The following is a 56,832-nucleotide window of genomic DNA, read 5'->3' as shown; positions in this document are numbered from 1 at the left end:
TTCGCCCGGGTCCTTGCGCATTTCAACGACTTTTTCACCCCGCAGGACGGGGCGGGATTCTTCGGTCAGGTAAACCCCACCGTGCCCCTCGACATCGACCTGAAGATATCCCATGGCTAGCAACTGGCGGAAAACCGACCGCCATTGCGGCTGTGAGACATCCTTGCCAATACCGTAGACGGAAAGATCGTCATGGCTGTTCTGACGGATTTTTTCGGTCTTGCGTCCCATCAGAACTTCGATGATGTGGGCCGGACCGAACCGCTGTCCGGTGCGATAAACCGCCGAAAGTGCCTTGCGGGAGGCCTCGGTTGCGTCCCAGGTATCAACCGGTTCAAGGCAGGTATCGCAATTGCCGCAGGGTTTTGCATCCTCTTCACCGAAATAGGACAAAATGACCTGTCGACGGCATTTTGTGGTTTCGGCAAGGCCGACTAAAGCATCGAGTTTGCGGCTTTCGATGCGTTTCTGACTGTCGGGCGCATCGGATGATGCCAGCATGGAACGGATGGAAACGATATCGGACAGATCGTAATTCATCCATGCATTGGCCGGAAGGCCATCGCGGCCCGCACGGCCGGTTTCCTGATAATAGGCTTCCATGCTCTTGGGCAGGTTCAGGTGGGCGACAAATCGGACATTCGGCTTGTCGATCCCCATGCCAAAGGCGACCGTGGCGCAAATGATCAGACCGTCTTCGCGCAGGAACCTGTCCTGATGAAGCTGTCTTGTTTCCTGTGTCAGACCTGCGTGATAAGGCAAGGCCGGGCGACAGTTATCGGTAAGCCATTGCGCGACATCCTCGGTCTTGCGACGCGACAGGCAATAGACAATCCCCGCATCTTCGGCATGTTCACGGTTCAGGAACGACAGAAGGCGCTGCTTCGAATTTCCCTTTGTTTCGATCCGATAGGTAATGTTCGGGCGGTCAAAGCCGGTCAGGAAGCACTGCGCATTTGTCAGATGCAGGTTCTCGGCAATGTCCTTGCGGGTTGGCGTGTCCGCGGTTGCGGTCAAGGCAACCCGCGGTACATGCGGGAAACGCGTTGGCAGAAGGTCAAGCCGACGGTATTCCGGGCGGAAATCATGCCCCCATTGCGAAACACAGTGTGCTTCGTCAATGGCAAACAGTGATATGCTGATCCGGTCAAGCAGGTTCAGAAAACGATCCGTCGCAAACCGTTCCGGGGCGACATAAAGCAGATCGATATCGCCATCAATCGCGCGGGTTTCGATTTCGCGCGCCGCGTCCGGGGAAAGTGTTGAATTGATAAAGGCAGCCTTGACGCCAAGCTGGCTTAGCGCATCGACCTGATCCTTCATCAAGGCAATCAGGGGCGATACAACAATTGCCGTTCCCGAACGACAAAGGGCAGGGATCTGATAACACAAAGATTTGCCACCACCGGTCGGCATCAGGACCAGCGCATCGTTTCCGGCAATCACATGATCGATGATTTCGGCCTGCTGACCGCGGAAGCTATCATAGCCGAAAACGTCCCGCAGGACGTCAATCGGCAGACGTTGCGCAGGTCGGTCGAGCAAGCCAGGTAGGGGGGCTGTATCGGGCAATTTAACGGTCCAGATGTGCGCGGATATCGACAAAGACGTTTTCAAACATCTCTGGCGTCAGGCGATAGGTCTGGGTGTTGTAACGCGAACAGTGATAGCTATCAAACAGTGTAATCCCGTTTTCCATCTGATGGGATGCCCCATGACCGAATTTCAGGGATGAAAGCTTCAGGCCAAAGGTGCGCAGCATTGCCTGATGGGCCACCTGTCCAAGGCACAGAATGGCCGAAAGGTTTTTCATCGCGGCAAATTCACTGATCAGGAAGGGGCGGCAGGTATTGGCTTCGGGGCCTGTCGGCTTGTTTTCAGGCGGTACGCATTTGACGGCATTGGTGATCCGGCAATCAACCAGTTCAAGCCCGTCATCGGGGCGCTTTGCATAGGTGCCCGTGGCGAAGCCAAATTTCTTGAGCGTGCCGTAAAGCAGATCACCGGCATAATCACCGGTGAAAGGACGGCCGGTTGCGTTGGCACCCTTTACCCCCGGGGCAAGACCGACGACAAGTAGACGGGCGTCAAGGGGGCCGAACGGGCGGACGGGGCCGTTATAAAAATCGGGAAACTTTGCCTGATTGGCGCGGCGGAACTCAACAAGGCGCGGGCAAAGCAGGCAGTCCCTGTCGGGTTGCAGATAGGTGGTCATGACGTGTCCGACAGTTTGCCGGGCGCAATGCGTGCTGCGCCCGGTCGTTTGGTTGAAAAAGGTGATTAATCGAAATCAATTTCATTCAGATCAGGATGTTCCGGGTGATCATCAAAATCCGGATGGTCGTCTTCGCGACGCTGCTGAACCTTGCGGGCGATTGTGCCTTCCAGTTCCGTCAGCTCGATAAAGTTGTCGGCCTGACGACGCAATTCATCGGCAACCATTGGCGGATTTGATTTCACGGTCGACACAACAGTGACACGAACGCCTTTGCGCTGAACAGCGTCAACAAGGCGGCGGAAATCGCCATCGCCGGAGAAAATAACAACATGATCAAGATGTTGTGCCATTTCCATCACGTCGATTGCCAGCTCGATATCCATGTTGCCTTTGATCTTGCGGCGACCTGCGGCATCGGTGAATTCCTTGGTCGGTTTGGTGACCATGGTGTAGCCGTTATAGTCAAGCCAGTCGACGAGCGGGCGGATGGGGGAATATTCCTGATCTTCGATCAGTGCGGTGTAATAGAAGGCCCTGATCAGTTGACCTTTTTGTGCAAAAAGATCAAGTAAGCGTTTGTAATCTATGTCGAAACCAAGTGCTCTGGCCGCGGCATAAAGGTTCGAGCCGTCAATGAACAGCCCGATGCGTTCCTGCGGGTAAAAAATCATCTGAAAATTCCTCAAACATAGCTTTTTAATAATGTCGTTTCCAAAATTCGGGAAACGCCGACTTTTTTACCGTGCAACTGCACACAAAGAAAGGGCGAAAATATCGTGGACACAACGGGGCCGCTTCCGTAGTTATGCGCCAGCATCCCCGTAAATGATGTGCAATAGCCAGTTTCGTGAGCAAGCCGACCATGAACAACGATACTGCCCGTAATGACAGGGTGATTCTGATCGCCTTTGGCGCCAATCTTCCTACGGAGGAATATGGGGCACCAGCCGATACATTGAAAGCAGCCCTTAGACGATTGACCGAGGATGGCGACATTTCTGTGGCAAACGTATCCCCGTTCTACGAGACGGCACCGGTTCCGGTTTCGGATCAGCCTTGGTATGTCAACGGCGTTGCGCGGCTTGAAACCGCTTTGGGTGCGCGTGATCTTCTGGCGCGTCTTCACCATGTCGAGGCGGAATTTGGTCGCGTTCGACGCGAAAGAAACGAAGCACGGGTGATTGATCTTGATCTAATTGCCTATGGGGATGATCTGCTGATCGAGGAGGGCGGCATTCAGGTGCCCCATCCCCGCATGCACCAACGGGCGTTCGTTCTGCTGCCGCTGCGCGATATCGTGCCCGAATGGCATCATCCGCAACTTCATCGGTCGATTAACGATCTGATATCGGACCTTCCGACGGATCAGGAAATCCGAAAACAATCCTGATATGCAAAAAATCCGCTAAAAACCTGTTCATCCCGATGGCTTCGCTGTTGCAACAAAGCAAATGCGACGCTATAAAGTCCGGTCTGGACACCCCAAAAGTATTTCTGGAGACATTTATGGCGCGCGTTACCGTCGAAGATTGCGTTGAAAAGATTCCGAACCGCTTCGAGCTCGTGATGCTGGCAGCTCAGCGTGCACGCAACATCTCGGCCGGTGCCGAACTGACCATTGATCGTGACAACGACAAGAACCCGGTTGTCGCTTTACGTGAAATCGCAGAACAGACCGTTGATTATGACGATCTGCGCAATGGCATGGTTTCCGGCCTGCAGCGGCATGTTGAAGTCGATGAACCCGAAGAATCCGAAGACGATTTTGGTCCGAAACTGATGGCAGAAGCAATTGAAGATGCCTCGGTTGGTGTGACCATTCCGTCTGCTGATGAAGACGAATAAGGCCAAAGAAATTTTGTTCTGAGGCAAAGTTCAAAAGAAAAGCCACGGTGATTATCTTCCGTGGCTTTTTTTTATCCAAATCGTACTATCTTATGAAAGGGCCGGATTTCGGCCTTTGGATGAATACGGAGAAGCCACTGAATGATGCGCCAATACGAACTTGTGGAACGGGTTAAGGCCTATGATCCGGATGCATGCGAAACATCGCTGAACCGGGCATATGTCTATGCGACCCAGAAACATGGTTCGCAAAAGCGTGCCAATGGCGACCCGTATTTTTCCCATCCGATCGAAGTTGCAGGTATCCTGACGAACTACAAGCTGGACTGCGACACGATCATCACGGCGCTGCTGCACGACACCATCGAAGACACCGACGCAACGCCGCAGGAAATTACCAAGCTGTTTGGCAGCAACATCATGAAGCTGGTCGATGGTGTGACCAAGCTGACGCAGATTGAACTGAAATCTGCCGATTCAAAGCAGGCGGAGAATTTCCGCAAGCTGTTGCTGGCGATGTCCGAGGACATCCGTGTTCTTCTGGTGAAGCTTGCCGACCGTCTGCATAACATGCGCACGCTGCATTATATCCCGAAGCCGGAAAAACGGGTGCGCATTGCGGCAGAAACGCTTGAGATTTATGCGCCGCTTGCCGAACGCATCGGTATGCATGACATCAAGGAAGAGCTGCAGGATCTTGCCTTTCAGCATATCAATCCCGAAGCACGTGATTCGATCCGCGCCCGGCTGGAATTCCTGCGCGAGAAGGACGACAATGTCGTCAACCGCATCGTTACCGAGCTAAAAGACGTCATCAGCCGCCAGGGGCTGTCGGTCGATATTTACGGGCGTGAAAAACGGCCATATTCGATCTGGCAGAAGATGCAGCGCAAGAACATCACCTTTGGTGAACTGTCCGATATCATGGCGTTCCGTGTTCTGGTCGAGGACATGCCGCAATGCTACGAGGTTCTTGGCTATCTGCATGCCAACTACAAAGTCGTGCCGGGCCGGTTCAAGGATTACATATCAACACCCAAGCCGAACGGCTACCGATCCATCCATACCACCGTCCTTGGCCCTGAAAACCATCGTATCGAGGTGCAGATACGCACCCGGCAGATGCACGAGGTCAACGAAAACGGTGTTGCCGCGCACTGGGCCTATAAACAGGGCAGCGGGGATGAAAACAAGGAAGGCGTTCAGTATCGCTGGCTGCGTGATCTGCTTGATATCCTTGAGCACGCCTCCGAGCCCGAAGAGTTTCTGGAACATACCAAGCTGGCGATGTTCCAGGATCAGGTATTCTGTTTCAGCCCCAAGGGCGATGTGATTGCCCTGCCTGCTGGTGCGACGCCGGTTGATTTCGCATACATGATCCACACCCATATCGGCGACACATGTGTCGGGGCGAAGGTCAACGGTGCGATGGTACCGTTGCGCACGACGCTGAACAATGGTGATCAGATCGAAATTGTCACCTCGAAGGCGCAGACCCCGAATCCGACATGGGAGCGCTTCGTAGTTACAGGCAAGGCGCGCGCGCGTATTCGCCGCTTTATCCGGCAGCAACAGGACGATCAATACAAGGACCTTGGGAAAGCCATCCTGCAGAAGGCATTCCGCCAGGAAGGTTATGACTATTCTGACAAGGCCATTGATGGCGTATTGAAAATCTTCAAAATGCCTAGCGTTGATACGCTTCTGGCGTCTGTTGGTGCGGGACATCATACCGGTCGGGAAGTCGTGCATGCGGTGTTCCCGGGCTCAAAGGACGTCGAAACCGCCCGGAAAGTGATCCCGCATGAGCGTGCGCGAAACCGCAAGCATGATCACGCCATACCGCTTAAGGGGCTGATACCGGGAATGGCCGTGCATTATGCCGGTTGCTGCCATCCGTTGCCGGGGGACCGCATTGTCGGGATCGTCACGACCGGCAAGGGCGTTACCATTCACACGATTGATTGCGATACACTTGAAACCTTTACCGAACAGCCGGAACGCTGGCTTGATGTCGGCTGGGATAATGATGGTGAGCCGGAACATTTCATCGGCCGCCTTGGCCTTACGGTTGGCCATGAACAGGGGGCCCTCAGTTCCATTACCAGTGTGATTGCCAAAAACCACGGCAACATCACCAACCTTCGCTTCACCAACCGCACGCAGGATTTCTTTGAAATGCTGATCGATATTGATGTGGTTGACGTCAAACATCTGACCAACATTATCGCGGCACTGCGCGCGACACCTGTGGTCAACACCGTTGAGCGTGCACGCGGATGAAACAGGATTGTGAAGGAGTTCGCCTTTTGGGAAAATCGGGCGCAAAAGCCTTGCCATTCGGGCGGCTAGCACTTACGCATATGTCACTCCTGTTTTATGCCTGTCCCGTTTGGCCTATGAATTGATCCTGCATGTTCCGGCGCCGTATCAAACCGACATCTTTTCAACGCATAAGAAATGTGCTTTGGCCGCGCGGCGGCTGGCGTAGGTCTTCGCGATATTTCGCTCATCGGGTCGCGCGACTTCCGGGGACGCCCTATAGCATTGCTTCGGGCTTTGCCATTGGGGCGGCAATATCCTTTACCCCGTTTATCGGCTTCCATTTTGTCCTTTCGGCACTATTGAGCATGCTGACGCGCAGCAATCTGGTGGCGTCACTGCTGGGGACCATTGTCGGCAATCCCTGGACATTCCCGTTCATATGGCTGTGGCTATATACCTGCGGGAACTGGATCCTTGGCGTTGATCGTGCCGCGGATACCGTGCATTTCAACATGGCCGTCCTGTGGGACTTTGTGGTCATGGGATTAAGCTATATCGGTGGTGGCCTGATTTTCGGTCACTGGGATACAGCCGACCAGGCCCAGCTTGGCCAGTTGTGGGGCAGTATTGTCGATATTATCTGGCCGATGATGGTCGGGTGTGTTCCCACTTCACTTGTCGTCTGGATGCTGTTTTACTTCCCGGTACGTCGGGCCGTGGTCATCTATCGTCACAATCGCATTCTGCGCCGGATGAAAACATCCGAACGCCACGGTCTTGGACCGATGCTTGAAAGTGCCAAAAAGAAAATCGGTTCGGCAACGGCCAGCGCCACCAAAAAGCAGGATGAGACGCAATGAGTGCGAAATTAAGACTGGGTGTGAATATCGACCACGTTGCCACGATCCGCAATGCGCGGGGTGGGGCGCATCCCGATCCGGTCCGGGCCGCCAAGCTGGCCGCAAAGGCTGGCGCTGACGGTATCACGGCCCATTTGCGCGAAGATCGTCGCCATATTTCCGATAACGATATCAAGCGGTTGCGTGCGGAAATTGATCTTCCGCTGAATTTCGAAATGGCGGCAACCGATGAAATGCTGGCCATTGCGATTGCGGCAAAACCCAATGCGGCCTGCATTGTTCCGGAGAAGCGTGAAGAACGCACGACGGAAGGCGGCCTGGATGCGGCGGGTGGTCACAATCACCTGAAAAGGTATGTTGCCGAACTGGGGGCTGCCGGTATTCGGGTATCGCTGTTTATCGAAGCATCGAAGGCGCAGCTCGATGCGGCCAGACATCTTGGCGCGCCTGTTGTCGAAATCCATACGGGTGCCTATTGCGAAGCAACCGGTGCCGCACAGGCGCGCGAACTGGACCGGATTCGGGATGCCGTGCGTTATGGTGCAGGCATCGGCCTTGAAGTGCATGCCGGGCATGGTCTGGGCTTTGATACCGTTTCGCCAATTGCGGCGATGCCCGAGATTGCCGAACTCAATATCGGGCATTTTCTGATCGGCGAGGCCGTCTTCACCGGGCTTGAAAACAGTATCGCGGAAATGCGCCGGTTGATGGATGAGGCACGTCAGGAAAGTGGCGACCAATAATGATTATTGGCATTGGTACCGATCTGTGTGATATCCGGCGGATTGAAACCGCGCTGGAACGCCATGGCGAGCGTTTCATGAACCGTGTTTTCACCGACGTCGAGATCGCGCGTGCCAAACGTCGCCCGCATCGCACGGCATCGTCACTGGCGATGTCGTTTGCGGCAAAGGAAGCCTGTTCCAAGGCGTTGGGTACGGGGTTTCGTCGTGGCGTGTATCACAGCACGATGGGTGTTGTGCACCAGCCGAGCGGCAAACCCGACATGGTCCTGATTGACGGGGCGCTGAAAAGACTTGAAGAATTGACGCCAGAGGGAAAAGTTGCATCAGTTTATGTAACGCTGACAGACGAATACCCGCTGGCGAATGCGGTCGTTGTAATTTCGGCCGATTGATTGGCAAAAAGTGATTGGTTTAAATACTGAATGGAAAAGCTAGTGCAAAAGAAGAAAACGGGTGGACTTCTGGACACCTTCAAAACCGTTTTCTGGGCCATTGTGATCGCGCTTCTGGTTCGGACATTCGCCTTCGAACCGTTTAATATTCCATCCGGTTCGATGATCCCGACCTTGCTGGTTGGCGACTATTTGTTTGTGTCGAAATTTTCCTATGGATATTCAAAGCACAGCCTGCCGTTCAGCGTGCCGCTGATTCCCGGTCGTATCATGTCGTCCGAACCGGAACGCGGCGATGTGGTGGTTTTCAAACTGCCTGCTGATCCGTCGCAGGATTACATCAAACGCGTTATCGGCCTGCCGGGCGATACGGTTCAGGTCACCAATGGCCGGTTGCTGATTAATGGCCAGACGGTAGAACGTGACCGGATCGAAGATTATATCCTGACCGATGGCAGCGGGCAGGCGATTGCCGTTCCGCAATATATCGAAACACTTCCGAATGGTAAGGTTCATCGTATCCTCGAAATCTTTGGCGATCAGGGGCCAAGCGATAACACCGAACCGTTTACTGTCCCCGAAGGGCATTTCTTCATGATGGGCGATAACCGCGACAATTCGGCGGATAGCCGGGCCTTCCCGTCGCGCTTCCGGTTTGTCCCGATCGAGAATCTCGTGGGACGTGCTGAATTCCTGTTCTATTCCAAAGACAGTTCCCAGCCGATCTATGACTTGGGCAGCATCAGGTTTGACCGGCTGTTCCAGGGGGTCAACTGATGGCCGAAACGGTGCCATTGATTGCCGAGATTGATCACGAGTTTGCGCAACCCGATTTGCTTCGGGTGGCGTTGACGCATCGCAGTGCCGCCAAAGGCAAGGATGCGTTAAGCGGCGGCAACGAACGGCTGGAGTTTCTGGGCGATAGGGTTCTGGGGCTGGTTGTTGCCGAAATGCTTTATACCCGTTTCGGGCGCGAGCGCGAAGGCGCGATGGCCAAGCGTTTTGTCGCGCTGGTCCGTCGTGAAACGCTTGCCAGACTGGCGCAGCAGATCGGCCTTGGCAGTCATATCCAGATGGCAAAAGGCGAACGTGCCGCCGGTGCGGATACCAATCCCGCCATTTTATCTGATTGCATGGAGGCGGTGATTGCCGCACTCTATCTTGACGGTGGGCTGGAACCGGCAAGAGAATTTATCGAACGGCTTTGGCTGCCGCTTCTCGATGAAGCGCCCAAGCCGCCGCAAGATGCCAAAACCCGATTGCAGGAACTTTTGCAGGGACGTGGCAAGCCATTGCCCAAATATGAAATGGTCGGTCGTCAGGGCCCCGCGCATGCACCTGTCTTTACCATCGAACTGAGCACCGGAGACGGTGAAAGCGTAAAGGCCGAGGGCAAATCGAAACGCGAGGCGGAACAACTGGCCGCTCAATTGATGTTGGATACACTGAACCATGAATGAGGTTCCCACACCGGTGAACGAAGACAGATTACCTTATCAGCAGCGTTGCGGCTTTGTCGCACTTGTCGGGGCGCCGAATGCCGGAAAATCGACACTGCTCAATCAGCTTGTTGGCACGAAAGTATCCATCGTCTCACCCAAGGTGCAGACGACACGTACGCGTGTGCGCGGCATTGTCATGACCGAGGATGCGCAGCTGGTATTTATCGACACGCCAGGCATTTTTGCGCCGAAGCGCCGCCTAGACCGTGCGATGGTCAAAGCTGCGTGGAACGGTGCGGATGATGCCGATCTTGTCGTTCTGGTGATTGATGCCGGGGCAGGGATCACCGACGAGGTGCGCGCGATCATTGATCAGCTTAAATCCCAGAATCGCAAAGCCATTCTGGCGATGAACAAGGTCGACAAGGTTGCCGACAAGGAAAAGCTGCTGCGTCTGTCGCAGGAATTCTTTGCCGAGGAAGTTTTCACCGATGTCTTCATGATTTCGGCCAAAAAGGGTTCTGGTACGCAGGATCTGGTGAATTTCCTTGCCGCAAAGATGCCCGATGGTCCGTGGATGTTCCCGGAAGACGACGTTTCGGATATGCCGTTGCGGTTGCTGGCGGCCGAGATCACGCGCGAAAAGCTTTATTATCAGCTACAGCAGGAATTGCCGTATTCCGCAACGGTCGAAACCGAACTGTGGGAAGAGCGCAAGGATGGTTCCGTCAAGCTGGAGCAGACGATTTTCGTCGAGCGCGAGGGCCAGAAAGCCATCATCCTTGGTAAAGGCGGCAAGCGCATCAAGGCCCTTGGCAGTGATGCCAGAAAGGAACTTGAAGCGATTTTCGAACGTCGGGTTCATCTGTTCCTGTTCGTCAAGGTGCGTGAAAATTGGGGCGACGACCCTAATCGCTTTGCCATGTGGGGACTTGACCCCAACGCTTGACGCACATCGCGTTAGTGTAACGCACATTTGCCCTGCCAGCAGGTTTGGATATGGAAAACGGATCTTTATGGGGAATAGTGTTGATCGTCGTTGGTGCCGTTGCCGCGATGATCGTTGCACGTGTTGCCCGGCGACCATTCCGTTACCGGCATGATGGTGAACGTATCGAGCGCGACAAATCATTCCTTTCGCGCCCGGTTAATCTGTTGGCACTGTTGGCGGCTATTGCCACCTTTGTGCTTGGGTTGCTTTGGCGTTTGAATGGAAATGGACCGTCGTAATGACCAGGCACGACAATGACCCGATTGATGATGCAATCGATCAAGTCGAAGGCAGCAATACATTGAAACGTATTGTTTTTATTGTTGCGTTCATCTGTCTTGCATCCAGCCTTGTCGGGCTTTTCTTTCTTGTTACCCGTCTGATCGTGCCGCGCGGCTTTTTCTAGAGGTGCAGGATGGACTGGCGTGATGATGCGATCGTCCTTTCCACACGTAAGCTCGGTGAGAACTCGGTCCGGTTGTCGGTGCTGACGCGCGACTATGGTCGATATGCAGGCATGGTGCGTGGTGCGACCAGCAAATCCATGCGCGGTACGCTGGAGCCGGGGAATGAAGTTCGTGTCGGATGGTCTGCCAGATTATCAGAACATCTGGGGCAGTTCCGTTGCGAACTGACCGGCGCGCATGTTGCCGATTTGCTGTTATCTCCCGGGCCTTTGATGGCGTTGAGTTCGGCCTGTGCGATGCTGGAAGTCACATTGCCAGAACGCGAAGCGCACACCGCATTGTATCAGGGAACGGTTGCACTGCTTTCGGCCCTCAAGACAGAGCAATGGCTGGCGTCTTACATCCGATGGGAAGTCGGATTGCTTGACGAGCTTGGCTATGGGCTCAGCCTTGATCGTTGTGCGGCAACGGATGTGGCCGATGACCTTTGCTTCGTATCCCCAAAAAGCGGTCGGGCCGTTTCCGAGGCCGCAGGAACGGCATATCGTGATCGCTTGTTGCCGTTACCGGCATTCCTTGCCGCAGGCAGGGCCGCACAAAGCAGCCGAGATCAGGGATTGAGTGAACAGTTTCGCCAAGGGATAAAACTGACCGGATTTTTCATTCATCGCGATATTTTTGAGGCAAAAGGTGTAAAGCCCGTTGCTGCCCGCGACAGATTGGTAAGCCATATCTGGCGATCAGCAGACACGGATTAAAAATAAATACCGTACTTTGATGCGGACTTGTGTTGACCAGAACCATACCCACCGTAGTATGTTGCCAAAATGGTGATTGAGCGCCGGACACCGGACTGAATTGCCGAATTGATTGCAACCTGCCAAACAACAAGAAAAATCGTTCATGAGCACCAAGACTTCCGATCCGGCCAATGCCGGCCAAATCAGGGAAACGCGCCTTGCGGACGCGTTGAGCGAACGTTATCTCGCTTATGCCATGTCGACGATCATGTCGCGTTCTCTTCCCGATGTGCGCGATGGTCTGAAACCTGTGCATCGGCGTCTGCTGTATGCCATGCGCCAGCTAAAGCTTGATCCGGCGCAGGGTTTCAAGAAATGCGCCCGTGTTGTCGGTGACGTGATCGGTAAATATCACCCGCATGGTGATCAGTCTGTCTATGATGCGCTTGTGCGTTTGGCTCAGGATTTTGCCGTTCGCTATCCGCTGGTCGACGGGCAGGGAAACTTTGGCAACATCGACGGCGATAACGCAGCGGCAATGCGTTATACCGAGGCCCGCATGACCGCGGTTGCCGCGGCGCTGATGAACGGCCTTGATGAAGATGCGGTTGACTTCCGGCCGACATATGACGGCGAAGATCACGAGCCGATTGTCATGCCGGCAGCGTTTCCGAACCTGCTTGCCAATGGTGCCGCCGGGATCGCGGTTGGTATGGCAACCAACATTCCGCCACACAATGCTGGCGAGCTGTGTGCAGGCCTGATCAAGCTGATCGATAATCCTGATACCTCGATTGCGGAACTCGTCCGCTGTGTTCCGGGCCCGGACTTCCCGACCGGTGGGGTTCTGGTTGAGCCGCGCGAAAACATTCTTGAGGCCTATGCCACCGGGCGCGGTTCATTCCGTCTGCGCGCCAAATGGGAAGTCGAGAAGCTTAGTCATGGACTGTTCCAGGTCGTTGTGACCGAAATTCCCTATCAGGTTCAGAAAGCCAAGCTGGTCGAGCGTATTGCCGATCTGATGGTCCTGAAAAAGCTTCCACTTCTGGCTGATGTGCGCGATGAGTCGACCGACCTGATCCGTCTGGTGTTTGAGCCGCGGACCCGTGCGGTCGAGCCGGAACATTTGATGGAGATGCTGTTCAAGAATACCGAACTGGAAATCCGGTTTGGTCTGAACATGAACGTTCTGGACGGGGACAATACGCCGCGCGTCATGAATCTGCGCGAAGTGCTGCGTGCATTCCTGGCCCATCGTCAGGACGTTCTGATCCGTCGTTCCAACCATCGACTGGCCAAGATCAATCATCGCCTTGAAGTGCTGGATGGTTATCTTGTTGCCTATCTGAACCTTGACGAAGTCATCCGGATCATTCGTTTCGAGGATGAGCCGAAGGTATCGTTGATGTCGACTTTCGACCTGACGGAAGTTCAGGCGGATGCGATCCTCAACATGCGTCTGCGGTCGTTGCGCAAGCTCGAAGAAATGGAAATCAAGAACGAGCATGCGAAACTGACCGAAGAAAAAGAAGGCCTCGAAGCGCTTCTTGCCAGCGAAAGCCTGCGCTGGGAGAAAATCCGCGACGAAGTCGAGGAAATGCGCGAGAAGTTTGGCAAGAAGACACCCCTTGGCAAACGCCGTACTGTGATCGGTGATGCGCCGGAAGAAATCGAAGTCCCGCTGGAAGCCCTGATCGAACGTGAACCTATTATGGTGATCTGTTCGAAAATGGGTTGGATCAGAGCACTTAAGGGGCATACTTCGGACATCAGCGACCTTAAATTCAAGGACGGTGACGAAGGGCGTTTTGCGCTGAAGGCGTTCACGACCGACAAGCTTCTGATCATGAGCACCGAAGGCCGCTGTTACACGATGTCGTGCGACAAGCTGCCGGGCGGACGCGGGCATGGTGAACCGATCCGTTTGACGATTGATCTGCCTCAGGAACATGACATTGTTGCGATGGTCATCCATAAGCCGGGCCGTAACCTGCTTGTGGCAAGTTCGGCCGGTCGTGGTTTCCAGGTGGCCGAGGCCGATGTGGTTGCCCAGACCAAGAACGGCAAACAGATTTTGAACCTTGGCAAGGATGAAGAGGCTAAAATCTGCCTGCCGGTGGAATACGATCACGTTGCCGTTCTGGGCGAAAACCGTAAGCTTCTGATCTATCCGGTTTCCGAAGTCCCTGAAATGACCCGTGGGCGCGGTGTTATCCTGCAGAAATACCGTCAGGGTGGCATGGCTGATTTGGTCCTGTTCAATCTTGAAGAAGGACTGAGCTGGACCATGGGCGGCAGCGAGGGCCGTACCCGCACCGTTACCGAGCTTGCAGAATGGATTGGCAAGCGTGCCGGTGCCGGACGCATGCCGCCAACCGGGTTCCCGCGGTCAAACAAATTCGAATAACGCATCCTTCACGGGATTGATGAGATTCCAAAGGGATAAGGGCAGGGATGTTCTTATCCCTTTTCTCGTTTCCGGGCGAAATTTATCAATCACGGCTGAAAACGCGGTTTGATTTTATTCCGGATGCTGAACAAGGCGGGAAACGGGCAAAATATATAGCGTTTTAAGGCGTAAATATGTAACTTCGCATCCTGATTGGCAGGGAGCCCGCAATTTCCCTGTGAGTTCCAAAAGGGCGTGGGAGTGAAAACGTGAATTTTCTAGGGAGTTTCGTCCGTTTCGTTGACGGTCTGAATGACTGGATCGGACGTGGCGTAGCCTGGCTGATCATCCCGATGGTTGTTATCACATTTCTGGTGGCAACGCTTCGTTACGGGTTTTCCATTGGCTGGGTTTCGATGCAGGAAAGCTATATGTGGCTGCATGGCATCGTGTTCATGGTGGGGGCCGGTTATACATTGCTGCATGGTGGTCATGTCCGGGTGGACGTTTTTTATCGTCCGGCTTCGGCGCGTTACAAGGCATGGGTTGATCTTTTCGGGTCCCTGCTGCTTTTGCTGCCTGTGATCATTATGGTCTACATCTACAGCGCACCCTATGTGATGACCAGCTGGCACCGCCTAGAAGGATCGCACGAAACCGGCGGCTTGCCGGGGCTGTTCCTTTATAAATCGGTCATTCTCGTTTTTTGCGTCCTGATTGGCTTGCAGGGGCTTTCTCTTGCAGCGCGCAGCATTCTTGTGCTGGCCGGACATAAAGAATTTGAAATCCAAGAAGAAGAGCACGAGGGCGTCTGATGTCGGGGGAAATTCTTAGCCTTGTAATGTTCGCAGTAGCCTGCGGCGTTCTTCTTCTCGGTTTCCCGGTTGCGTTTTCCCTGGCAGGGACGGGGCTTGCCTTTGCGCTGATCGGTAATTCGATGGGCGTGTTTGACATGCCGCTTCTGGGGTCGTTGCCGTCACGCTATTTCGGTGTGATGACCAACGAACTTTATGTCGCGATCCCGCTTTTCGTCTTTATGGGCGTCATGCTTGAACGTGCCCGGATTGCCGAAAAGCTGCTGACGACCATGGGGCTTCTGTTTGGCACCATGCGGGCGGGGCTTGGCATTTCGGTTGTGCTGGTGGGGATGCTGCTGGCGGCTTCGACCGGTATCGTTGGGGCAACCGTTGTAACGATGGGGCTTCTCAGCCTTCCGGCGATGCAAAAGGCCGGATACAGCCCGCGTCTTTCGACCGGTGTTATTTGTGCTTCGGGTACGCTGGGGCAGATTATTCCGCCGTCGATCGTGCTGGTTTTGCTCGGTGATATCCTGCAAGGCGCTTACGCCGAAGCACAACGTTCGCTGGGCAATTGGGCCCCGGAGCCGGTTTCGGTTATCGACCTGTTTGCCGGTGCATTCATTCCCGGCATGCTTCTGGTCGGGCTTTATATCTGCTGGATCATCATTCAGGCCTTCATCGATCCCAAATCGGCACCGCCGCTGGTGACCGACAAACGCCCGGATGGCCTTTGGGGTGAAGTTCTGCGCGCGCTGATGCCTCCGGGGTTGCTCATCGTTGCCGTACTGGGCTCGATCCTTACCGGTATTGCAACCCCGACGGAATCTGCGGCCTTTGGTGGCGTTGGTGCCGTCATTCTTGCGGCGTTCTATAAACGCCTGTCATGGGATGTTCTGCGCCACGTGACGCGCCAGACCGTCCAGATCAGCGCGATGGTCTTCGTCATCCTGCTGGGTGCTTCGGTATTCTCGCTGGTCTTCCGTGGCCTTGGCGGGGATCACCTTGTCGAAGAACTGCTTCATAACCTTCCTGGCGGTGTTTTCAGCGCCATGCTGGTTGTCATGCTGCTGATGTTTGTCATGGGCTTCTTCCTCGATTTCATTGAAATCGTGTTTGTGGTTGTGCCAATCGTTGGCCCGATCCTGCTCAAGATGGATATCGATCCGGTCTGGCTTGGCGTGATGATTGCCATCAACCTGCAGACCAGCTTCCTGACACCGCCGTTCGGCTTTGCGCTGTTCTATCTGCGCGGGGTGGCTCCGGCTGCGATCAAGACCTGGGATATTTATCGCGGGATTGTCCCGTTTGTCCTGATCCAGGTCCTGGGCTTGGGGCTTGTGGCGGCGTTCCCGGCACTGGCGACATGGCTTCCGGATTTGCTGTTCAAGTAACCGCAGGCCAGCCAAAACCTGTCATGCAAAAAGGGTCGGCAAATGCCGACCCTTTTCGGTTTCTATATCAGAAAACTCAGTATTTGAACGGCAGGATACGTGCCTGGGCAAAAGCCGATTCCGAGAATTTCGACCAGCCAATCGACTGGGTACGGAACGCGATCAGGCTTTCGAAGACTTCCTGCGACAGCGGGTTTGAAGCAACCAGATCACGCAATACCTTGCCCGACAATGCGCCAAGGTTTGTCAGAATGTCGTCCGAGAACGGGCGAACATCGACATTGTGCTTGTCACGCAGGGTCTGGAGCGCCTGATTGTTACGTGCTGTGAATTCCGACAGAACCATCTGGTTCACTGCCCGGTTGGCCTGCTCGACGATTGCCTTGAGATCGTCGGGAAGGGCATTCCAGGCATCAAGGTTGATGAAGTTGTCAAGAACGGTCGCCGGTTCATGCCAGCCCGGATAGTAGTAGAACTTGGCTGATTTATAGAGACCAAACGCCAGGTCGTTATACGGGCCAACCCATTCGGTCGCGTCGATTGCACCGGACTGAAGGGCAGGCGGAATCTCGCCACCCGGAAGGTTTACGACGTTACCACCCGCAGCTTTGACGACTTCGCCGCCAAGGCCCGGAATACGCATTTTCAGACCTTTATAGTCGTCAATCGTATTCATTTCCTTGTTGAACCAGCCGCCCATCTGGGTGCCGGTGTTGCCAGACGGGAAGAATTTGCAGTTCAGTTCGGAATAGACTTTGTCAGCAAGTTCCTGACCGCCGCCCCACTGGAACCATGCGTTCTGTTCCTGGGCATTCAGTCCGAACGGCATGGCTGCGATATACTGGGTGGCATCGACTTTACCCTTCCAGTAATAAGGCGCGCCATGGCCCATTTCGACGGTACCATTACCGACAGCATCAATGGCTTCAAAGGCGGGAACGATTTCGCCTGCGCCAAAAACGGTCACCTTCATACGGCCGTTTGATGCCTTGTTTATATATTCTGCCAAAAGGTTCGCCCCGGTCCCCAGACCCGGGAAGTTTTTTGGCCAGGTCGTGACCATGCGCCACTCACGGACTTCCTGTGCGATTGCGGGTTTGGCAAAGGTAGACGCGACCGCCGCGGTCGCACCGGCTACCGCAGCGCCGGAAAGAAATTGGCGACGTTTCATAGATTACAGCCTCCCAAAGATGCAAGCTCATGATTTATTGACTCAAAGCCGTCATGCGGCTTTGGGGTAAAGCTTATATGCGTCTGTAGAATGTGACAACCGGGGATCGATTGGGGAGATAATACTTTGGTCTAGTGGTTGTGGCGGGGTGTCGCGAGCCAAAGATTAACCGTCAATACTGTCACTGGCCGGAAGGCTAACCCAGTTTCCGCCCCGAAAACCTTCCAGAGGCTGAAAGCGCATCTTGTAGGACATCTTTCGACACTCTCCGATCCAGTATCCAAGATAAACATGTGGTAAACCAAGGACTTGGGACTCTTTTATCAGATCAAGAATGATAAAGGTTCCAAGTCCTCGGCGCTGTTCGGAGGGATCAAAGAAGCTGTATACGGCAGAAAGGCCATCCGAAAGGTTATCGACCAGTGCAACCGCGATCAGACTGCCATTCTGGCGCCGGTATTCAAAAATTGACGTATCGACAGTGCTGTCTTCGATCATTGCCCGATAGTCGCGGGCATCCATCCGGGCCATATCACCATTCCCGTGGCGGGCGTCCTGATACTGACTGAAAAGCTGAAACTGTTCCTGTGTGGCGACGGATGGCAATACGGCCCGGATCAGATCATTGTTTTTTGCCGCGATACGACGAAACGATTTGGTCGTGCGGAAATCTTCGGAACGTACCCGGACGGGAACACACGCGTCACATTCGCTGCAGGCAGGCAAATAGGCAATTGAATGACTGCGGCGGAAACCGGCACGAGACAGCAGATCATGAACGTTATTTGCTTCAGGACCGCGCAGTTCTGTCACCAGCTTGCGCTCGAACCTGCCAGGCAGATAGGGGCATGGCATGGGAGCGGTCATGAAGTAATGCTGTGTCAGTCGCCTTTGATTGACTGTCATTTACCGTTTTGCCCCGGCTTCAGAGGTTCTTCTGATAATATGAGATTAGGTATAAATCATGACGGTTTAAAGGGCGAACCCGACGATTGTCGGAATTCGCCAGAAAGTTCCCTAGCGGTTTGTAGGGACAGAGAAGCTGGGGCGCCGGTTTGAAGGCGCTGAATTGCCCGATTCTTGTCCTGATCCCTGTTCGGTGGACGGAGTACCAGACTGGGCCGGGGTGGATGTTTCGCCATCTGCTGCCGGGCGTTCGCCAGTGCCACGCAAAAGCGTGATGCTGATCCGTCTGTTGCGTTCGTTTTCCGGTGCTTCCGGAAGCAACGGGTCGGTATCGGCGAGGCCGGCAACCTTGGCAAAGCGACCGGAGGCAAGGCCCTGCGTTTCAAGTTCCCGACGGGTTGCCAAAGCGCGGTCCGAGGACAGTTCCCAGTTACTGTAACCAGTGACTGTTGTGAAGGGCACCGCATCCGTGTGGCCTTCAATCGAAATATCCTGCGGCATACCCTGGATCGCTTCGACAACCTTTGACAGCAGAAGTTTGGTGTGGTCGGCCATGACAGCACTGCCGCTTGGGAACATTGCAGTACCGTCTTCATCCAAAATCTGAATGCGAAGACCTTCGTCGGTTTCTTCGATCCGGATATTCTTGGCAAGTTCCTGCAAGTCCGGGGAACTTTCAATCGCCTTGCGAAGCTCTTCTTCTGCTTCCTTGAATTCCTTATCTTCCTGTGCGGCAAGTCGCTGCTGCTCGATTTCTTCCGGTGTTTTCACGGGCGGAATGTCAATGCTGACCGTCGGCGCGCCCATTTCAGAGCGTAAGGCACCTTGTTCGGCAAGGCTTTGCCCACCCAGAATGCCGCCAGAACCGGACGCGTTTTGCGAAATGGTTTCCGGGGTGAAGTAGTTCGAAATGCCCTGAAGCTGTTCTTCGGTTGCGCTGCTAAGCAGCCAGAGCAACAGGAAGAACGCCATCATTGCCGTCACAAAATCGGCATAAGCAACTTTCCACGAACCACCGTGGTGGCCGCCATGTCCGCCTTTTTTGATTTTCTTTATGACAATATCAGGCATTCTGTGCGCAGGTCCCGGTTATGAGTAACGCGTCTGTTTTTGTTTCTTACGCTGTTGGCGCATTCTGCAGAGCTTCGTCCAGCTCCTTGAAGCTTGGACGGATGTCATGAGGAAGCGATTTTCGGGCAAATTCGACCGAAACCTGCGGCGCATATCCCTGCATATGACCGATCAGGGCTGCCTTGATGCAGCTATAGAATTTCGCATCCTGATCAAGCGTCTTTTTGATGATGGCAGATGTCGGACCGACAAAGCCGTAAGAAGCCAGAATACCAAGAAAAGTCCCAACAAGGGCCGCACCGATAAGTCCACCCAGAACCTCTGGCGGTTCGGTGACCGAGCCCATGGTCACGATAACACCAAGAACGGCTGCAACGATACCAAGGCCGGGCAGGGCATCGCCCACCGTCTGGATCGCATCCGGAACCATGTGCTCTTCTTCGTGATGGGCTTCAAGTTCCTGATCAATAACCGCCTCAAGCTCATAGGCGTTGGTTGTGCCAAGCGTTAGCAGGCGCAAATAATCGCAAAGAAATTCCAGGGCATGGTGATCATGGGTGACGCCGGGGAAGTTTCCAAACAGGCTTGAGCTTTCAGGATTTTCGACATGGCTTTCAAGAGCCAGATCACCCTTTGATTTTGCAAGCCGGAAAACCGCATAAAGGCAGATCAGCAGTTCAAGATAAGCTGCTTTTTTCTTGGGACCTTTAAGCGCACGGATTGTGTAGGCGATTGACCGTTTCAGAACGCTGAGCGGGTTGGCGATCAGGAATGTGCCAAAGGCCGCACCAAAGATGATCAGGACTTCAAGCGGCTGAACAAGCACACCGAAATCACCATGCGGAAGATAACCACCCAGAACGGCACCGATTACGATAACGTAACCAATAATCAGAAACATTATGTATTCCCCGCTACCCCATAATTTTTCACAAGTCACTCATCCGAAAATGGCGCGACACGATTTGTGTCAGCTTATTTTGGGACGCGGTACCTGCAACTATATGATCCATATTAACTTTTAATCTTATTAATATAGCGTTTAAAACGCTGTCGCATGGGGTTTGACAGCACAAGTTTTTCCCGCCATTTTCCCTGATCCTGTACGCAGGGCATGTCTAATAGGTTTTATCAGCAAGAGCATTCTTCAATATGTCATTTTCATCGCGCGATTTTCGGGACTGTCTGGGGCAATTTGCAACCGGTGTTGCGGTTGTTACGGCACGGGCGAACAATGGCGCAAAAGCAGGCATTACGATCAATTCGTTTGCGTCGGTGTCGCTCGATCCGGCTCTGGTCCTTTTTTCAGTAGACCAGCGTGCGGCCACGCATTCATTGTTTGCAGGTGAGTGTGACCGTTTTTGCATTAATATCCTTAATCGGGATCAACGCGACCTGTCTGACCTGTTTTCATCACCGGTCCAGGACCGTTGGGAAGACCTTGTTTTTGAAGATGATTGTCATGGTGTGCCAAAGCTGATCGGTAATCTTGCGACATTTTCCTGCAAACGACATGCAATTCACGATGGTGGGGACCACAGCATCATTGTCGGGCATGTGCAGGATATTTCGATGGGGAATACCGGTGATCCGCTTCTTTATTATGGTGGCCGCTATCACTCCCTCGGGGAATGATCAAAGGGCCAACGGCATTGTCGCTGGCCCTGACGCTTTTACCGGATGCTTTTAATCAAGCGATGTGTTGCCCAGAAGGCGACTGCCAAATCCGGCACCTGTCAGTTTTGTAATCACCTGTTCTGCGTGCGAGGTGTCTCTGACCTCCAGCACCATGTCGACGTCGGTCTGCTTTGCCGGCACATCATAGAAGTGACGCTGATGATACACTTCGATGATGTTGGCTTCGGCGTCACCGATCAGGGCGCTAATGGTTGCCAGTGCGCCCGGGACATCGGGGATTTCGATGCGCACGCGGACAAGGCGGCCTTCGCGCGCCATACCGCGCATCAGGACCTGTGCCAGAAGGCGTGTATCGATGTTGCCGCCACTAACAATCATGCAAACCTTCTTGCCCCTGAAACGCTCATGATGGTCAAGCAGGGCCGCAAGCGGTGCCGCACCAGCACCCTCGACAACGGTTTTCTCGATCTCGATCAGCATCTGAATGGCACGCTCGATCGAGCTTTCCTCTACCAGCAGCACATCATCAAGCTTTTCCTTGCAGATTTCGAGGGTAAGGCCGCCGGGCTGCTTGACCGCAATGCCTTCGGCAATCGTCACGCCACCGCCCGAAAGCGGCAGGCCCTTGATGCCTTCATACATCGAAGGATAAAGCTTGGTCTCGACCCCGATCACCTCAATATCAGGACGTCGGGCCTTGATGGCCGTAACAATACCGGCCGCGAGGCCGCCGCCGCCAATGGGGACGATAATGGTGTCGATGTCAGCCCCATCATTAAGGATTTCAAGCCCGACAGTCCCCTGACCGGCAATGATATGCGGATCATCGAACGGGTGAACAAAGGTCAGGCCGCGTTCTTCCTGAATTTTCGATGCGGCTTCAAGGCTTTCGGCGAAAACACTGCCTTCAAGGACAACTTCCGCCCCGTGTGAACGGGTGTGACGGACTTTGGTAAAAGGCGTGTTTTTCGGCATGACAATGGTTGCCGGAATGCCAAGTCGTTTGGCGTTATAGGCGACACCCTGTGCATGATTGCCTGCCGATACGGCAATGACGCCTTTGGCACGTTCTTCGGGCGTCAGGCTGGCAAGTTTGACATAGGCGCCGCGCTCCTTGAAGGATGCCGTATATTGCAGGTTTTCAAGTTTCAGGTGAACTTCGGCCTCGCAAATATTTGAAAGTGTTTGCGATTTTACCAATGGCGTTTTGCTGACGATACCTTCGAGCAAGCCGGATGCGCGTACGATGTCGTGATAGGAAACGGTCATTTCCATACTCCTGCGGCCAGTCACCTTTATATATGGCGTGCTGGCATTTTATCATGTGTGGGCAAAATTCGGATGTTTAACCAAGCCTGTCATCCGCGGATGACAGGGATCACATTCGCAGGGCGGAAATCCCGATAATCATGGCCATCGCACCGGCACGAAGCGTCGGACGGGGATGCGATGCGAGGATGTCAAGGCAAGCAGACATAGCCATGTTCTTTCGGGTTATGGATCGTTAATCGTGACGCAGCTTTGCGGATTAGGCGCGCAAGGTCAAGTTTGCAAACAAAAAAGCCGGGTTGCAACATTTGCAACCCGGCCGGTTTGGGAACGCGCGCAGGGTTATTCCATATTCATGATGATGGTTTTCTTGTGCGTGAAATGCTCAAGCATGCTTTCAAGCGATGCTTCCTTGCCAAGTCCCGAAAGCTTGACGCCGCCATATGACAGGTTTGGCTGCACGACAAGGTTCTGGTTGACCTGAACAAAGCCCGCTTCAAGCCGCTTGGTCGCCGTCAGTGCGGTTTTAAGGTCCTTGGTCCAGACGGTTGCGGCAAGGCCAAAGTCGCTGTCATTGGCAAGCTCGATCGCCTCGTCAAAGGTTTTGAACCTGAACACACAGGCAACGGGGCCAAAAATTTCTTCGCGGGCAATCCGCGCATCGGGTTTGACATTGGTAAAGACGACCGGACGGACAAACATGCCATCGGCAAGTGCCGGATCAGTCGGAAGGGCGCTGAGTTCGTTTTTGGTCGCACCTTCCTGTTCGCCAATCTCGATATAACCGCACACCTTGTCGCGCTGTTTGCGATTGATGATGGTGCCGATATCGGTTTCCTCGTCCAGCGGATCACCCATTTTAAGGGTGTTGACCTTGGCCAGAAGACGACTGACAAACTCGTCATGCAGGCTTTCATGAACCAGAATGCGCGACGATGCCGTGCAGCTCTGGCCCTGACGGGTAAAGCGCATGCCGCCAATGGCGCCTGCGATGGCCTTTTCCAGATCGGCATCATCCATCACGATCATCGGGGATTTGCCACCCAGTTCCAGCGTGACCGGGATCAGTTTTTCGGCCGCTGCGCGGTAAACCGTACGACCGGTTTCGACCGATCCGGTAAAGGAAACCTTTTTGACATCCTTATGCGCCACCAGCGGACCGCCGCATCCCGGACCAAAACCGGAAAGGATATTCAGAACACCCTTTGGCAGGATCTGCTGCATGATCTGGCAGACGCGAAGGACGGTAAAGGGGGTGTCTTCGGCGGATTTAACGACAACGGTATTACCCGCAACCAATGCCGGGGCAACCTTGATCGCCATCAGGAGCAGCGGCACGTTCCAGGGAATGATCGCACCGACAACGCCAACCGGTTCACGTGTTGTCAGGGTCATCATGTTCGGGTTGAACGGAATGGTTTCGCCCTTCAGTTCCGAGGCAAGGCCACCGAAGAAGGTAAACATGTCGGCAAGAACCGATGCCTCGACCCGGCTCTCGGTCCGCAGGGCCTTGCCTGATTCAAGCGCGACCAGACGGCCGAGTTCCTCGACATGCTGGGTCAGGATACGTCCGCATTCCGCTACCAGTTTGCCGCGTTCGCGGGCAGGGCGGTTGGCCCAATCCTTCTGGGCCTTCTTTGCAACCGAAACCGCGAAATCGACGTCATCGGCATCACCTTCGGCAGCCTGCGCAATGACCTTGCCGGTTGCCGGGTTCAGGACGTCGAAATTCTTGCCATTTTTGGCTGGTACAAGTTCCCCGTCGATCAGGTGACGGCCATCAAGTTCCTTGACCAGTTTATGGGGATCAAGCACGGGTTCGATAGACATTTCAGGCTCCCTGTCATATAGCTGCGCGCCCGTTTTCCGGCTGCATCGCAAAATAAGTGGTTATTCGGTATTGGTTTACCAATTTATCGACCCGATACCGGAAAGGCAAGGTCCTTTCACCATGTTAGGCATGACAGTCAGGAGCAGGATTGATAGGGTTAGAGTCATGACCCTAAATGAACACTGGCTGCATTCGCGATTGTGAATGCGCCACAGATACAATTCCGTAAGGACAAGGGGATACCCATGCCGCGCCATTTCGACACGACGTTTGATGTTGTCCGTGAACTTAAGCCTTCTTATCCGGTTTACTGCCTGCGCCCCGACATCCTGCGTGAATCGGCCAAACGGTTTGTCGACATGTTCCCGGGCAATGTCCTTTATGCAGTCAAATGCAATCCGCATCCGGAAATCATGCGCTACCTGCACGAAGGCGGTGTTCGCCATTTCGATACCGCATCGCCCGAGGAAATTGCCCTTGTCCGTCGCCAGTTTCCGGGAATGAATGTCTATTTCATGCATCCGGTCAAAAGCCGGGACGCCATTCGCAGTGCGCACCGCGTTTTCGGCGTGAAGCATTACGTGATCGATACCGAGGATGAACTTGAAAAAGTCCGCGCTGAAACCGACGGAGAGACCGATCTGGTCATTCATGTTCGCCTGGCAACCCCGCCGGCAGGGGCGGCCTATAACCTTTCGGCAAAATTCGGTGCACGTCCGATGACGGCATCGGAACTTTTGAAAAAGGTCGATGGATACGGCTATGCCGCCGGGCTTTGTTTCCATGTCGGTTCGCAATGCACGACGCCGAACGGGTATCGCATTGCTGTTGAACTGATCCGGCAGGTTGTCGATTTTTCCGGGGTCAAAGTTCGCTATATCGATGTGGGTGGCGGGTTCCCCGGCCAGTATATGAACCAGCGCGCACCGGGGCTTGAGGTCTTCATGGAGGAAATCAAGGATTGCATCCGCTGGCTTGGCCTGCCTGATACCACCTTTATGTGCGAGCCGGGCCGAGCACTGGTGTCGAGTGGCGTGTCACTGATCACGCAGGTACACCTGCGCAAGGAAGACCAGCTCTTCATCAATGACGGTGTATATGGCAGCCTTTCCGAAGCTGTTACCGGGCAGTTGCGCTTCCCGGTCCGGCCGATGCGAATTGGCGGCGATTTCAACGAAACCGATACCCTCGACTTCACGATCTATGGTCCGACCTGCGACAATATGGATGTGCTTCCGGCAACGGTGACTCTGCCCGCAGACATCCGCGAAGGGGACTGGATCGAATTTGGGCATATCGGGGCTTACAGCAACGCACTCGCCACCCATTTCAACGGGTTTTACCCGGAATTGCTGGTGACGGTTGGCGAAACATTCCCGTTCATTGATGGCGAATTTCCGCAGGTCGGCTGATCACAACCGGCCATAGCGGTAAAACAGTACTTGTTTGCGGATATTCTTGTGTGCACTATGCTGCCCGTTATGACACGGGCAGCATGAACGCCCGGTACAAGATCCGAAAACAGGGAAGATACGCCGTGACCAACAGCCTTTTCATGCGCATACAAAGCCGTTTTCCATCCGACCTGTCCAAGGTCCTGATCGAAACGGCAGAGGGCACAACATACAGCTACGGTGATGCCGATGCGGCATCCGCACGTATTGCCGGGCTTTTGACGGCCCTTGGTGCCCAAAAAGGTGATCGCGTCGCGGTTCAGGTGGATAAATCACCCGAAGCCCTGTTCCTTTATCTGGGTTGTATCCGCGCGGGTCTGGTCTATCTGCCGCTGAATACCGCATATCAGGCAGGTGAACTTGCCTATTTCATGGGGAACGCGGCACCGGTCATTTTTGTCTGCCAGCCGCATCGTGAAGACGAGGTAACGGCAATTGCCGACGCACAGCGCGTTGAAAAGGTTTTAACACTTGGCACATCGGGCGAGGGGACGCTGATCAGTCAGGCGGCGGATTTCCCAGCCGAATTTGCTCCGGTTGCCTGTGCTGATGATGAACTTGCCGCCATTCTCTATACCTCTGGCACGACGGGCAAGCCAAAGGGCGCCATGATGACCCAGACCAATTTGTGGTCAAATGCCGCGACCCTGGAAAAGCTTTGGGGCTTTGGTCCGGACGACGTTCTTTTGCACGCGCTTCCGATTTTCCATACGCACGGGCTTTTCATTGCGTGTCATTGCGTGATGCTGTCGGGATCGAAAATGTTCTTCCTGCCGAAGTTCGATCGCGATCAGGTCATGGCGCTGCTTCCGCGCAGCACCGTCATGATGGGGGTGCCGACATTCTATGTCCGGCTGTTATCTGGTGATGATTTCAATGCCGATGTGACATCCGGCATGCGACTGTTCATTTCGGGATCGGCCCCCTTGCTGCCCGAAACATTTGTCGCCTTCAGGGAACGGACCGGCAAGGCGCTGCTGGAACGCTACGGCATGACTGAAATGGGAATGGCAACGTCCAATCCGCTCAATGGCGAGCGGATCGTGCATACGGTCGGCCCGGCCCTGCCAGATGTGGAAGTCCGGGTCTGTGATGAAAAGGGTAACGTGCTTGGAATCGACGAGATCGGCGTTCTGGAAGCACGCGGCCCGAACGTTTTTGCCGGATACTGGCAAATGCCGGAAAAGACGGCCGAGGAATTCCGCGAAGACGGGTTCTTCATTACTGGTGACATCGCGAAAATCGATGCCAAGGGATATGTCCATATCGTTGGTCGCGCCAAGGATCTTGTGATTTCCGGCGGGTTTAATGTTTACCCCAAAGAAATCGAAACGGTCATCGACAAGATGGATGGTGTTGTCGAAAGTGCCGTGATCGGTGTCGCGCATCCGGATTTCGGCGAAGCGGTTGTCGCCGTGATTGTGCGGGGCAGCGATAAACTGTCCGAAGACGATGTGGTGAATGCGATCAAGGGGCAGCTTGCCAATTTCAAAGTGCCCAAGCGCGTTTTCTTCGTGTCCGAACTTCCGCGTAATGCGATGGGAAAAGTACAGAAGAATATCCTGCGCGAGGATTACAAAGCCATATTTGCCAACTAAAACGGGGCGAGGGGACAGCTTGCCCTGTCAGCGCATTATCCCGAAAACAGGAAAAGCCCCGGCAATCAATGCCGGGGCTTTTCTTTGGACGGCTACGGTCTGGCTTAGCGACCGAAAGCAACGCGATGTGCGACATCATCAATCATGTCACGGTTCAGGCCGATATCTGCCAGCTCACGTGCATCAAGTTTACGGAGCGCAGTCTGGGTCTGGTACTGAACACGAAGGGCGCGCAGGAAAGCAAAAATCTTGGTTACGATCATTTCATCACCTATTTCAAACCGGCCAATTTCAAATTGGCGCTGTCATTCAGATAACCGGCATGTGCTCACCGAAGATATTCCATCAAGGAATAGTTAACTGGTTTGACGTGTCGGTCTGCTTAATATGTACCAAATGATCATCTGCATTTCTTCGCATCAACCAGTCGATACATCGTTTTTATTTCGTGAATGCAAACTACGCCCGGTTGATTGTGAAATCCAATGCGTTTTTTGCATGGCTGGCGACTGGAAAGCGCAGAAAGTCATGTTTTTGCAACGAAAACGCTTAAATAACGTCATAATACAGATTTGCTTCGTTGTTTATTGCTATGTTTTCAGTGCATAGCTAATTAAATTACCAATCGCTTTCCAATTGAGGGCGGAACCGCTACAACAGCAATCACGATTTTCATATGAACATATCCGGATTGACGTTTTCAGACCAATCCATGGATGGCTTTCTATCGGACAGGAGACACGGACAGATGAGTATCAACCGCCCGAAGCTCAGCTTTGAGCAGGCAATTGCAGCTTATCTGCAATATGCCCCGCGTTTGCCGCAGGTTGATCCGGCATCTGTTCCTGCGAAAACACAGTATGTCGGGAACCTTCTGGAAATCGCGGATCAATTTGATCTGATCGTGTTTGATGCTTTCGGTGTGCTCAATAGCGGCGCGCAATCCATTCCCGGCGCGGTCGAAACGGTGGCAACCCTTCAGAAATCGGGAAAGAAACTTGCCGTTGTCACCAATGATGCATCGAGTTCAGCCGAAGCAATTCTGGCACGGCATCGCGGGCGCGGGTTTGATTTCAACACGACAAACCTGATCAGCAGCCAGCAATTCGTCGCCCCGATGATGGAAACCTACAGGGATCTGTCTCATTGGGGGGCCATGGCGCCGGCTCACTGGCCATTTGATATCCTGCCGGGCAGGGTGGAACCGCTTGGTGCGGATCGTGCGCTTTATGATGCGGTTGACGGTTTTGTTCTTATAGATTCTGAAAACTGGACCGATATCCAGCAGAATCATCTGGAAGAAAGCCTTGCAGCCAATCCGCGCCCCATTCTGGTCGGCAATCCCGATATCTGCGCGCCGATGGGGGCATTCCTGTCCGTTGAGTCCGGATATTTCGCCCATAAGGCAGCGGATCGGTGCAACGTGATACCGGATTGCGTTGGCAAGCCCTATGGCCACGTATTTGATGAAGTTCTGCGTCGTCACCCGGATATCAGCCGGGACCGTGTTCTGATGGTGGGGGATACGATCCATACCGATGTGCTGGGTGGACTGGCGGCAGGCATCAAGACGCTTCTGGTGCATCAGGGCGGATTCCTTGACGGCCAGGACGATATCGAAAGCCTGTTTGAAAAGTCGGGTTTGCGTCCGCATTTCTGTGCGCGCGCAATTGGTCATGGCATTGACGTGTCAGGCGCCAAAAGCGAAGCCTGCTGTGCCTGATAATGGATAAAACGCCCCGGTAAAAAAGGCCCGCTGACAAGGTACTCCCGACCTGATCGTCATTCCCGCAACGCTGGGAATCCAGCCTCTTTCAACAGGGCATGGATTCCGGGTCTGCGCTGCGCTTCGCCCGGAATGACGATTTTGATCAACCGACAAACCACTCCAACCAATCCCACTGCCCTTTGCATCGACAAACGCTACCGACCGGGTAGGCTGGACAGAACTGGATTTTGCACCAGACCGACCACGCCCCAGTCCCTGCTGCCCCGAACAAACGCCTCGGGCTTTCGATGGACACTGCAAGCGCACCTCGCCCCAAGGACGAAGGCGTTGTCGCAGGGCAGGGACAAATCCCGCCATTGACGACCAGCCTTTCGGCATCTCCGAATGATCCATCATGATCCATCGGCCCCATCGTCAAGCCAACCAATTCAGCCAGCCGATCCAATGCAGACGCAATTCGGGCCTGCTGATCCTCGGCATTGCCAGACTTCACCGACCTGTTGGGTAGCGGCGGGATGGGCTGACCTCAGCCCGGCTCTCGCTGCCCCGAACAAGCACCCTTGCCCAAGGGCGCATTTCTCCCGTCATGATAAACCACAGTTTTTCGTAAATTTCCGGCGGCCTCACGGCCCGGACGCACCACCGCCGTAATAACTTTTCCATGCGCCAGTGATGCCCCTTTGGCGATACCGCCGTCGTCCTTTCAGACGATCAGATCGCTGCTCTATCATCATCCCATTCCTGTTTTGCCGCCCGAAACGCAAAAAACCCGCAAAAGCGAATCACGCTTTGCGGGTTTTGTCTCCGGACCCATTTGTCCTGTTGACTTTATCTTTATGCCACAGTAAAAAGAACAAATCAAGAACTTTTTCCAGAAAGGTGGAAAAAAGTTTCCTTGTTAAATGGCCTCGGCAACGTCAATTGCACTGTATGTCAGGATTCCTGACGCGCCGGCACGTTTGAAACAGGACAGCGTTTCAATGGCACAGCCAAGGTAATCAAGCCAGCCATTCTGGGCCGCAGCACGCAGCATCGCGTATTCACCCGATACCTGATAGGCGAAAACAGGGACGCCAAATTCCTCGCGCACCCGATACAGAACGTCAAGATACGGAAGACCCGGTTTGACGATGACAGAGTCAGCACCTTCCTCAAGGTCGTAGGCGACTTCGCGCATGGCCTCGCTGCTGTTGGCGGGGTCAAGCTGGTATGTTTTCTTGTCTGCCTTGCCCAAGGCAGAAGCCGATCCGATTGCATCACGGAACGGACCATAGAAGGACGATGCGTACTTTGCCGCATAAGCCATGATCTGGACCTTTTTAAGCCCTTCGGATTCCAGAACATCACGAATGGCACCGATACGGCCATCCATCATGTCGGACGGGGCGACGACATCGCATCCGGCCTGTGCCTGAACCAGTGCCTGGCGCACAAGGGCCTCGGTCGTTTCGTCATTAAGGATTTCACCGTTAATCACGATCCCGTCCTGACCATCCGCATTGAACGGATCAAGGGCAACGTCGGTAATGACACCAAGATTGGGGCAGGCGTCTTTGATCGCCTTTGTCGCGCGGCAAATCACGTTGTCGGGATTATATGCTTCGCGCGCATCCTTGGTTTTGAGGCTGGCATCAATATACGGGAACAGCGCAAGGGCAGGGATGCCAAGCTTTTCGGCATGTTTTGCCGTTTCAACAAGCACATCGACGCTTTGGCGTTCGACACCGGGCATCGACGGGATCGGTGTCCGCTCGTTTTTGCCGTCAATCACAAATACCGGCAGGATCAGATCATGCGCCGTCAATCGGGTTTCCGCCACCATGCGACGCGACCAGTCGCTCATGCGGGTACGGCGAAGGCGTGTACGCGGGAAAGTGCCATAGGTGACTGTTTTGGCCATGATCTGTTCTCTTGTCAGTGGGGCGGCATTCTGAATTCAGAAATGAGGTGCCCAATTTATGGGACAGAATTGACGGCGGATCAACTGTTGCTGGTGCGATAAAGGCGTTTACGCATGGTCAGCAGATAGACCGGGATGATTAAAGACAGAAAACTTGCCGTCAGGACAAAAGCCGTAACCAGGCCAACCTGTTGGCCGATTGCCCCGATTACCGGTGGCCCGGCCATCAGGGCCGTGTAACCGGTTGCTGCAATGGTTGAAACGACCGCACCGCCGCTTCTGCCACTTGCCTGTGCGGCGGCGGAAATCAAAAGCGGCAGAATGACAGCCAGCCCAATCCCGGCGATGGCACACCCGATCCAGGCAACGACGTAATGCGGCGCAAGTGCCAGAACAAACAGACCAATGGATGCGCATGCCGAACTGGACAGCAGGATTTGCGGGCGGCCAAATTTCGTAACCAGCCAGTCGCCCGAAAGGCGCGTGATTGCCATGGTCGCCGAATAGCAGGCAAAACCCACGGCCGCCATTGTTGGGCCGGAATTGAGTTCGGTATTCATCAGAACCGTTGCCCAGTCGGTAATCACACCCTCGCCAAACTGGCCGATGAAGGCGCAGGCCCCAAATGGCAGCAGGGTCAGAAACATCGCGCGCTGTTTGGCAGATGATCCGTCATGCGTTTGGGCCAGATGGGGAACGGCGGCATCAGGCATCAACTGGCGTTGAAGGACCAGATGCAGAATCAGGAAAAGGGCCAGCATGACTGGAAGATGCCATTCAACCGGCAAGGGCAGGGCAAACCATGCGGCTGTCGTGCCCGCACCGGCAAAGCCACCAAGGCTCCAGAAACCGTGCAGGCCGGACATGACGCTACGTTTTTTGGCCCGCTCAACATTCAGGCCATTGGCATTCATCGATATATCAAGGAACGCGCCAAAAAAGCCAAGTGCGAACATGGCAATCGCAATCGACATGAAGCTTGGCATGAAAACCGGAATACCAACGGCAATGAAATAAGCCACCCCGGAATAGCGTGCTACCCGTTCGCTGCCAAACTTGTCCGATAGACGACCGGCAACAGGCATAACGGCAAGAACACCAACTGCGGCCGCCAGCAATATGGCACCAAGATCATCGTGACCAAATCCAAGGCGCTCCTGCACCAGCGGAATATGCGGGACCCAGCTTGAAAAGGCGGCACCATGCAAAAAGAAAATGGCACGGATTCTGTTATGGGCAATCTGGTTGGAGATAGGCATGTGGGGCTCGGCCTCCGTCAGGCAAGGATCACATTGATCCCGCGTTCGGTATAGTTGCTCAGATAACCGCTCGACAGCTTCCTGCCGGTTACAAGATGGGAAATCGCATCAAGGTCACAGACCCTGAATGGCAAGCTGGTTTCGAGTTTGTCGGCAGTGGTGACGGCAATCGCTTCGGCAGATTGCGCCAGCATCGCTGCCTTGGTGGCGCGTTCTTCGGCTGTGCTGGTGGTCAAACCCAGTTCTGGATGAAGGGCACAGGTGCCCAGCAGCACAAGATCGGCATTGTAGTTGCGTATTTCATCAATGGCCGTCGGTCCGCAGATCGCCAGATCACGTTTCAGAACCATGCCGCCAATCATGATGATATTCGCATTCGGATGATTGGCCAGTTCAACAGCAATCAGGGGATTGACCGTGATCACAGTACCGGAAAATGACGGTTTCAGATTCCGGGCGACTTCATAGATGGTCGTGCCACTGTCGAAAAAGACCACACCATGATCCGGAACAAGGTCATGGGCGACCTTGCGGGCGATTTCGGAGCGTTCCGGTTTTAAATCCTGTGCGCGGTCATGAAACCCTTCACGGGCAGTACTTGGTAATGTGGCACCCCCATGAATACGCCGCAGGACCCCGGCATCCTCCATCTGGCGCAGGTCGCGCCGAATGGTATCAAGGGACGCATGAAAAAGTGCAGACAGGTCATGAATATGAACTGTGCCCTGGCTGTGAAGCAGTTTTTCGATTTCACGCTGGCGCGAATTGACACTCGACATCTGATTGCCTGTTTTGCATGTTTTGCCGATAATGCGCGTTTACCTTTGATCGGGAAAATGGTCAATAAAAAACCGGCCCCGTGCAAACAGGGCCGGTTTCATATTCAACGATATGATGGATCAGGCTTTGTCCAGTGCCTGTTTCAAATCGGCAAGGATATCATCGATATGTTCGATACCGATCGACAGGCGGACATAACCGTCCGTCACGCCAGATGAAAGGCGATCCTGTTCGGAAAGCTGGCTGTGCGTTGTCGTGGCCGGATGGATGGCAAGTGATCTTGTGTCACCGATATTGGCGACATGGTAAAACAGGCCAAGGCTGTTGATGAATTTCTCGCCGGCTTCTTTGCCACCTGCAAGCTCAAACCCCATCAGCGATCCGTATCCGCCCTTAAGGTAAGTATCGGCACGGCGGCGGCTTTCGCCATCCTGCTTGCCCGGATAAATCACCTTGGAAACCTTGGGATGGGACGACAGGAAGTCGGCAACTTTGGCGCTGTTTTCGCAATGGCGTTCCATGCGCAGTGGCAGTGTTTCCATGCCCTGAATGGTTTGGAACGAGTTGAAAGGCGAGGCGGCCGCGCCAACGTCGCGCAGCAATGTGCAGCGCAGTTTGATCGCATAAGCAACCGGGCCGATGGGTTTGACGGCCTGCGTCCAGACCGCACCGTGATAGCTGGGATCCGGTTCGTTCAGTAACGGGAAGCGTTTGGCATGCTTTTCCCAGTCAAACTTGCCGGAATCGACGACAATCCCGCCAACAGACGTACCGTGGCCAGCGATAAACTTGGTGGTCGAATACATGACAATCGTCGCGCCATGATCGATGGGGCGGCACAGCACCGGTGCGGCGGTGTTGTCCATAATCAACGGGATGCCAAGCTCGTCACCAATATTGGCGACTTCCCTGATCGGAAAGACCTGAAGTTTAGGGTTTGGCAGGGTTTCGGCGTAATAGGCGCGCGTTTTGTCATCCGTCAGACGTCGGAAGTTTTCCGGGTCAGATGGATCGGCAAAGCGAACTTCGATACCCATCTGTTTGAATGTATTGGCAAAAAGGTTCCAAGTACCGCCGTAAAGGTCTGTGGAACTTACAATATTGTCACCCGCCTGGGCGATATTGAGAACGGAAAAGGTTGATGCAGCCTGACCAGAGCCGACGGCTACGGCTGCTGCGCCACCCTCAAGTGCAGCAATTCGCTGTTCCAGCACATCGTTGGTCGGGTTCATCAGGCGGGTATAGATGTTACCCAGTTCTTTCAGCGCGAAAAGATCGGCCGCGTGTTGGGTATCGCGGAACTGGTAGCTCGTTGTCTGATAAAGCGGTACGGCAACCGATCCGGTTGCCGGGTCTGCGTGGTATCCGGCGTGTAGAACAATAGTTTCCGGTTTCGTGGAATCTGACATGTCGTTTCCCCTGATTTTTAAGTTGCATTGGTTTCACCGGAGTAATGCATATTCGCTGCGAGCCGACAAGAAATTGGAACAAAAATTCGCAAATTCGCCCCTGAAACTGTCGGAGGCGAAATTATTCACATAATTCGGTACTGTTATACCGAATGAATTGACAAAGATCCGAATTCACGTTTACGTAAAGGGAAAATACCAAAACATTCAGAGGCGGCGATCCAATGGAATTCAACCTGTCTGAAGACCAGCAGGCATTTGCACAGGCAGCCCGCGATTTCGCACAAAACGAAATGGCACCCTATGCGGGCGAGTGGGATGCAAACCACATTTTCCCCGAAGAAACCCTTCGCAAGGCGGCCGAACTTGGCTTTGCCGCCATATATACGCGCGAAGATGTCGGGGGATCGGGCCTTGGCCGTCTGGATGCCGCGGTGATTTTCGAAGAACTGGCAAGCGCATGTCCGTCAACGGCTGCCTATATCTCGATCCACAACATGGCGTGCTGGATGATTGACCGTTTCGGGAATGAAGATCAGCGCCAGAAATATCTTCCCAAACTTGTCACCATGGAACATTTCGCCAGCTATTGCCTGACAGAGCCGGGAGCGGGATCAGATGCAGGTTCGTTGCGTACGCGTGCTGTGCGCGACGGTGCGCATTACATCCTTAATGGCGAAAAGGCCTTTATTTCCGGGGGATCGCGCAGTGATGTTTACATTGTCATGGCGCGAACCGGCGATGACAGCCCGAAGGGAATATCGACCTTTATCGTTCCAAAAGATGCCGAAGGCCTGTCATTTGGCAAGCTGGAAGAAAAGATGGGATGGAACAGTCAGCCGACATCAGCCGTCATTTTCAGCAATTGCAAAATTCCGGTGGAAAACCGGTTGGGAGAAGAGGGCGAAGGTTTCAAGTTTGCCATGATGGGGCTTGATGGCGGCAGACTTAATATCTCTGCATGCTCCATCGGTGGTGCACGGGCCGCAATGGAGCATGCGCGCGACCATATCAAGGTTCGCAAACAGTTTGGTAAGACACTCGATCAGTTTCAGGCCTTGCAGTTCAAATATGCCGACATGGTGACTGAGCTTGAGGCAGCACGGCTGATGTTGCACAAAGCAGCCTGGAAACTGGACAACAAGGCACCGGATGCAACACAGTTTTGCGCTATGGCGAAACGTTTCGGCACGGATATCGGGTTCAGGGTATGTAATGAAGCGCTACAGCTTCATGGCGGTTATGGCTATATCCGCGAATACCCGGTCGAGAGACTTCTGCGCGATCTTCGGGTTCACCAGATTCTGGAAGGCACCAACGAAATCATGCGCCTGATCATCTCACGTGCCGCGTTAAAGGATTGATTTATGAGCAGCGAAAACGCGACAAGTCCATCGCATGGCAATGAGGCATCCGTTGTTTTCTCGAAAGACGGAGCCATCGGTCATATCCTGTTAAACCGCCCCAAGGCATTGAATGCGCTTGATCTGCCGATGGTTGATGCGATCACAGCCAAACTTCGCGCGTGGGAGACGGACCCGACGGTTGCTGTTGTTGTAATTGAGGGCGCTGGCGAAAAGGCGTTCTGTGCCGGGGGCGATATACGGGGGCTTTATGACGCGCGGCAGCGCGACGACGAAGAACTTCTTGATGCCTTTTATCGTCGGGAGTATCGCCTTAACCATTACATTGCAAATTATCCTAAGCCGTATATTGCCTTGATGGACGGCATTACAATGGGGGGAGGTGTCGGCGTTTCCGTGCACGGGCGTTTCCGTGTAGTGACTGAACGCACCCTGTTTGCAATGCCTGAGACTGGGATTGGGTTTTTCCCCGATGTCGGGGGCGGATATTTTCTGTCCCGCTGCCCGGGGCAGATCGGCCTCTATCTTGGCTTGACGGGGGCCCGGATAAAGGCCGCAGATTGCCTTTATGCCGACTTGGCAACCCATAATGTGAATAGCGAAAATATTACCGCGCTGAAGTCGGATCTGTCGGCCATAGAAGGCGAGAATGATCCGTTTGCAGCGGTGAAGAAAGTTCTGGATGATCATCATGTGAAAGGTGAAGAGGGGCTTCTGAATACCCTACGCACCGAGATCGACAAGCTGTTTGGTGCCGATACGGTGGCAGATATTTTTGCCGCACTTGACGCGTCTTTGACTGATTTTGCAAAAGAAACGGCCAAAATACTGCGAAGCAAATCGCCAATTGCTGTTTGCATGGCTTTCGAACAGATCCGCCAGGGACGCGACATGACGCTGGCGCAGGATCTGGCGATGGAATTCCGCTTGTCACAGCGCACCGTTCGTATGCCCGATCTGTTTGAGGGGGTCCGTGCGGTGATTGTTGACAAGGATCACAGTCCGAAATGGCAACACGCCGATATTGGTCAGGTAGATCCGCGCGATGTGGCGGCATATTTTGACCTTTTACCTGAAGATAAAGAGTTGAAGTTGCAGTTCTGACTGGTTCTGTAACTGACAGAAATCAAAATAGAATCTCGATCATCGAGAAATCAGAGGAGACTCCAAATGGCGAAAATCGGCTTCATCGGTCTGGGAAATATGGGTGGGCCGATGGCGGCCAACCTGATCAAGGCCGGACACGCGCTGAAGGTTTTTGATTTGTCCGAAGCCGCCGTCGGCAAGGCGGTTACAGAAGGAGCAACCAAGGCATCGACGGTTGCCGATGCGGCAAAGGATGTCGAGTTCGTTGTCACAGTTCTTCCTGCTGGAAAGCACGTGCTGTCGGTTTATGACGGACCAGACGGCGTGATTGCCAACGCCAGGGCGGGCACACTTTTGATTGATAGCTCCACCATCGAAGTTGATGCCGCACGCAAAGCTGCAGAGTTGGCGAAGGCCAAAGGTCTTGGCTCTGTTGACGCGCCGATCTCTGGCGGGGTTGCGGGGGCTACTGCCGGAACACTGACCTTTATGGTTGGTGGCGATGATGGTGATTTTGATAGCGCGAAGCCGGTTCTTGAAGGAATGGGCAGCAATATCATTCACGCCGGCACCAGCGGGGCCGGGCAGGCGGCAAAGATTTGTAACAACATGGTGCTTGGCGTCAGCATGATTGCGGTGTCCGAAGCCTTTATGCTTGCCAAGCGTCTAGGACTGGATGCGCAGAAGCTGTTTGATATTTCGTCAAAAGCATCCGGTCAGTGCTGGTCCCTGACGAGTTATTGTCCCGTGCCGGGGCCGGTTCCGACGTCTCCGGCAAATCGTGACTATCAACCGGGATTTGCGGTGGACATGATGCTGAAAGATTTGAAACTGGCGCAACAGGCGGCCGCAACCGCCGGGGCAACAACGCCAATGGGGGCATTGGCTGAAAGCCTGTATGCGCTTTATTCAAATAGCGGAAATGGTGGGATGGATTTCTCGGCAATTGTCAAAATGCTAGACGGCGACAAGTAACGCTACGGCATTATGAGGTATGTCATGCAGGCCCGGTATTTGCCGGGTCTGTTTTTTTTATGAATACCGTGGCCTGCATTAGTGGTAGATTTGTGCTGGCTAGCGATCAAAGCGCCGATACAGAATTTCCCGGATTGATGAATGACAACCAGAAACAATGCACCGCGAGAGATTTATTTCGAATTGCGACAGGTTGGCAGCTATCTGCGCTGCACGGCAATTGATGGCAAAACGGGAATCGAGGTGACCGTGGCAGGGCCGGTTTCAAGGAATCCGGAGCAACTAAAGCGCGTCGCGGTACAAAAACTTGAATACGTCATTAATAAGGGATAAAATATACAATATAAGGGCCGGTGCATTCGGTGGTGTTGGTGTTTTATTCTAAGAATGAAATACGATTTGGTGTTTTTGACCAATTTATCAAAGCCGCTTGCAGCCTTCGACCTCATGTGTCTAAGGTTTGTGCTCTAATCGCGCTTTTGGATAAAGAACCACAACAAGAATGGTCGTGTCCAAAGGCTAGAACCGGGGAAAACCCGATAACAAAAAGACGGAGGCTTCGGAGGTTTGCTAGGGGGCAATGGGGAGACTTGGTCTCATCCAATCAATACAGCTGTATCTTGTTTTGCACCTTCAGCCAGTCGGTCGAAGACCTCGTTTGTCTGTGCCAAATCTAAGGTTGTGCAATGGATTGGGCTTATTTTTTACAACAATTGATCAACGGTCTGACGCTGGGAGCCATCTACGGTTTGATCGCCATCGGCTACACGATGGTTTACGGCATCATCGGTATGATCAACTTTGCGCACGGCGAAATCTATATGCTGGGCGCGTTTCATTCCCTGATCACCTTCCTGATCTGTCAGGCAGCAGGGATTAGCGGTATCCTTCCGCTTACACTTCTTTTGATGCTGTTCGTGTCAATGGTGCTCACTTCGATCTACGGGTGGGGCGTTGAACGGATTGCATACAGGCCGCTGCGCGGGTCATTCCGGCTCGCAGCGCTGATTTCGGCCATCGGCATGTCGATCTTCCTGCAGAACTTTGTTCAGATTTCGCAGGGCGCGCGCGTGAAACCGATGCAGCCATTGATCGAGGGCGGCATCACCTTGATGGAAAGCCCGAACTTCAATGTTCAGCTCAGCTACATGCAGATCGTCATTATCCTTTTGACGTTTGTTCTGATGGCTGTGTTTTCGACACTGATTGCGAAAACCTCGCTTGGTCGTGCTCAGCGCGCCTGTGAGCAGGACCGCACCATGGCTGGCCTGCTTGGCGTTAACGTTGACCGCACCATCTCCACGACCTTTGTCATGGGTGCTGCTCTTGCCGCAGTAGCCGGGATGATGGTGACCCTCTATTACGGTGTGATCGACTTCTATATCGGCTTCCTTGCCGGTGTTAAAGCGTTTACTGCTGCTGTTCTGGGCGGGATTGGATCGCTTCCGGGCGCGATGCTTGGCGGTCTTCTGATTGGTCTGATCGAAGCATTCTGGTCGGGATATCTCACGATCGAATACAAGGATGTTGCGACATTCGGCATTCTGGTTCTCGTGCTGATTTTCCGCCCGTGGGGTCTGCTTGGTAAGCCGGAGGTCGAGAAAGTCTGATGTCCGCTCTTATCACTTCTTCACGAATTTCCGGTGCAGAAATTGTCAAGGAACTCGCGTTCTTTGCTGTTATTGCACTGTTGATGTCAGTCATGATCCTTGGTGTCGAGACGGTTGACCGTCCGACCGGGCTTGAACTGGCTGTTCGTTGGGATCTGGTGGTTACCGCCATCATCTCGACAATCATTGGCCGATTGGCATTGATCCTTCGCCGCGAACACATTTCGCGTGTGGGACAGGCTTTGCTGATTACCGCTGCCGCAGTAGCGGTATTCGAGATGTTCGTCCGCTTCCGCGACATGGATGATCGCTGGGCTTCGCCAGTCTTCCTTGATATGGCGTTTGGCAGTGCAACGAGCGTGATTGTGGCTGTTGCCTTCGTCACGATCGTTTTTGCGATTGCCTATTTCAGCATGAAAAAACCAGGTGCCGAAGAGGAAGAAAGCGGCTCCAGGCTTTCGTCAAAAATCCAGCTGGCATATCGGACCAACACCAAGAAGATCGGGGCATTGGGGATTGTATTCTTCATTATCTTCCCGTTCCTGTTTGGAGAAAACCGCTCCGCTATCGACCTCGCGACACTGGTCATGATCTACATCATGCTGGGTTGGGGGCTGAATATCGTGGTCGGTCTGGCCGGTTTGCTTGATCTGGGTTACGTCGCATTTTATGCGGTCGGCGCCTATTCCTATGCACTGTTGTCCCAGCATTTCGATCTGAGCTTCTGGCTGTGCCTGCCACTGGCCGGTATTTTTGCCGCAAGTTTCGGTATTGTGCTTGGTTTCCCGGTATTGCGACTGCGTGGCGATTATCTGGCGATTGTGACGCTTGGCTTTGGTGAAATCATCCGAGTTGTCCTGATCAACTGGTATGATCTGACCCGTGGACCAGACGGCATTTCGTCGATTGCCCGGCCCAGCTTCTTTGGCTTTGCCGAGTTTGATCGACGCTTGCCTGAAGGGGTTATGGGATTCAACGAATTGTTCGGTCTGGACTATTCGACGATGCATCGCCTGATCTTCCTGTATTACCTGATCCTTGTGCTGGCACTGGTAACCGCATTTGTTACCGTGCGCCTTCGCAAACTGCCGATTGGTCGTGCATGGGAAGCGTTGCGCGAAGACGAAATCGCCTGCCGCTCGCTGGGGATCAACCCGACGAATACCAAACTTTCGGCATTTGCGATTGGTGCAATGTTCGGTGGTTTTGCTGGCGCGTTCTTTGCGACACGTCAGGGCTTCATCAGCCCGGAAAGCTTTACCTTCCTTGAATCTGCCGTGATCCTGGCCATCGTTGTTCTGGGTGGTATGGGCAGTCAGATCGGGGTGGTTCTTGCCGCGATTGTCATGATCGGTTTCCCGGAAATGTTCCGCGAACTGGCCGAATATCGCATGCTGATTTTCGGGGCTGGTATGGTTGCCATCATGTTGTGGCGTCCGCGCGGTCTTCTGTCTTTCCGTGACCCGACCATTCTGCTGAATATGAGCAAGAAAGAAAAAGTTGCCGGAGAAGTCAAATGACCGACAACGTACAGCTTGAAGTCGAACATCTGACCATGCGCTTTGGCGGTCTGGTCGCGATTGATAATCTTTCGTTCACCGCAAGAAAGCGTGAGATCACGGCAATTATCGGCCCGAACGGGGCAGGGAAGACCACAGTCTTCAACTGTCTTACCGGGTTCTATGTGCCGACCGAGGGACGTCTGACGCTTTATGCCAATGACGGACCGCGTTTGCTGGAGCGTATGGAAGGTTTCCGTATTCCACGCAACAACGGTGTGGCACGTACTTTCCAGAATATCCGCCTGTTCACGGGCATGACCGTTCTGGAAAACCTGGTTGTCGCCCAGCATAACCAGCTTATGGAGGCGTCCGCCTTTTCGCTGGCAGGGCTTTTCAATCTTGGTCGCTATACCAGTGCCGAGAAAGAAGCGCTTGAAACCGCCAAGTTCTGGCTTAACAAGGTTGGTCTGTATGAACAGGCTGACTGGAATGCCGGGAACCTGCCTTATGGCTCCCAGCGTCGCCTCGAGATTGCGCGTGCAATGTGCGTCAATCCTTCCTTGCTGTGTCTCGACGAGCCGGCAGCAGGCCTTAACCCTCGTGAGTCCGCTGAGCTTAACGTTCTGTTACAGAGCATCCGCGATGATCAAGGAATTGGCCTTCTGTTGATCGAACATGATATGAGCGTCGTCATGAAGATTTCCGATCATGTGATCGTCCTTGATTACGGAAAGAAGATTGCTGATGGCAATCCGGAAGCCGTCAAGAATGATCCGGCTGTTATTCGTGCTTACCTCGGTGAGGATGAAGACGATGAACTGCCGCCGGAAGTCGCCGCCGACCTTCATCTAGATCCGAATGCGTAGCGAGGGAGCAGATCGATATGTCCATGCTGAAGATTGAAGGTGTTCACACCTTCTATGGCAATATCGAAGCCCTCAAGGGCATTGATATGGAAGTCAACGAGGGCGAGATTGTCACCTTGATCGGGGCCAATGGTGCCGGCAAGACGACCTTGCTGATGACATGCTGCGGATCACCGCAGGCGTCAAAAGGGCGCATTCTGTTTGAAGGTCAGGATATCAGTCGCTTGCCAACGCATGAGATTTGTCGTCTTGGTATTCAGCAATCCCCTGAAGGGCGTAGGATTTTCCCGCGCATGTCTGTCTATGAAAACCTGCAGATGGGGGCAAGCACCCAGGATCCGAAATATTTCGAAGAGGATCTGGAGATGGTGTTTGATCTGTTCCCGCGCCTGAAAGAACGCATCAACCAGCGAGCGGGAACAATGTCCGGGGGCGAGCAGCAGATGCTGGCAATCGGTCGAGCCCTTATGGGGCGTCCCCGTTTGTTGTTGCTTGATGAGCCTTCTCTCGGGATTGCGCCACTTGTCGTCAAGCAGATTTTCGAGACGATCAAGAAGATCAACCGCGAGAAGAAGGTCACGGTCTTCCTGGTCGAGCAGAACGCGTTCCACGCACTCAAGCTTGCCCATCGCGGTTATGTGATGGTCAACGGCAATATTACTCTCTCAGGTACGGGGGCTGAACTTCTGGCAAATCCGGAAGTTCGTGCAGCATATCTCGAGGGTGGCCACTAGGAGGACGGATATGGAAGCGATTACAGGTACCAGCATTGGTGTCACAATCGGAATTACCGTCATCCTGATGGGGTTCTGTGCATTTATGACAGGGCAGGCGATCGCCAATACATGGCGGCCTTTCTACCAGCTTTATCCGTATGCCTTGTTGCTGGGGGCGACGGACCGTTTCATGACGTTTGCGCTGTTCGAGGGTGAGCTTCTTTCGCTTACGGGATATATTTTCGATACGGTTATCCTGTTTGTGATTATGGCGGCAGCCTTCCGTGTGACGCGGGTTAACAAGATGCTGTCGCAATATCCGTGGCTTTATGAACGTGTCGGACCATTCGGCTACCGTGCACGTGAAGGGGCGGACGTCTGATCTTTTCGGTGGTGACGGTTGGCCGTCGCCACCGCATTGCTAAATTGTTGGCAATGCAACGTTTAGTACTATTGCACACCAATTCTGGGGTGTTAGAGTACAGGGAGCCAAAACCGGTAATCGAAAAAAAAACGAGCCGGTTTAGGGTCCGAAAAAGATGGTTCTGTCATGGTGACGGAATCAACCTTTGGAACAGGGAGACTTCTCTTATGTCGAAAACCAAGCTCGGCCTTCTGGCAACTGCTTCCGCGCTTGTCCTCTCGATGGGTGCAGCAAAAGCAGACATCGTTATCGCGACCGTTGGTCCGATGACCGGCCCGTACGCCGCCTTTGGCGAACAGATGACCCAGGGCGCCCAGAAAGCGGTTGCAGACCTCAATGCTGCCGGTGGCGTTAACGGCGAAAAAGTCGTTCTCGAAATCGGCGATGACGCTTGCGATCCGAAACAGGCTGTTGCTGTTGCAAACCAGCTCGTTAGCAAGGGCGTTGCTCTTGTCGCTGGTCACTTCTGCTCTGGTTCCTCGATCCCGGCTTCGGAAGTTTACTTCGAAGAGGGCATCGTGCAGATTTCCCCGGCTTCGACCAACCCGCAGTTGACCGAACGTGACATGGATAACGTTTTCCGTGTTTGCGGTCGTGATGACCAGCAGGGCGAAGTTGCCGGCAAATATCTTGCTGAAAACTATGGCGACAAGAAAATCGCCATCGTTCATGACAAACAGGCTTATTCCAAAGGTCTTGCAGACGAGACCAAGAAAAACCTGAACGCTGCTGGCGTTGAGGAAGTCATGTACGAAGCCATCACCCCGGGCGAGAAAGATTACTCGGCTCTGGTAACCAAACTGAAATCCGAAGGCGTTGACGTCCTTTATTATGGCGGTTACCACACCGAGCTGGGCCTGATCGTTCGTCAGATGCGCAGCCAGGGTCTTGAGACCGTTGCGATTTCGGGTGATGCGCTCAACTCGCTCGAATACTGGTCGATCACGGGTGATGCCGGTGCAGGAACACTTTTCACCGCCGGTCCGGCGCTTGAAAAAGACCCGCGCAACGCTGAACTCGTAAAATACTTCGAAGGCCAGGGCTACAAGCCGGAAGGTTACACCCTTTACACCTACGGTGCGGTTCAGGCTTGGGCACAGGCAGTTGAAAAAGCCGGTACCACCGACTCTGAAGCTGTTATCGAAGCACTGCATAGCGGTGATACATTCGACACCGTTCTTGGTTCGATTGCGTTCGATGCCAAGGGTGACGTCGCAGCACCGGGTTACGTCTTCTATGAATGGAAAGACGGCGGCTACGATTACGCCAACTAACCAGATATTCTGATCAGCAGAAAGCCCGGCAGCAATGCCGGGCTTTTTTGTTGCCGATCACATAAAAGAAAAGCGCCTTCAGAAATTGCTGAAAACGCTTTTTCTTTTAGGTCAAAGAGCTGGCGATTACTTCGCCTTGCGACCCAAGCCGATTTTCTTGGCAAACTGCGAGCGCTGTTTTGCATAGTTCGGCGCGACCATCGGGTAATCTGACGGCAGGCCCCATTTTGCCCGGTATTCTTCCGGGGTCAAATTGTATGTTGTCCGAAGGTGGCGTTTGAGCATTTTGAGCTTTTTGCCGTCTTCAAGGCAGATGATGTAATCATCGCCAATTGATTTGCGGATCGGAACAGCCGGTTTCAGCGGTTCTTCTTCTTCAATGGTTTCGTCTTCACGCAGAACGTCAAGCGAATTGAAAATTGTCGAAATCAATTCCGGAATCTGTGCAGATGCAATTGCATTGTTACTGACATAAGCAGAAACGATATCAACAGTCATCTGTAGCAGTTCGTCGCGGTCCAGAACGCTGTTTTCAGCATCGGTCATCTTAAAATATTTCCTTCGCTATTATGAATAGGCAATGCTTTTTGCATTATTTTACGAATATAGTCAAACAAGACTGTTATTCAATATATCGATTCTACTTAAATTTTCAAAACAAAGAAAACCCATGCGAGATGAGAAATAAATAAAATCAGCAAAGGCATGACCGGTAATGCGGTTTAATTGATAAAGATTCCAAACCTTTTGTTTCGTCGATTTTGTTCGACAGCGTATGGTGGGGTTTATATCAATGTATACTCCCGTCATTTTTCTTTAGTTGATGATTTTCTAACGCAATGGGTGTGAATGTCTTTTTTAAGTGTAGTCAAGTGTCGTTCTGTACGCTTAAAAGTTGCTGACTTAAAACTTTGGCAACATATGCCGCTGTGCGTTGGCAGTTGCGAAGCTATGTGCTAAAAGGCGCTCAAAATTACTGTTTGGCGTATTTACCAAGGGCTCGCATATGACAGCCAAGACCATTGCCATCGCTGCCGATCACGGTGGTGTTGAACTTAAATCCCAAATCATCAAGTCGCTTGCCGGAAATGGCTGGGAGGTTCTCGACCTTGGAACCGACGGTTCTACGTCAGTTGATTACCCGGACTATGCGAAATCCGTTGCCAAATCGATTATCGATGGCAAGGCTGAACGCGGTATTCTTGTATGTGGTTCCGGGATCGGTATGAGCATCGCTGCCAACCGATATCCTCAAATTCGTGCTGCCTTAGTACATGACCGCCTGTCAGCCGAACTTTGCCGTCAGCATAACAACGCCAATGTTCTGTGCCTCGGCGCACGCCTTTTGGGTGATGCGACGGCGCTTGATTGCGTTAACGCGTTTATGATGACTGAATTCGAAGGCGGTCGTCACGAACGGCGTGTTGAAAAACTTTCTTCACTTACCCACTGATTTTTCGCCACCTGGCAATAACCCGGTACGGGTTTCGAACTTTGCTGCGTTCGGCCCCGCCACATTGTATCGAGAGGCCCCATAATGTCATTCAAAGGCTTTTTCTCTACCAGCTTGTCAGAAGCAGATCCGGCACTGTTCAAATCGATCACCGATGAACTGGATCGCCAGCAGAACCAGATCGAAATGATTGCTTCGGAAAACATTGTTTCCAAGGCTGTGATCGAGGCACAGGGAACGGTTCTGACCAACAAATACGCCGAGGGCTATCCTTCGCGCCGGTATTATGGTGGCTGCGAGTTTGTCGACGTTGCAGAAGAACTTGCGATAAATCGTGCAAAAGAACTGTTTGGGTGTGAATTTGTCAACGTGCAGCCGCATTCTGGCGCGCAGGCAAATGGTGCGGTAATGCTTGCCCTTTGCAAGCCCGGTGATACCATCCTTGGCATGTCGCTTGACGCAGGCGGGCATCTTACCCACGGAGCACGCCCGGCACTTTCTGGCAAATGGTTTAATGCCATTCAGTATGGTGTGCGTGAAGACGATCTGACGCTTGATTACGATCAGGTCGAAGCTCTTGCTGTGGAACACAAGCCGACACTGATCATTGCAGGTGGTTCAGCCATTCCGCGCCAGATCGATTTCAAACGCTTCCGTGAAATCGCCGACAAGGTCGGTGCGTTGTTGATGGTTGATATGGCGCATTTCGCAGGTCTTGTCGCCGGTGGCGTTCATCCGAGCCCGCTTACCTATGCCGATGTCGTGACAACCACGACGCATAAAACCCTTCGCGGTCCGCGTGGCGGTATGATCCTGTCGAACAATGTTGAAATCGGTAAAAAGATCAATTCCGCAGTCTTCCCTGGCTTGCAGGGCGGCCCATTGATGCATGTTATCGCTGCCAAGGCTGTTGCCTTTGGCGAAGCCTTGCGTCCCGAATTCAAGGAATATGCGCAGCAGGTCGTCGATAACGCCAAGGCATTGGCCGAAGTTCTGGTCAAGCGTGGTTTCGATATCGTGACCGGAGGCACCGATACGCATCTGATGCTGGTTGACCTGCGTCCGAAAGGCCTCAAAGGCAACAATGCAGAAGTTGCGCTTGAGCGTGCAGGAATCACCTGCAACAAGAACGGCATTCCGTTCGACACCGAAAAACCGACCATCACGTCCGGCGTTCGTTTGGGGACACCGGCAGGCACCACGCGTGGTTTTGGTGTCGAGGAATTCAGGCAGATCGGCGAACTGATTGGCGATGTGCTTGATGCGCTTGTCGATAATCCTGATGGCAATGCCCAGGTCGAGAATGCTGTTCGCACCAAGGTCGAAGACCTTTGCAAACGCTTCCCGATCTATGCCTGATCCTTTCAGGAGCGAGTAAAAACAATGCGTTGCCCGTTCTGTGGCCATACAGACACCCAGGTCAAGGACTCCCGTCCGACCGAGGAACATCACGCCATTCGCCGGCGCCGGTTTTGCCCAGCCTGTGGATCGCGTTTCACGACGTTTGAACGTGTTCAGCTCCGTGAATTGATGGTGGTGAAAAAGGACGGACAACGCGAATTGTTTGATCGTGACAAACTGGCACGATCAATCTTTCTTGCCTGCCGCAAACGTCCGATTGAAGACGAACGTGTCGAAAAGGCGTTAAACGGCATTCAGCGCCGTCTTGAAAGCAGTGGTGAAAGCGACATTTCCACCGACACGATCGGGGAAATGGTTATGGGTGCGTTGATCGCACTCGATCAGGTTGCATATGTCCGCTATGCTTCGGTTTATAAAAACTTCCGGGAAGCCCGCGACTTTGAACAGTTCGTGGAAAACATGCATGATGGGGAAGAAGAGGCGGACACAGAGTAATGGCAGCCACCGCGTTTTCAGATGACGACCGGCATTTCATGCGGGTTGCGCTAAGCCTGTCAAAACGCGGTCTGGGAAATGTCTGGCCCAACCCGTCCGTCGGGTGTGTCCTGGTTTCACTCCAGGGAACGATTGTCGGGCGCGGCTTCACCAAGCCGGGTGGAAGGCCTCATGCAGAGCGTGTCGCACTTGATGAGGCAGGCGATAAAGCACGCAATTCTACTGCCTATGTAACGCTTGAACCCTGTAGTCATTTTGGTAAATCGCCGCCTTGTGCGTTGGGACTGATCGAAGCCGGTGTAAAGCGTGTCGTCAGCGCCCTCGAAGACCCTGATCGTCGTGTTTCAGGCAAAGGGTACAAAATGTTGCGTGATGCGGGCATCAAGGTTGAAACAGGGCTTTATGGCGACGAAGCCCATCGCATCAATGCTGGGTTCCTATCGCGCATTGTTTCCGGTCGGCCGATCATTACATTAAAACTGGCATCCACCATTGATGCCCGATCCGCGACGCGCTCTGGTGAGAGCCAGTGGATAACGGGGGATATTGCGCGTGAGTATGGTCACCTGTTGAGGGCCAATCACGATGCGATCCTTGTTGGTGCCAAGACTGTCATTTTTGATAACCCCACTCTCACATGCCGTATCCCCGGACGAGAAGCCCAATCACCTGTTCGTGTTGTCCTTGATCGCAATGGCGATGTACCTGTATCGGCGGAATTGGTCCGTGGTGCCCCAAAAGTTCCTACCTGGATCATTACATCCCAAGACAAATTTGACGAAGTTTTTGAAAAATTTGGAAAAACCGGGGTCAAAGTACTTACTGCCGGGTGCGAGAATGATCATTTCGACCTAAATGACGTGATGAAACGTTTGGGCGAGCAGGGGCTGACGCGCGTTTTGATTGAAAGTGGTGGCAATCTGGCTGCCGACTTGGTGCATAGAGATTTGACTGATCGGGTGGTTCATTTCATTGCACCATCCCTGATCGGGGCGGAAGGCAAGGCGATGATCGCTGAGCTCGGGCTTGATCATCTTTCAGACATGCCACGTTTTCAACGCACATCTGTTCGTCCAGTTGGTGAAGATATTGCGATAACCTACGAAAAAATAGCGGAATAGATAAATGTTCACTGGCATCATTACGGATATAGGATCTGTTCGGAAAATCGAAAAACGCGGCGACACCCGTTTCGAATTCTCGACCGCTTTTGATACTTCTAAAATCGCTCTTGGGGCGTCGATTGCCTGTAATGGTGCGTGCATGACCGTTATCGAAACTGGTTCGGACTGGTTTGCCATCGAGGCATCTGCCGAAAGTCTTGATAAGACGACTTTGGGCGATCTTGAGGTCGGATCGCGCATAAATCTGGAACAGGCCACACGGATCGGGGACGAGTTGGGCGGGCATATCGTATCCGGTCATGTGGACGGTGTTGCGACGCTGATAAAACGCATTCCCGAAGGTGATTCCCTTCGTTTGACATTCGAGGTTCCTGAAGCTTTTGCGAAATACATTGCGTCAAAAGGCTCGGTAACGCTTGAAGGTGTTTCATTGACTGTCAATGAGGTTGACGGAAACACTTTTGGTATCAATCTGATACCCCATACCCAGACTCACACGACGCTGGGATCGAAACAACCGGGTGACCGGATTAATTTCGAGATTGATATGCTGGCGCGTTATGTCGCGCGCATGCTGGGTAAGGATTGAAGGATCATGCCGCATCGTTATCTGTCACCAATTGAAGATGTTATTGAAGAAGCCCGAAACGGCCGGATGTTTATTCTTGTCGATGACGAGGACCGGGAAAACGAGGGTGATCTGGTTATTCCGGCCCAAATGGCAACACCGGATGCCGTAAACTTTATGGCAACTCATGGCCGTGGACTTATTTGTCTGACGCTGGAATCCGAACGCTGCGATCTTCTTGGGCTGCAGTTGATGAGCGCGCGAAATGGTACGCGGCATGAGACGGCGTTTACAGTTTCGATCGAAGCGGCAACAGGTGTGACAACGGGTATTTCCGCTCCGGACAGGGCGCGAACAATTTCCGTGGCGATTGATACAAAATCAACTTCCGACGATATAGTGACCCCGGGGCATGTCTTTCCTTTGCGCGCGCGTCCAGGTGGTGTTCTTGTGAGGGCTGGACATACCGAAGCATCGGTTGATATTTCGCGCCTTGCGGGCCTCAATCCATCTGGCGTTATTTGCGAGATCATGAGCGAAAGCGGCGAAATGGCGCGTTTGCCGGAGCTTGTCGAGTTCGCCAAAAAGCATAATCTCAAAATCGCCCAGATTGCCGATTTGATCCGCTATCGCCGGAAGCATGAAAGAGTTGTTCAGCGTAAGGCAACAACAAAAATCAATTCGGTGCATGGCGGCGAGTTTGAGCTCAATCTGTATGTCAACAATGTCACATATGCCGAACATATTGCTTTGGTGAAGGGCGACATTTCTGATGCAAAGCCGGTCCTGACGCGTGTCCACGCTTTGAATGTGCTTGAAGATGTGCTTGGCGACCGGCAAGGAGCGCATGGCGGCGAGTTACAGGCTGCAATGCGGCAGATTGGCAAGGAGGGGCGTGGCGTTATTGTTCTCATCCGTGAACCCCGTCCGAATACGCTTTCATCGTCTATCGCAAAGCTTATCGAACTCAATGGCGGGGACGGCGATGCTCTGCGTCAGGAAATCGCAAAATCTGCTAGCGACTCTGATTTGCGTGACTATGGTGTTGGCGCACAGATCCTGCTTGATCTTGGCGTTCGCGATATGATTTTGCTTTCAAATACCAAAAGACACATCGTAGGACTTGACGGGTTCGGTCTAAATCTGGTTGATCAGCGTCCGCTTGTTGTCTCGGAGGAATAAACATGAGTAACGGTCCGCACATTCTGATCGTTGATGCGCCTTATTACACCCATATCGTCGAAGATCTGGTCAAAGGGGCTGCGTCGACGCTCGAAGCTGGCGGTGCAACCTGGGACCGGATTTCTGTTTCAGGTGCCTTCGAGGTTCCGATAGCAATCCGCTACGCTGTTCAGTCCATGGCTGATCTTGCGACTGGTCCGCGCTATGATGGCTACTTGGCACTTGGCTGCGTTATTCGCGGTGAAACCACGCATTACGACCATATCTGTGAAGAAGCAAATCGCGCATTGATGCAACTTTGCCTTGATTACCGTCTGGCGATCGGCAATGGCATCCTGACTGTTGAAAATGAAGCCCAGGCACTTGCACGCGCCAAGGCAGATCAGAAGAATAAAGGGGGCGAGGCCGCCCGCGCTGTTCTTCGTATGATTGAAGTTCAAAACCATTTTGGAATACATCACAAGTAATGACTGATAAACCCAAGGCATCAGCCGCCCAACGACGCAGTGCTGCGCGCTTTGCCGCCATTCAGGCGCTATACCAGGCAGAGCTTTCCCAGCTTTCGGCCGGTGACGTCGTGCGCGAATATTCGGATTTCCGCCTTGATGGCGAAGGTATTCGCGACCTTGATGAACCCAATGACAATCTGATTGATCCGGACCGCGGATTTTTTGCCGACCTGGTTCAGGGGGTTACTGCGCGCACGGTCGATCTTGACGGGCTGATCGACTCAGCTCTGGAAAAGGGTTGGACAACCAAACGTCTTGAAACTGTTTTGCGCTGTATTCTGCGGGCAGGAACCTATGAGTTGATGATGCGCGAAGATGTACCGATGCGCGTTGTCATTACTGAATATGTGGACGCCGCCCATTCGTTCTTTGACGAAACCGAGCCGAAGCTTGTAAACGCTGTCCTTGACCGGATTGGCAAAACGCTTCGTGCGGGTGAAGCCGGTAAGAATTAATATGGTCGCGCGATCAGGAGAATTCGATCTGATCGCACGTCATTTTGCGCCCATCGCGCAAAAGTCAAAAGCCGCATTGTCCCTTCTGGACGATGCGGCTCTTTTGTCACCCCCTGATGGGCACGAAATTGTTGTTACGGTCGACGCACTTGTGGCCGATGTACATTTTCGCAGTCAGGATGATCCGGTCGACATCGCGCGCAAGGTTATGCGTGTTAATCTGTCTGACCTTGCAGCTATGGGGGCTTATCCTTTGGGGGTGCTGCTAACAGCTGGTTATAATCGCGACCTTTCCGAAGACTGGATCGCTTCCTTTGCAAACGGTTTAGGGCAGGATTGTGCTACCTATGATACCCCGCTTCTGGGGGGCGATACAGTTGGAACACCAGGTCCCACATTTTTCAGCCTGACGGCGTTCGGTGCCGTGCCAATTGGGCGCGCCATGCGCCGGGATGCGGCCAAACCGGGCGATTTGATTGCGGTTACCGGCACATTGGGCGATGGCGCACTCGGCTTAAAGGTCTTACAGGGCAACCTTATAGGGATGGACGCAGCCGATAGTGCCTATCTTTCGTCGCGATACCTGTTACCGCAACCACGCCTGACGATTGGCAGAAAATGCGCTGATGCTTATGGCCGCTATGCTGCGATGGATATTTCGGACGGATTGGCCGGGGATTGTCGCAAGATTTGTTTGGCGTCTGGTGTCGGCATGGTTTTTGACAAGGATCTTATTCCATTATCAAAGGCAGCGATGAATGCGGTAAATACCGATCCCGCCCTATGGGCGTCTGTGCTGGGGGGCGGGGACGATTACGAACTTCTGATTTGCGCCGATCAAGCAGATATCAAAACGTTGGGTAACGATGTCACGGTCATTGGCAAGGTGACGGACCAGCCTGGACAGGTCGAACTCATCGGAGCCGACAAAAAAATAGTCGAACTCGCCAATGACGGGTTCGACCATTTCAAAGCCTGAAAACGAATTTGGAATTTATTTGGTTTCGCTGAAGCGACCAAGGTTGCCAAACAGCTGCTGCAGAACTGTAATTTCCTTGCCTGCGGTTGGCGTGATCCGATCCGTCGGAATTACTGGTTTACCGTCTTCAAGGTCATATTCGCTTAGGATATCGACCCGGTTTGCCGCATCAAAGCTGACGAGAATGACCTTTTGTTCAACGACATCCGGTGCCAGAAACGCAATTGTTTCGGTTCTGCGCGAAATATAAAGCCAGACATTTTCGTCAAAGGCCGCAACGCTTGATGGCGATCCCAGAAGATCGGTCACATCACCCTTTGTGGATTGCCCGACGATGATTTGTTCGAGAACTTCGGGTTCAGGAGCATTGCCGCGCGTTGCGATACGCGGGCTGCAGGCAGCAACAAATGCCACTGCCAATCCGGCCAGCATCATAAGGGAAAGGCGTGTTGTTCTTGTATGCATGGAACTCACCAAAGCGATCAGCCAGTTAAAGTCATTAAGGAATTGCCTTGAGTTTCAGCGCTGGGCGCATGATATTGCCGGGCAATGTTGGGCGATGCCGCCCCGGGAAATTTACGGCATTCTGCGTGCCATGGCTGGAATGTCAACGAAGGAGTGTTACTGTTGTTCGGCTGGTTGAAGAAAAAAGACCGCAAACAAAGTGCTGCCTTTGCGCTTTACACCGGAATGGTTGGGCAGGCGCGCAAGTCTGAATTCTATACACGCCTTGGCGTCGCAGATACCATGGAAGGGCGATTTGATCTGATTCTGGTGCATGCCTTTGTTCTGTTTCGGCGTTTGAAAAAAGACAATGAAAGTCGTGAACTGGCGCAAGAAATCTTTGACGTGATGTTTTCCGATCTTGACCAGAATATGCGTGAGATGGGAATTGGTGACGTCGGAATCCTGAAGCGCATCCGAAAAATGTCGGAGTCCTATCACGGTCGCATTGTCGCCTACGAAGAGGGTGTTCAATCCGGTGCAATAGAACTTGCCGCCGCACTCAACCGCAATCTTTATGCCGACAACGAGGCTAGTGATGCGCAATTGATGGCCATGGTCGGTTATGTCAATGATGCCCTCGCACACCTTGACCGTCAGAAAACCGAAGAATTACACAACGGCGTTATCCATTTTCCGGCTGTGCCGGAAGTCGCCGTTGCACCAACCGAATAGAAAGAGACCCCAATGCCTGAACAGATTACACCCGAATTTTCCCGCATCGTTAATACGGACGAACAGGTCGAGAAAAAAAGCAAGATCGAGATCGAAGCAAATGAAAAGGAGCGCGAGGCGCTTGCTACACGCTTCGAACTGATTGCTATCAATAGTTTAAAGGCAACCCTGACGACTACGACGGCAGGCAATGGCGAAGTCACCCTTCGTGGTCCCATGCATGCCGATATTGTTCAGCGTTGTGTTGCGACACTCGAGCCGGTCCCCGAAACCATCGAAGACGAGGTGGAGGTTCTGTTTTCTCCGCATGTATCCGAAGATGACCTTCCTTCGAATCCCGATGATTTGGATGATCTTTCCGAAGAAGAGCTTATGGCGCTTCTGGATCAGCCAGAGCCATTGGTAGATGGCAAAATTGATGTTGGTGAAGTTGTCGCACAGTTTCTTGCTGTCGCCATGGACCCTTATCCTCGCAAGGACGGCGCGAAAGTTGCGGACGTGGTCAAATCGGAAGACGAAGAAGAGCGTCCCAACCCGTTTGCAAAACTCGCAGGTCTTAAGGACAAGCTAGAGAAGAAAAACTAAATTACAATTTTGGTTGCGTTTTTCGTCACGTAAAATGTCAGGAAAATGCCGGTAACGACCGGCATTTTACGCTTTTGACCGAAAAGGCGAAGAGCAAGCCGGATACTGGTCGCTTTTGATTGCATATCGGCTTTACCTTGTATCTGGCTGAGAATTCCGGTAATTACGGGCTTTCCGGCATGCCGAAGACAAGTTTAGCCGATAGGCAAGCCTGCCGGTAAATTCCGGTTCAGATGTTTTAGAACAACCATAAGAGAATACATTGCCTGAACAGGTCTGCATATCACTTGACGCGATGGGAGGAGACCACGCGCCTGAGATGGTCGTGGCGGGTGCAGAAATTGCCCTGAAACGGTTGCCTCATCTTAAATTTTTGATGTTTGGGGATGAAGCGCAGCTCAAACCGCTGCTCGCCAAATATCCGGGGCTTGAAACCGTCAGTCAAATTCGTCATGCCTCTCAAGAAGTGACGATGGATGACAAACCTTCCGTTGCCTTGCGGCAGCGTCGGGATTCCAGCATGCGGCTGGCCATCAATGCTGTTAAAGAGGGGGACGCGCAAGGCGTCGTATCTGCCGGAAATACCGGTGCTCTGATGGCTATGGCCAAATTCGTCCTTAAAACCGTACGTGGTATCGACCGGCCGGCAATTGCGACCTATATGCCAACCCAGCGCGGCGAGACCGTCATGCTCGATCTTGGCGCCAACATTGAATGTGACGAGAACAACCTGGTGCAGTTCGCGCTTATGGGCGAGGTTTTCGCACGCATTCTGTTTGGTATTGAAAGGCCTTCTGTGGGCTTGCTCAATGTCGGGATTGAAGAACTCAAAGGCAATGAGTCGGTCAAGAAAGCCGCAGCAATACTTCGTGAAATCGACCTTCCGATCCGCTTCGAAGGATTTGTCGAAGGCGATGACCTTGCCAAGGGCACCGTGGACGTAATTGTGACCGACGGCTTTACCGGTAACGTTGCACTTAAAACCGCCGAAGGAACGGCACGACTGCTGGTGCACTTCCTGCGTGAAACTTTCAAAAGTTCATTCTGGGCGAAGGTCGGCTATCTGTTGGCCCGTCGATCATTGCAGCGTTTCCGGGAACGTATGGACCCGCGTCGTTACAATGGTGCGATGCTGCTGGGCCTGAACGGGATTGCCGTGAAAAGCCACGGTGGCACCGATGCGCTGGGGTTCTCGAATGCCATTGGCGTTTGTCACGACCTTATTGCGAACCGGCTGAACGAAACGATCAAGGGTGAACTTGCCGCCTTCGAAGAGGCGATTTCCAAAGCTCCGATCGATGAGGAAACCATCGCCCTCGCAGCTGGCCAGGTCGACTGATACTGTCTGTCCCAACTATTCCCACTAAAACTGGCGGTTCTTAAATCATGACTGTTCGTTCTCGCATTATTGGTTGCGGTTCTTATCTTCCTTCGAATGTTGTAACCAATGATGAACTGGCAAAGCGCGTCGATACATCTGATGAATGGATCGTTGCGCGGACGGGAATACGACAGCGTCATATCGCTGCCGAAGGGGAAACTACCAGTGATCTTGCGGTGGCTGCTGCCACACGTGCAATGGAACATGCCGGTGTGACTGCCGCGGACATTGACATGATTATCGTTGCGACCGCGACACCCGATAATACCTTTCCGGCAACGGCAACAAAAGTACAGCATCGACTGGGCGTTGTCGGTTTTGCCTTCGACGTTCAGGCGGTTTGCTCGGGCTTCGTTTACGCCCTTACCACTGCGGACATGTATATCCGGAACGGTCAGGCAAAAACGGTTCTCGTCATCGGGGCAGAAACATTTTCGCGTATTCTGGATTGGGAAGACCGCCGGACATGCGTTTTGTTCGGTGACGGAGCAGGGGCGGTTGTTGTTCAGGCCGTTGAAGGCAAGGGCACCGTCGAGGATCAAGGTATTCTCGCAAGTCGATTGCATTCGGATGGTGGTAAATACGAACTGCTGTATGTCAATGGCGGTCCATCAACGACCCAGACTGTTGGTTTTCTTCAGATGGAAGGCAAGGAAGTTTTCCGCCATGCAGTGACCAACCTTGCAGGCGTTATTCGCGAAGTTCTTGCCGATACGGGGCTTGAAGCCGTGGATATTGATTGGCTGGTGCCACATCAGGCCAATCGTCGCATTCTTGACAGCACTGCCAGAAAGTTTGGCATTTCCGAAGACAAGGTGGTCATTACGGTTGATCGTCACGCGAACACGTCCGCGGCGTCGATTCCCCTGGCACTAGCCGAAGCCGTTCATGATGGCCGGATCAAGCGTGGTGATATTGTAATTCTGGAAGCGATGGGCGGCGGGTTCACTTGGGGCGCTGCACTGGTTCGCTGGTAAGCTCTGGTTTCTGCTGGATATCTGACAAAAACAAAGCATTTGCTTAAAAAACACAACATTCTGCCGCAAAGCGATGTATCCTGTTGATATTGACTGATTTCGCCACCAGATATAGCCTTGTGTATAAAGTCCCGTTTTAAGGAGGCGGCCTGTTATGTCGGAAGCTACGATTACCCGCGCTGATCTTGCCGAAGCCGTTTATCAGGAAGTCGGTTTGTCGCGTAACGAGTCCGCCCAGTTGCTGGAAACGGTTCTCGACGAAATT

General features: G+C 53.3%; 59 protein-coding genes (2 of these 59 running past the window's edge). 43 read left to right on the top strand and 16 right to left on the bottom strand.

The features are described from left to right. From recQ to TH468_RS08615, 3 genes are all read right to left on the bottom strand, one after another. Positions 1-1,572 carry the 5' portion of a DNA helicase RecQ gene (gene recQ / locus TH468_RS08625; RefSeq protein WP_085643297.1) on the bottom strand. Its footprint begins 279 nt before the window's first position, so the window shows 1,572 of its 1,851 coding nt (coding positions 1-1,572); the start codon lies at positions 1,570-1,572; its stop codon lies beyond the left edge, outside the window. 1 nt (position 1,573) lies between these two features. After that, positions 1,574-2,215: a uracil-DNA glycosylase gene (locus tag TH468_RS08620; RefSeq protein ID WP_085643295.1), complete on the bottom strand. Its 642-nt coding sequence runs from the start codon at positions 2,213-2,215 to the stop codon at positions 1,574-1,576. Between the two features lie 65 nt (positions 2,216-2,280). Then, positions 2,281-2,889 carry an NYN domain-containing protein gene (locus TH468_RS08615; protein WP_085643293.1) on the bottom strand — a complete coding sequence of 203 codons (609 nt, stop codon included), beginning with the start codon at positions 2,887-2,889 and terminating at the stop codon, positions 2,281-2,283. Between the two features lie 191 nt (positions 2,890-3,080). On the opposite strand from TH468_RS08615, the gene folK reads away from it, so the two are divergent. The 15 genes from folK to TH468_RS08545 all read left to right on the top strand — a co-directional run bounded on the left by folK (position 3,081) and on the right by TH468_RS08545 (position 16,486). Beyond that, a complete protein-coding gene (folK, locus tag TH468_RS08610; protein WP_085643291.1) occupies positions 3,081-3,608 on the top strand; it encodes a 2-amino-4-hydroxy-6-hydroxymethyldihydropteridine diphosphokinase in 528 nt (175 codons plus the stop codon). A gap of 116 nt (positions 3,609-3,724) precedes the next feature. Next, entirely contained in the window at positions 3,725-4,063 is a 339-nt protein-coding gene (gene rpoZ, locus TH468_RS08605) for a DNA-directed RNA polymerase subunit omega (protein ID WP_085643289.1), read from the top strand. A gap of 141 nt (positions 4,064-4,204) precedes the next feature. After that, the gene (locus tag TH468_RS08600) at positions 4,205-6,346 is read left to right on the top strand and encodes a bifunctional (p)ppGpp synthetase/guanosine-3',5'-bis(diphosphate) 3'-pyrophosphohydrolase (protein WP_085643287.1); all 2,142 of its coding nucleotides are present in this window, start codon (positions 4,205-4,207) and stop codon (positions 6,344-6,346) included. Positions 6,347-6,525: 179 nt separating this feature from the next. Then, entirely contained in the window at positions 6,526-7,188 is a 663-nt protein-coding gene (locus tag TH468_RS08595; RefSeq protein ID WP_246832268.1) for a DUF2062 domain-containing protein, read from the top strand. Continuing rightward, complete coding sequence (locus tag TH468_RS08590) at positions 7,185-7,931, top strand: pyridoxine 5'-phosphate synthase (RefSeq protein ID WP_085643283.1); 747 nt, start codon at positions 7,185-7,187, stop codon at positions 7,929-7,931. The genes TH468_RS08595 and TH468_RS08590 overlap by 4 nt, the downstream gene beginning before the upstream one ends. Continuing rightward, positions 7,931-8,326 carry a holo-ACP synthase gene (gene acpS / locus TH468_RS08585; protein WP_007089492.1) on the top strand — a complete coding sequence of 132 codons (396 nt, stop codon included), beginning with the start codon at positions 7,931-7,933 and terminating at the stop codon, positions 8,324-8,326. The genes TH468_RS08590 and acpS overlap by 1 nt, the downstream gene beginning before the upstream one ends. Before the next feature lie 42 nt (positions 8,327-8,368). After that, positions 8,369-9,103, top strand: coding sequence for a signal peptidase I (gene lepB, locus TH468_RS08580; protein ID WP_007089493.1), 735 nt, complete (start codon positions 8,369-8,371; stop codon positions 9,101-9,103). Next, a complete protein-coding gene (gene rnc / locus TH468_RS08575) occupies positions 9,103-9,786 on the top strand; it encodes a ribonuclease III (protein ID WP_007089494.1) in 684 nt (227 codons plus the stop codon). The genes lepB and rnc overlap by 1 nt, the downstream gene beginning before the upstream one ends. Continuing rightward, positions 9,779-10,717, top strand: coding sequence for a GTPase Era (gene era, locus TH468_RS08570; RefSeq protein ID WP_085643281.1), 939 nt, complete (start codon positions 9,779-9,781; stop codon positions 10,715-10,717). Before rnc ends, era begins: the two co-directional genes overlap by 8 nt. Positions 10,718-10,767: 50 nt before the next feature. Continuing rightward, the gene (locus TH468_RS08565; protein ID WP_246832267.1) at positions 10,768-10,998 is read left to right on the top strand and encodes a hypothetical protein; all 231 of its coding nucleotides are present in this window, start codon (positions 10,768-10,770) and stop codon (positions 10,996-10,998) included. Continuing rightward, positions 10,998-11,165, top strand: coding sequence for a hypothetical protein (locus TH468_RS21605; protein WP_168177104.1), 168 nt, complete (start codon positions 10,998-11,000; stop codon positions 11,163-11,165). Before TH468_RS08565 ends, TH468_RS21605 begins: the two co-directional genes overlap by 1 nt. Before the next feature lie 9 nt (positions 11,166-11,174). Then, complete coding sequence (gene recO / locus TH468_RS08560) at positions 11,175-11,924, top strand: DNA repair protein RecO (RefSeq protein WP_085643277.1); 750 nt, start codon at positions 11,175-11,177, stop codon at positions 11,922-11,924. A 145-nt stretch (positions 11,925-12,069) separates the two neighbouring features. Beyond that, positions 12,070-14,313: a DNA topoisomerase IV subunit A gene (gene parC / locus TH468_RS08555; protein ID WP_085643275.1), complete on the top strand. Its 2,244-nt coding sequence runs from the start codon at positions 12,070-12,072 to the stop codon at positions 14,311-14,313. Between the two features lie 251 nt (positions 14,314-14,564). Further along, positions 14,565-15,110 carry a TRAP transporter small permease subunit gene (locus TH468_RS08550; protein ID WP_085643273.1) on the top strand — a complete coding sequence of 182 codons (546 nt, stop codon included), beginning with the start codon at positions 14,565-14,567 and terminating at the stop codon, positions 15,108-15,110. Then, positions 15,110-16,486 (top strand): TRAP transporter large permease subunit, encoded by a 1,377-nt coding sequence (locus TH468_RS08545; RefSeq protein ID WP_007089500.1) that lies wholly within the window; start codon positions 15,110-15,112, stop codon positions 16,484-16,486. Before TH468_RS08550 ends, TH468_RS08545 begins: the two co-directional genes overlap by 1 nt. A gap of 76 nt (positions 16,487-16,562) precedes the next feature. Here TH468_RS08545 and TH468_RS08540 read toward each other — a convergent pair whose 3' ends face one another. The 4 genes from TH468_RS08540 to motA form a co-directional block, all read right to left on the bottom strand. Next, on the bottom strand, positions 16,563-17,657 hold the full coding sequence (locus TH468_RS08540; protein ID WP_085643271.1) for a TRAP transporter substrate-binding protein: 1,095 nt from the start codon (positions 17,655-17,657) through the stop codon (positions 16,563-16,565). 165 nt (positions 17,658-17,822) lie between these two features. Next, positions 17,823-18,563, bottom strand: coding sequence for an arginyltransferase (locus tag TH468_RS08535; RefSeq protein WP_085643269.1), 741 nt, complete (start codon positions 18,561-18,563; stop codon positions 17,823-17,825). Between the two features lie 111 nt (positions 18,564-18,674). Then, positions 18,675-19,634: a flagellar motor protein MotB gene (locus TH468_RS08530; protein ID WP_085643267.1), complete on the bottom strand. Its 960-nt coding sequence runs from the start codon at positions 19,632-19,634 to the stop codon at positions 18,675-18,677. Between the two features lie 46 nt (positions 19,635-19,680). After that, positions 19,681-20,535, bottom strand: a complete 855-nt coding sequence (gene motA / locus TH468_RS08525; RefSeq protein ID WP_085643265.1) for a flagellar motor stator protein MotA — start codon at positions 20,533-20,535, stop codon at positions 19,681-19,683. A 251-nt stretch (positions 20,536-20,786) separates the two neighbouring features. Here motA and TH468_RS08520 point away from each other — a divergent pair, with 251 nt between their 5' ends. After that, positions 20,787-21,269: a flavin reductase family protein gene (locus tag TH468_RS08520; RefSeq protein ID WP_085643263.1), complete on the top strand. Its 483-nt coding sequence runs from the start codon at positions 20,787-20,789 to the stop codon at positions 21,267-21,269. Positions 21,270-21,320: 51 nt separating this feature from the next. On the opposite strand, the gene TH468_RS08515 is transcribed toward TH468_RS08520, so the two are convergent. Both TH468_RS08515 and TH468_RS08510 read right to left on the bottom strand, forming a co-directional pair. Then, a complete protein-coding gene (locus tag TH468_RS08515) occupies positions 21,321-22,541 on the bottom strand; it encodes a threonine ammonia-lyase (RefSeq protein ID WP_210402234.1) in 1,221 nt (406 codons plus the stop codon). A gap of 342 nt (positions 22,542-22,883) precedes the next feature. Next, positions 22,884-24,371: an aldehyde dehydrogenase family protein gene (locus tag TH468_RS08510; RefSeq protein ID WP_085643259.1), complete on the bottom strand. Its 1,488-nt coding sequence runs from the start codon at positions 24,369-24,371 to the stop codon at positions 22,884-22,886. A gap of 246 nt (positions 24,372-24,617) precedes the next feature. Between TH468_RS08510 and TH468_RS08505 the strand changes: the two genes are divergently transcribed. Further along, on the top strand, positions 24,618-25,784 hold the full coding sequence (locus TH468_RS08505; protein WP_085643257.1) for a type III PLP-dependent enzyme: 1,167 nt from the start codon (positions 24,618-24,620) through the stop codon (positions 25,782-25,784). 125 nt (positions 25,785-25,909) lie between these two features. Beyond that, positions 25,910-27,424: a malonyl-CoA synthase gene (locus TH468_RS08500; RefSeq protein WP_371268731.1), complete on the top strand. Its 1,515-nt coding sequence runs from the start codon at positions 25,910-25,912 to the stop codon at positions 27,422-27,424. Positions 27,425-27,528: 104 nt separating this feature from the next. Here TH468_RS08500 and TH468_RS08495 read toward each other — a convergent pair whose 3' ends face one another. Next, positions 27,529-27,687 carry a DUF1127 domain-containing protein gene (locus TH468_RS08495; RefSeq protein WP_082242478.1) on the bottom strand — a complete coding sequence of 53 codons (159 nt, stop codon included), beginning with the start codon at positions 27,685-27,687 and terminating at the stop codon, positions 27,529-27,531. A 485-nt stretch (positions 27,688-28,172) separates the two neighbouring features. Here TH468_RS08495 and TH468_RS08490 point away from each other — a divergent pair, with 485 nt between their 5' ends. Then, complete coding sequence (locus TH468_RS08490) at positions 28,173-29,147, top strand: HAD-IIA family hydrolase (protein ID WP_085643253.1); 975 nt, start codon at positions 28,173-28,175, stop codon at positions 29,145-29,147. A 904-nt stretch (positions 29,148-30,051) separates the two neighbouring features. On the opposite strand, the gene hemB is transcribed toward TH468_RS08490, so the two are convergent. The 4 genes from hemB to TH468_RS08470 form a co-directional block, all read right to left on the bottom strand. Next, entirely contained in the window at positions 30,052-31,053 is a 1,002-nt protein-coding gene (gene hemB / locus TH468_RS08485) for a porphobilinogen synthase (protein WP_085643251.1), read from the bottom strand. Positions 31,054-31,133: 80 nt separating this feature from the next. Beyond that, positions 31,134-32,312: an MFS transporter gene (locus TH468_RS08480; RefSeq protein ID WP_085643249.1), complete on the bottom strand. Its 1,179-nt coding sequence runs from the start codon at positions 32,310-32,312 to the stop codon at positions 31,134-31,136. Positions 32,313-32,329: 17 nt separating this feature from the next. Continuing rightward, entirely contained in the window at positions 32,330-33,091 is a 762-nt protein-coding gene (locus tag TH468_RS08475) for a DeoR/GlpR family DNA-binding transcription regulator (protein WP_071239969.1), read from the bottom strand. Between the two features lie 120 nt (positions 33,092-33,211). After that, positions 33,212-34,501, bottom strand: a complete 1,290-nt coding sequence (locus tag TH468_RS08470; RefSeq protein WP_085643247.1) for an O-acetylhomoserine aminocarboxypropyltransferase/cysteine synthase family protein — start codon at positions 34,499-34,501, stop codon at positions 33,212-33,214. A 224-nt stretch (positions 34,502-34,725) separates the two neighbouring features. Here TH468_RS08470 and TH468_RS08465 point away from each other — a divergent pair, with 224 nt between their 5' ends. The 10 genes from TH468_RS08465 (at position 34,726) to TH468_RS08420 (ending at position 44,318) form a co-directional block, all read left to right on the top strand. After that, entirely contained in the window at positions 34,726-35,865 is a 1,140-nt protein-coding gene (locus tag TH468_RS08465) for an isobutyryl-CoA dehydrogenase (RefSeq protein ID WP_085643245.1), read from the top strand. 3 nt (positions 35,866-35,868) lie between these two features. After that, positions 35,869-36,969 (top strand): enoyl-CoA hydratase/isomerase family protein, encoded by a 1,101-nt coding sequence (locus TH468_RS08460; protein ID WP_085643243.1) that lies wholly within the window; start codon positions 35,869-35,871, stop codon positions 36,967-36,969. Positions 36,970-37,035: 66 nt separating this feature from the next. Continuing rightward, on the top strand, positions 37,036-37,926 hold the full coding sequence (gene mmsB, locus TH468_RS08455; protein WP_085643241.1) for a 3-hydroxyisobutyrate dehydrogenase: 891 nt from the start codon (positions 37,036-37,038) through the stop codon (positions 37,924-37,926). Between the two features lie 141 nt (positions 37,927-38,067). After that, on the top strand, positions 38,068-38,259 hold the full coding sequence (locus TH468_RS08450; RefSeq protein WP_085643239.1) for a hypothetical protein: 192 nt from the start codon (positions 38,068-38,070) through the stop codon (positions 38,257-38,259). A 353-nt stretch (positions 38,260-38,612) separates the two neighbouring features. Then, on the top strand, positions 38,613-39,536 hold the full coding sequence (locus tag TH468_RS08445; RefSeq protein WP_085643237.1) for a branched-chain amino acid ABC transporter permease LivH: 924 nt from the start codon (positions 38,613-38,615) through the stop codon (positions 39,534-39,536). Further along, a complete protein-coding gene (livM, locus tag TH468_RS08440; RefSeq protein ID WP_071239972.1) occupies positions 39,536-41,056 on the top strand; it encodes a high-affinity branched-chain amino acid ABC transporter permease LivM in 1,521 nt (506 codons plus the stop codon). The genes TH468_RS08445 and livM overlap by 1 nt, the downstream gene beginning before the upstream one ends. Beyond that, positions 41,053-41,904, top strand: a complete 852-nt coding sequence (locus TH468_RS08435) for an ABC transporter ATP-binding protein (RefSeq protein ID WP_007089523.1) — start codon at positions 41,053-41,055, stop codon at positions 41,902-41,904. Before livM ends, TH468_RS08435 begins: the two co-directional genes overlap by 4 nt. 23 nt (positions 41,905-41,927) lie before the next feature. Then, positions 41,928-42,638, top strand: coding sequence for an ABC transporter ATP-binding protein (locus TH468_RS08430; RefSeq protein ID WP_085643643.1), 711 nt, complete (start codon positions 41,928-41,930; stop codon positions 42,636-42,638). Positions 42,639-42,648: 10 nt separating this feature from the next. Continuing rightward, positions 42,649-43,002 (top strand): DUF6867 family protein, encoded by a 354-nt coding sequence (locus TH468_RS08425; protein ID WP_085643235.1) that lies wholly within the window; start codon positions 42,649-42,651, stop codon positions 43,000-43,002. A gap of 209 nt (positions 43,003-43,211) precedes the next feature. Further along, positions 43,212-44,318, top strand: coding sequence for a branched-chain amino acid ABC transporter substrate-binding protein (locus tag TH468_RS08420; RefSeq protein ID WP_007089526.1), 1,107 nt, complete (start codon positions 43,212-43,214; stop codon positions 44,316-44,318). A gap of 126 nt (positions 44,319-44,444) precedes the next feature. Here the strand turns inward: TH468_RS08420 and TH468_RS08415 are convergent, their stop codons facing one another. After that, the gene (locus tag TH468_RS08415) at positions 44,445-44,864 is read right to left on the bottom strand and encodes a MucR family transcriptional regulator (protein ID WP_007089527.1); all 420 of its coding nucleotides are present in this window, start codon (positions 44,862-44,864) and stop codon (positions 44,445-44,447) included. A gap of 460 nt (positions 44,865-45,324) precedes the next feature. On the opposite strand from TH468_RS08415, the gene rpiB reads away from it, so the two are divergent. The 9 genes from rpiB to thiL all read left to right on the top strand — a co-directional run bounded on the left by rpiB (position 45,325) and on the right by thiL (position 52,445). After that, on the top strand, positions 45,325-45,771 hold the full coding sequence (gene rpiB / locus TH468_RS08410) for a ribose 5-phosphate isomerase B (RefSeq protein ID WP_085643233.1): 447 nt from the start codon (positions 45,325-45,327) through the stop codon (positions 45,769-45,771). Between the two features lie 84 nt (positions 45,772-45,855). Next, a complete protein-coding gene (gene glyA / locus TH468_RS08405) occupies positions 45,856-47,130 on the top strand; it encodes a serine hydroxymethyltransferase (protein ID WP_085643231.1) in 1,275 nt (424 codons plus the stop codon). A gap of 24 nt (positions 47,131-47,154) precedes the next feature. Further along, positions 47,155-47,628, top strand: coding sequence for a transcriptional regulator NrdR (gene nrdR, locus TH468_RS08400; RefSeq protein WP_007089530.1), 474 nt, complete (start codon positions 47,155-47,157; stop codon positions 47,626-47,628). Then, complete coding sequence (ribD, locus tag TH468_RS08395; protein ID WP_085643229.1) at positions 47,628-48,749, top strand: bifunctional diaminohydroxyphosphoribosylaminopyrimidine deaminase/5-amino-6-(5-phosphoribosylamino)uracil reductase RibD; 1,122 nt, start codon at positions 47,628-47,630, stop codon at positions 48,747-48,749. Before nrdR ends, ribD begins: the two co-directional genes overlap by 1 nt. Positions 48,750-48,753: 4 nt before the next feature. Next, positions 48,754-49,341, top strand: coding sequence for a riboflavin synthase (locus TH468_RS08390; protein WP_037992618.1), 588 nt, complete (start codon positions 48,754-48,756; stop codon positions 49,339-49,341). A 6-nt stretch (positions 49,342-49,347) separates the two neighbouring features. Beyond that, positions 49,348-50,502, top strand: coding sequence for a 3,4-dihydroxy-2-butanone-4-phosphate synthase (ribB, locus tag TH468_RS08385; RefSeq protein ID WP_085643227.1), 1,155 nt, complete (start codon positions 49,348-49,350; stop codon positions 50,500-50,502). A 2-nt stretch (positions 50,503-50,504) separates the two neighbouring features. Continuing rightward, positions 50,505-50,969, top strand: a complete 465-nt coding sequence (ribH, locus tag TH468_RS08380) for a 6,7-dimethyl-8-ribityllumazine synthase (protein WP_007089534.1) — start codon at positions 50,505-50,507, stop codon at positions 50,967-50,969. Further along, entirely contained in the window at positions 50,969-51,466 is a 498-nt protein-coding gene (nusB, locus tag TH468_RS08375; protein ID WP_007089535.1) for a transcription antitermination factor NusB, read from the top strand. Before ribH ends, nusB begins: the two co-directional genes overlap by 1 nt. Position 51,467: 1 nt before the next feature. Beyond that, entirely contained in the window at positions 51,468-52,445 is a 978-nt protein-coding gene (thiL, locus tag TH468_RS08370; protein ID WP_085643225.1) for a thiamine-phosphate kinase, read from the top strand. 15 nt (positions 52,446-52,460) lie between these two features. Here the strand turns inward: thiL and TH468_RS08365 are convergent, their stop codons facing one another. Then, positions 52,461-52,910, bottom strand: coding sequence for an outer membrane protein assembly factor BamE (locus TH468_RS08365; protein WP_007089537.1), 450 nt, complete (start codon positions 52,908-52,910; stop codon positions 52,461-52,463). A 162-nt stretch (positions 52,911-53,072) separates the two neighbouring features. Between TH468_RS08365 and TH468_RS08360 the strand changes: the two genes are divergently transcribed. The 5 genes from TH468_RS08360 to TH468_RS08340 form a co-directional block, all read left to right on the top strand. Then, positions 53,073-53,624: a ubiquinol-cytochrome C chaperone family protein gene (locus TH468_RS08360; protein WP_085643641.1), complete on the top strand. Its 552-nt coding sequence runs from the start codon at positions 53,073-53,075 to the stop codon at positions 53,622-53,624. A 12-nt stretch (positions 53,625-53,636) separates the two neighbouring features. Beyond that, a complete protein-coding gene (locus TH468_RS08355) occupies positions 53,637-54,209 on the top strand; it encodes a DUF177 domain-containing protein (protein ID WP_085643223.1) in 573 nt (190 codons plus the stop codon). A gap of 262 nt (positions 54,210-54,471) precedes the next feature. Next, on the top strand, positions 54,472-55,548 hold the full coding sequence (gene plsX, locus TH468_RS08350) for a phosphate acyltransferase PlsX (protein WP_085643221.1): 1,077 nt from the start codon (positions 54,472-54,474) through the stop codon (positions 55,546-55,548). 47 nt (positions 55,549-55,595) lie between these two features. Then, positions 55,596-56,567 (top strand): beta-ketoacyl-ACP synthase III, encoded by a 972-nt coding sequence (locus tag TH468_RS08345; protein WP_085643219.1) that lies wholly within the window; start codon positions 55,596-55,598, stop codon positions 56,565-56,567. A gap of 154 nt (positions 56,568-56,721) precedes the next feature. Then, positions 56,722-56,832: the 5' end (the start) of an integration host factor subunit alpha gene (locus TH468_RS08340; protein ID WP_007089542.1), read on the top strand. Its footprint extends 180 nt past the window's final position; 111 of the gene's 291 nt are visible here — the first part of the coding sequence; its start codon is at positions 56,722-56,724; its stop codon lies beyond the right edge, outside the window.

The sequence above is a fragment of the Thalassospira sp. MCCC 1A03138 genome, from assembly GCF_002115785.1.
GTDB lineage: Bacteria > Pseudomonadota > Alphaproteobacteria > Rhodospirillales > Thalassospiraceae > Thalassospira.
The sequence above is the reverse complement of the archived record's forward strand: the minus strand, read 5'-3'. Positions and strand labels throughout refer to the sequence as shown.

What these genes read in the sequence shown, in the direction of transcription:
- TH468_RS08415 (WP_007089527.1), bottom strand. Translation starts at nt 44,864, where the DNA reads ATGACCGATGCTGAAAACAGCGTTCTGGACCGCGACGAACTGCTACAG.
- TH468_RS08420 (WP_007089526.1), top strand. Translation starts at nt 43,212, where the DNA reads ATGTCGAAAACCAAGCTCGGCCTTCTGGCAACTGCTTCCGCGCTTGTC.
- motA (WP_085643265.1), bottom strand. Translation starts at nt 20,535, where the DNA reads ATGTTTCTGATTATTGGTTACGTTATCGTAATCGGTGCCGTTCTGGGT.
- TH468_RS08495 (WP_082242478.1), bottom strand. Translation starts at nt 27,687, where the DNA reads ATGATCGTAACCAAGATTTTTGCTTTCCTGCGCGCCCTTCGTGTTCAG.
- TH468_RS08365 (WP_007089537.1), bottom strand. Translation starts at nt 52,910, where the DNA reads ATGCATACAAGAACAACACGCCTTTCCCTTATGATGCTGGCCGGATTG.
- TH468_RS08355 (WP_085643223.1), top strand. Translation starts at nt 53,637, where the DNA reads ATGCCTGAACAGATTACACCCGAATTTTCCCGCATCGTTAATACGGAC.
- acpS (WP_007089492.1), top strand. Translation starts at nt 7,931, where the DNA reads ATGATTATTGGCATTGGTACCGATCTGTGTGATATCCGGCGGATTGAA.
- TH468_RS08600 (WP_085643287.1), top strand. Translation starts at nt 4,205, where the DNA reads ATGATGCGCCAATACGAACTTGTGGAACGGGTTAAGGCCTATGATCCG.
- livM (WP_071239972.1), top strand. Translation starts at nt 39,536, where the DNA reads ATGTCCGCTCTTATCACTTCTTCACGAATTTCCGGTGCAGAAATTGTC.
- parC (WP_085643275.1), top strand. Translation starts at nt 12,070, where the DNA reads ATGAGCACCAAGACTTCCGATCCGGCCAATGCCGGCCAAATCAGGGAA.
- TH468_RS08450 (WP_085643239.1), top strand. Translation starts at nt 38,068, where the DNA reads ATGACAACCAGAAACAATGCACCGCGAGAGATTTATTTCGAATTGCGA.
- TH468_RS08565 (WP_246832267.1), top strand. Translation starts at nt 10,768, where the DNA reads ATGGAAAACGGATCTTTATGGGGAATAGTGTTGATCGTCGTTGGTGCC.
- TH468_RS08475 (WP_071239969.1), bottom strand. Translation starts at nt 33,091, where the DNA reads ATGTCGAGTGTCAATTCGCGCCAGCGTGAAATCGAAAAACTGCTTCAC.
- nrdR (WP_007089530.1), top strand. Translation starts at nt 47,155, where the DNA reads ATGCGTTGCCCGTTCTGTGGCCATACAGACACCCAGGTCAAGGACTCC.
- rnc (WP_007089494.1), top strand. Translation starts at nt 9,103, where the DNA reads ATGGCCGAAACGGTGCCATTGATTGCCGAGATTGATCACGAGTTTGCG.
- rpiB (WP_085643233.1), top strand. Translation starts at nt 45,325, where the DNA reads ATGACAGCCAAGACCATTGCCATCGCTGCCGATCACGGTGGTGTTGAA.
- hemB (WP_085643251.1), bottom strand. Translation starts at nt 31,053, where the DNA reads ATGGCCAAAACAGTCACCTATGGCACTTTCCCGCGTACACGCCTTCGC.
- TH468_RS08545 (WP_007089500.1), top strand. Translation starts at nt 15,110, where the DNA reads ATGTCGGGGGAAATTCTTAGCCTTGTAATGTTCGCAGTAGCCTGCGGC.
- TH468_RS08520 (WP_085643263.1), top strand. Translation starts at nt 20,787, where the DNA reads ATGTCATTTTCATCGCGCGATTTTCGGGACTGTCTGGGGCAATTTGCA.
- TH468_RS08540 (WP_085643271.1), bottom strand. Translation starts at nt 17,657, where the DNA reads ATGAAACGTCGCCAATTTCTTTCCGGCGCTGCGGTAGCCGGTGCGACC.
- TH468_RS08510 (WP_085643259.1), bottom strand. Translation starts at nt 24,371, where the DNA reads ATGTCTATCGAACCCGTGCTTGATCCCCATAAACTGGTCAAGGAACTT.
- folK (WP_085643291.1), top strand. Translation starts at nt 3,081, where the DNA reads ATGAACAACGATACTGCCCGTAATGACAGGGTGATTCTGATCGCCTTT.
- TH468_RS08470 (WP_085643247.1), bottom strand. Translation starts at nt 34,501, where the DNA reads ATGTCAGATTCCACGAAACCGGAAACTATTGTTCTACACGCCGGATAC.
- TH468_RS08515 (WP_210402234.1), bottom strand. Translation starts at nt 22,541, where the DNA reads ATGACCGTTTCCTATCACGACATCGTACGCGCATCCGGCTTGCTCGAA.
- rpoZ (WP_085643289.1), top strand. Translation starts at nt 3,725, where the DNA reads ATGGCGCGCGTTACCGTCGAAGATTGCGTTGAAAAGATTCCGAACCGC.
- TH468_RS08620 (WP_085643295.1), bottom strand. Translation starts at nt 2,215, where the DNA reads ATGACCACCTATCTGCAACCCGACAGGGACTGCCTGCTTTGCCCGCGC.
- TH468_RS08460 (WP_085643243.1), top strand. Translation starts at nt 35,869, where the DNA reads ATGAGCAGCGAAAACGCGACAAGTCCATCGCATGGCAATGAGGCATCC.
- TH468_RS08425 (WP_085643235.1), top strand. Translation starts at nt 42,649, where the DNA reads ATGGAAGCGATTACAGGTACCAGCATTGGTGTCACAATCGGAATTACC.
- TH468_RS08445 (WP_085643237.1), top strand. Translation starts at nt 38,613, where the DNA reads ATGGATTGGGCTTATTTTTTACAACAATTGATCAACGGTCTGACGCTG.
- TH468_RS08430 (WP_085643643.1), top strand. Translation starts at nt 41,928, where the DNA reads ATGCTGAAGATTGAAGGTGTTCACACCTTCTATGGCAATATCGAAGCC.
- TH468_RS08530 (WP_085643267.1), bottom strand. Translation starts at nt 19,634, where the DNA reads ATGCCTGATATTGTCATAAAGAAAATCAAAAAAGGCGGACATGGCGGC.
- TH468_RS08465 (WP_085643245.1), top strand. Translation starts at nt 34,726, where the DNA reads ATGGAATTCAACCTGTCTGAAGACCAGCAGGCATTTGCACAGGCAGCC.
- TH468_RS08490 (WP_085643253.1), top strand. Translation starts at nt 28,173, where the DNA reads ATGAGTATCAACCGCCCGAAGCTCAGCTTTGAGCAGGCAATTGCAGCT.
- TH468_RS08590 (WP_085643283.1), top strand. Translation starts at nt 7,185, where the DNA reads ATGAGTGCGAAATTAAGACTGGGTGTGAATATCGACCACGTTGCCACG.
- TH468_RS08390 (WP_037992618.1), top strand. Translation starts at nt 48,754, where the DNA reads ATGTTCACTGGCATCATTACGGATATAGGATCTGTTCGGAAAATCGAA.
- nusB (WP_007089535.1), top strand. Translation starts at nt 50,969, where the DNA reads ATGACTGATAAACCCAAGGCATCAGCCGCCCAACGACGCAGTGCTGCG.
- TH468_RS08480 (WP_085643249.1), bottom strand. Translation starts at nt 32,312, where the DNA reads ATGCCTATCTCCAACCAGATTGCCCATAACAGAATCCGTGCCATTTTC.
- TH468_RS08345 (WP_085643219.1), top strand. Translation starts at nt 55,596, where the DNA reads ATGACTGTTCGTTCTCGCATTATTGGTTGCGGTTCTTATCTTCCTTCG.
- era (WP_085643281.1), top strand. Translation starts at nt 9,779, where the DNA reads ATGAATGAGGTTCCCACACCGGTGAACGAAGACAGATTACCTTATCAG.
- TH468_RS08535 (WP_085643269.1), bottom strand. Translation starts at nt 18,563, where the DNA reads ATGACAGTCAATCAAAGGCGACTGACACAGCATTACTTCATGACCGCT.
- glyA (WP_085643231.1), top strand. Translation starts at nt 45,856, where the DNA reads ATGTCATTCAAAGGCTTTTTCTCTACCAGCTTGTCAGAAGCAGATCCG.
- recO (WP_085643277.1), top strand. Translation starts at nt 11,175, where the DNA reads ATGGACTGGCGTGATGATGCGATCGTCCTTTCCACACGTAAGCTCGGT.
- thiL (WP_085643225.1), top strand. Translation starts at nt 51,468, where the DNA reads ATGGTCGCGCGATCAGGAGAATTCGATCTGATCGCACGTCATTTTGCG.
- TH468_RS08435 (WP_007089523.1), top strand. Translation starts at nt 41,053, where the DNA reads ATGACCGACAACGTACAGCTTGAAGTCGAACATCTGACCATGCGCTTT.
- ribH (WP_007089534.1), top strand. Translation starts at nt 50,505, where the DNA reads ATGAGTAACGGTCCGCACATTCTGATCGTTGATGCGCCTTATTACACC.
- TH468_RS08615 (WP_085643293.1), bottom strand. Translation starts at nt 2,889, where the DNA reads ATGATTTTTTACCCGCAGGAACGCATCGGGCTGTTCATTGACGGCTCG.
- ribB (WP_085643227.1), top strand. Translation starts at nt 49,348, where the DNA reads ATGCCGCATCGTTATCTGTCACCAATTGAAGATGTTATTGAAGAAGCC.
- TH468_RS21605 (WP_168177104.1), top strand. Translation starts at nt 10,998, where the DNA reads ATGACCAGGCACGACAATGACCCGATTGATGATGCAATCGATCAAGTC.
- TH468_RS08505 (WP_085643257.1), top strand. Translation starts at nt 24,618, where the DNA reads ATGCCGCGCCATTTCGACACGACGTTTGATGTTGTCCGTGAACTTAAG.
- ribD (WP_085643229.1), top strand. Translation starts at nt 47,628, where the DNA reads ATGGCAGCCACCGCGTTTTCAGATGACGACCGGCATTTCATGCGGGTT.
- mmsB (WP_085643241.1), top strand. Translation starts at nt 37,036, where the DNA reads ATGGCGAAAATCGGCTTCATCGGTCTGGGAAATATGGGTGGGCCGATG.